The organism is Burkholderia sp. Ac-20365 (assembly GCF_017104715.1).
GTDB lineage: Bacteria > Pseudomonadota > Gammaproteobacteria > Burkholderiales > Burkholderiaceae > Paraburkholderia.
This window is the reverse complement of sequence record NZ_JAAGPI010000022.1, coordinates 1-57,671: the sequence shown is the minus strand read 5'-3', so window position 1 is coordinate 57,671 and position 57,671 is coordinate 1. Positions and strand designations below refer to the sequence as shown.

Here is a 57,671-nt window from a genome sequence, read left to right as displayed (position 1 = left end):
GATGAAGCGCGATGCACGATCGAAAGAGCGATGCTTCAGTGATGCGTGTGCGTTGCTTCTACGTTGCGTTTGCGTTGCTTCTGCGTCGTTCCGAACTCGAAGCGTTGCTGCTTCGCTTGCGTCGAGCATGTCGTGCGAAGCGTGTCGGACGCGCGTTGCACGAGGCATTCTTGCGCTCTCTTGCCGGCTTCATCTTGCGTGCGCCCTTCAGGGTTTTCTCGCACGCATCGACGAAGTGTGTAGCACGCGATGTTCCTCGCTGCGTGCTGCTCTTGCGTCTGCGACGAGCCGTCGCCGGCATCGTCTCACGATGAACGGCGCGCTGGATTGACGCCGCTCATCGCCTGCTACTTATCTGCTTGCTGCCTGTCGTTCGCCGCCGGCGGGCGCCGGCGGTTCACTCACTACGTGTGAAGCGCCGCGCTTACTGGCAGGCTTCGCACTCTTCGAAGCCAGGATCGCCCGGACGCATCATGCAAACAGGACCGTCTGCTTCAGGCGCTGCTTCGACTGCGGGCACTGCGGATGCTGCAGCAGCCGATGCTGCCGATGCCTGGAAGCCACCCGTCACACCCGACGAACCGACACCGCCGCCAACACCGAAGCCACCAGTTGCGCCACCCGCGCCGCCGTCGCTCGACGGCACCGCGTTCAGTGCGCCGTGTGCGACCGTCGACTTCTCGACGTGCGTTGCCGCCATCGTGCGGAGGTAGTACGTCGTCTTCAGGCCACGCAGCCATGCGAGCTTGTAGACCTCGTCGAGCTTCTTGCCTGACGCGCCTGCCATGTAGATGTTCAGCGACTGCGCCTGGTCGATCCACTTCTGACGGCGCGACGCCGCTTCGACCAGCCACGTTGCATCGACTTCGAAGGCCGTCGCGTAGATCGCGCGCAGGTCGCCCGGCACACGGTCGATGCGCGACAGCGAGCCGTCGAAGTACTTCAGGTCGGCGACCATCACTTCGTCCCACAGGCCGCGCGCCTTCAGGTCACGCACGAGGTAGTCGTTGACGACCGTGAATTCGCCCGACAGGTTCGACTTCACGTACAGGTTCTGGAACGTCGGCTCGATACATGCAGACACGCCGATGATGTTCGAGATCGTCGCCGTCGGCGCGATCGCGACGCAGTTCGAGTTACGCATGCCGTGCGTGGCGATGCGCGCACGCAGCGACGCCCAGTCCATCGATTCGCTCGAATCCACTTCGACGTATCCGCCGCGCGCGTCGGCCAGCAGCTTCACCGAGTCTTGCGGGAGGATGCCGCGATCCCACAGCGAGCCTCGGTAGGTCGAGTAACGGCCGCGCTGTTCCGCCAGTTCCGTCGACGCCCAGTATGCGTAATAGCAGACCGCTTCCATCGAACGGTCGGCGAACTCGACGGCTTCCTGCGATGCGTACGGCGTGCGCAGCATGTGCAGGCAGTCCTGGAAGCCCATGATGCCCATACCGACCGGACGGTGCTTCAGGTTCGAGTTACGCGCCTTGGCGACCGCGTAGTAGTTGATGTCGATCACGTTGTCGAGCATGCGCATCGCGACGCTGATGGTGCGCTTGAGCTTGTCGTGGTCGAGCGCGAGCGTGCCGTCGGCCTGTTCCTTCAAATGCGCGACGAGGTTCACCGAGCCGAGGTTACAGACGGCGATTTCGGCGTCGCTCGTGTTCAGCGTGATTTCCGTGCACAGGTTCGACGAGTGGACGACGCCGACGTGCTGTTGCGGCGAGCGCACATTGCACGGATCCTTGAACGTGATCCACGGGTGGCCCGTTTCGAACAGCATGCCCAGCATCTTGCGCCACAGTTGCGCCGCCGGAATCTTCTTGAACAGCTTGATCTCGCCGCGTGCCGCTTTCTCTTCGTAAGCCGTGTAGGCCTTCTCGAAGTCCGCGCCGAACAGGTCGTGCAGGTCCGGGCAGGTCGACGGCGAGAACAGCGTCCAGTCGCCGCCTTCGTGCACGCGCTTCATGAACAGGTCGGGAATCCAGTTCGCCGTGTTCATGTCGTGCGTACGGCGACGGTCGTCACCCGTGTTCTTGCGCAGCTCGAGGAATTCTTCGATGTCCAGGTGCCACGATTCCAGGTACGCGCACACCGCGCCCTTGCGCTTGCCGCCCTGGTTCACGGCGACAGCCGTGTCGTTGACGACCTTCAGGAACGGCACGACGCCTTGCGACTTGCCGTTGGTGCCCTTGATGTGCGAACCGAGTGCGCGCACGCGCGTCCAGTCGTTGCCCAGACCGCCGGCGAACTTCGACAGCAGCGCGTTTTCCTTCAGCGCTTCGTAGATGCCGTCGAGGTCGTCGTCGACCGTCGTCAGGTAGCACGACGACAGTTGCGAGCGACGCGTGCCCGAGTTGAAGAGCGTCGGCGTCGACGACATGAAGTCGAACGACGACAGCACGTTGTAGAACTCGATCGCGCGCGCTTCGCGGTCGATCTCGTTCAGCGACAGACCCATCGCGACACGCATAAAGAATGCCTGCGGCATTTCGATACGCGTGCTGTCGATGTGCAGGAAGTAGCGGTCATACAGCGTCTGCAGGCCGAGGTAGCCGAACTGCAGGTCGCGGTTCGCGTCGAGCGCAGCGCCCAGACGCTTCAGGTCGAACTGCAGCAGCTTGTCGTCGAGCAGCTCGGCGTTCACGCCGCGCTTGATGAACTGCGGGAAGTACTCGGCGTAGCGCTCGCCCATTTCGGCTTGCGTGACTTCCTCTTCGAGGATTTCGCGGCGGATCGTGTGCAGCAGGATGCGCGACGTGACCTGGCTGTATGCCGGGTCCTTTTCGATCATCGTGCGTGCAGCGAGGATGGCCGAGTCATAGACCTGGCTCATCGGCACGCCGTCGTACAGATTCTTGATCGTTTCCGCGACGATCGGGTCGGCGCTCACGGCGTCGCCCAGGTTCGCGCATGCGGATTCGATGATGCCGCGCAGTGCTGCGAGGTCGAGCGGACGCGTGATGCCGTTGTCGGTCACGTTCAGACCGGGCGCGCCTGCCGGTGCTTCCGGTTCGTGGCTGCGCTCCTGGTTACGCTTCTCGCGATACAGCACGTACGCACGCGCGACGTTGTGCTCGCCCGTGCGCATCAGCGCGAGTTCGACCTGATCCTGAATGTCTTCGATATGGAACGTGCCGCCGTTCGGACGGCTGCGCACCAGCGCGCGCACGACGTTGTGCGTGAGCTGCTCGACCAGTTCGCGAACGCGTGCCGACGCCGCGCCCTGACCACCGTTGACGGCGAGAAACGCCTTCGTCACGGCGATGGCGATCTTCGACGGCTCGAACGACACCACGCCGCCATTGCGACGCATCACCTTGTAGTCGGCGTAGTTCGTCTGGGGCGCGAGCGCTGCTGCGCCCTGTGCGAGCGCTTCGGGGCGGCCAGCGGGTGCGCCTTCGAACCGGGTCGTCACGTTGTCGGTGGTTTGCATGTGCAAAGCTCCTGGTCTTGGAATAGTGCGGAGTTACCGCGGATTAGTACAAACGCTGCGCCACCCCGGACGCATGCGATGAGGAAGAAGAAGAGGAACAGCGGGAGCCGTGAAACAGACAGACCGGATGCGACAGATCCGAGTGGACGTACTTCAACGTTGTGTGTGTCGCGATCACTTGGCTGCGCCTTTTCTTCGAATTTGCCGACGCCCCCGGTTGTCGTAACTGGTTGCGCCGCATCAGATTTTTCAGTGCCGGTAATGCTGACGGCGCCATGCTCATGGAGCGGGGCGCCGCCTGACAAACACTACATCTTGTGCAAAAACTGATTAACGGCACGAAGTATAGTGTACTGAACCGCCATCGCAAATTCTTTTATTTGGTCAGACGATCTTGACTTTTGCGATGGCCGCGTCAGAAAAAGCTGTCGGGCAAATGAAGGCGCAAACACAACGTGCTTGCGCTGTCTGTTGGCTGGCGCGCAGAAAAGGAACTCGCTTAACGCGTTATCGGCGTGCGCGTGGAAGGATGCAGATAGGGGAAGTACGGATCGGCGAGCGCGGTGTCGCCCTGCAGACGCAGCCAGTCGAAGTGCGGGCCGGGATCTGTCTTGCGGCCCGGCGCGATGTCGGAGTGACCGGCGAGCGCGTCGATCGCGTAGTGCGCTGTGAGTGTCTGCACGAGCGGCGCGAGTGTCTCATATTGCGCCGCTTCGAACGGCGACGCGTCACTGCCTTCGAGCTCGATGCCGATCGAGAAGTCGTTGCAGCGCTCGCGTCCGAAGAAGTTCGACGCGCCCGCATGCCACGCACGCTCGTCGCATGAGACGTACTGCTCGAGCGCGCCGTCGCGGCGGATCACGAAATGCGCCGACACGCGCACGCCGCGCAGATGCGTGTCGTAGTACGGATGCGCGTCGCAATCGAGACGATTAAGGAAGAGATCGGTGATGCCCGGCCCGCCGAATTCATTCGGCGGCAGGCTGATGTTGTGGACGACGATCAGCGTGGGACGTGCGCCGTCTGGACGCACCTCGAAATTCGGCGACGGCAGCTTGCGCGCTTCGTTGATCCAGCCGTTTGCATCGACGGTGACGCGCGCGTTCGCGGGTGCCGTCATCGTGCGTCGCGGCCCGTCGGGCGTGCGGCGTAACGTTGCGCGTGATCGTGCGAGCAGAACGTCTGCCCCGCGACGAGCACGGACTCGCTCTTCGGCGCATGCACGCCACATTGCGCGCAGCGGATCATCGGCTCGGCGAGCTGGCCCGGAGCCTTGGCGTTCGTTTGACCGTTCGCTTGACCATTTGCCTGTCCGTTAGGGCGAGCGCCGGTACGCGCGTTGGCGCCGGCATCGCCGCCCGCGCCCGTGCGCGCCGAAGTACGCGCTGCATCGGCGCGACGCAGCGCCTTCACCAGCCACTGGCCGACGATGAACAACAGGATCAGCAGAAAAATTTGTCGCATGACACTCAGACCACAGGACGGTGCAACAGCACCTCGAATACGAAACGGCTGCCGACATACGCGAGCAACAGCGCGACGAACGACGCGAGCACCCAGCGCAATGCCGCGCGGCCGCGCCAGCCCGACACTTTGCGCGCGGTCAGCAGCGCGCCGAACATGACCCACGACAGCAGCGCGAACACGGTCTTGTGATCGAGTTGCAACGCGCGGTCGAGAAGCTGCTCGTTGAACAGGATGCCCGACACGAGCGTCAGCGTCAGCAGCACGAAACCCGCGCCGATCAGACGGAACAACAAGGTCTCGAGCGTAAGCAGCGGCGGCAGCGTGTCGAGCCAGCTCGACAGCCAGCCGTTGTTGGCTGCGGCGCTCTGCCGCGCGAGCGCACCGCCGCGCATCGCATGCAGACGCCGCTCGACGAGCAGCATCAGGATCGCGTGCAGCGCGGCGATCACGAACAGACCGTAGGCAACGTTCGCGATCAGAAAGTGCAGCTTGAACAGCGGATCGGCTGCATACGACAGCACGTGCACGCCGTTGAACACGAGCGGCAGCAGCGACGCGATGCACGCGAGCGGCAGCACCAGCAGACGCAGACCGTCGAGCGGAAAAAAGAAACTCTCGATCCAGTAGATGCCCGCGCCGAGCCAGAACATTGCCGACAGTGCAAATGCGAAACCAAACACCATCGCGTCGTGCGGAAAGATGGTGGTGTGCAGCAGCACGCCATGCGCGAGCAGCGCGGCGAGCGTCACGACGCGCGTCGTCATCGACATGCCGGCGGATGCGCCCGCCAGCCCTCGCCCGCCCGCAGGCAGCGGCGCAGCGGCAGGAAGCGGCGGCACGCTTTCGAGCATCGGCCCGGTCGCCGCCTGCCGGTGCGCGCGCCAGCCCGCGACGGCCAGGCCGCCGTAGAGGAGCGCAGTGAGGGCATACAGTACAATATCCATATTGGAAGTTTACACCAGGCCCTCCAAAGTCCGCCGCTCTCGCGCGGTGCGAACGGGCCGCACTGCTCATCGCCCCCATGCTCGACAATCTCACTCAACGGATGGCGCACGTCGTCAAGACGCTGCGCGGCGAAGCCCGGCTCACCGAGGCGAACACCCAGGAGATGCTGCGCGAAGTGCGCCTTGCGCTCCTCGAAGCGGACGTGGCGCTGCCCGTCGTGCGCGACTTCATCGCGAAGGTGAAGGAGAAGGCGCTCGGCGAGGAAGTGCTCTCCAGCCTGTCGCCGGGTCAGGCGCTCGTCGGCGTCGTGCAGCGCGAGCTGACGGCGGTGATCGGCGGCGACTACGAAGGCAAGGCCGTCGAACTGAATCTCGCCGTCACGCCGCCCGCCGTCATTCTGATGGCCGGTCTGCAGGGCGCGGGTAAAACGACCACGGTCGGCAAGCTCGCCAAACTGCTGCGCGAGAAGTACAAGAAGAAAGTGCTGACGGTGTCGTGCGACGTGTATCGCCCCGCCGCTATCGCACAGTTGAAGACGGTGACCGAACAGGTCGGCGCCGATTTCTTCCCGTCGCAGCCGGACCAGAAACCCGTCGATATCGCGCGCGCCGCCGTCGACTGGGCGAAGCGTCATTACCACGACGTGCTGCTCGTCGACACGGCCGGCCGTCTCGGTATCGACGAGGCGATGATGAACGAAATCGCCGCGCTTCATAAGGAACTGAACCCGGCGGAAACGCTGTTCGTCGTCGACGCGATGCTCGGTCAGGATGCCGTGAACACCGCGAAGGCGTTCAACGACACACTGCCGCTCACCGGCGTCGTGCTGACCAAGCTCGACGGCGATTCGCGCGGTGGCGCGGCGCTGTCGGTGCGTCACGTGACGGGCAAGCCGATCAAGTTCGTCGGTGTCGCGGAAAAACTCGACGGCCTCGAAATCTTCTATCCGGACCGCATGGCGAACCGGATTCTCGGCATGGGCGACATTCTCGCGCTCGTCGAGGAAGCGCAGCGCGGCGTCGACGTTCAGGCCGCGCAGAAGCTCGCCGACAAGGTCAAGAAAGGCGGCGATTTCGATCTGAACGACTTCCGCGCGCAGCTTTCGCAGATGAAGAAGATGGGCGGTCTGTCGTCGCTGATGGACAAGCTGCCGGCGCAGTTCCAGCAGGCCGCGTCGGGCGCCGACATGGGCCAGGCCGAAAAGCAGATGCGCCGCATGGAAGGCATCATCAATTCGATGACGGCGCAGGAGCGCGCGAAACCCGACCTCATCAAGGCGACGCGCAAGCGCCGCATCGCGGCGGGCGCGGGCGTGCAGGTTCAGGAAGTCAACCGCCTGCTGAACCAGTACGACCAGATGCGCACCATGATGAAAAAGCTCAAGGGCGGCAATCTGCAGAAGATGATGCGCGGCATGAAGGGCATGTTGCCGGGCATGCGCTGATTTTTTTCGGCCGTCGCGCGCTTCATTCACACTATGAGCGCGCGACGGCCAGCACGGCCCTTCGCGTATGCCGAATCAAGGCGCGGGTATATGCTGTAGCGCACAGGGTCGTTGTCTTTCACACTATGTATACAGTTACCGCCCGCCAGACGTCATGAATCGCGAAGAAGCTCTCCACATTTTCAGTCACTCCGAAGAAATCGTTTCGGCCAGCGACGTCAACGCGTCCATCACCCGCATGGCCGACGCCATCCGCACCGAAATGGCCGAAGACTTTCCGCTCGTGCTGTCGGTGATGGGCGGCGCGGCGGTGTTCACGGGCATGCTGCTGCCGCATCTCGATTTCCCGCTCGAGTTCGACTACATCCACCTCACGCGCTATCGCAACGCGATCAAGGGCAGCGCCGAGATGCAATGGCGTGTGGCGCCATCGGGTTCCGTGAAGGACCGCGTCGTGCTGGTGCTCGACGACATCCTCGACGAAGGCGAGACGATGGCCGCGATCCGCGACCGCATCATGGATATGGGCGCGAAGCGTTTCATGAGCGCGGTGCTGTGCGAGAAGATCCTGCAGAAGGCGAAGCCGCTGCACCCGGACTATTGCGGTTTCGAAGTGCCGGACCGCTATGTGTTCGGCTGCGGGATGGACGCAAAGGGCTACTGGCGCAATCTGCCGACTATCCGTGCTTTGACGGAAGGCGCCTGACACTTCCGCGCGCCGGTTGGCTCTAAAGTTGCAAATAAAAAAGCGACCCTTCGAGGTCGCTTTTTTGTTGCTTCGATCAGCCGCTATTTGTCGAGCTGATGCACGAAAGTGCGGATCCCGCCCAGCATCATCTCCACTGAAATCGCGACGAGCACGAGGCCCATCAGCCGCTCGAACGCCATCACCGTGCGCTCGCCGAGCCATTGCTGGATGCGCTCGGCCATCACCAGCACCACCGCGCAGACGATCATCGTCACCGTCAGCGCCGCCATCCATTCGAGCATCTTGCTCGGCGCCTGCGATGTCAGCAGCATCACCGTCGCCAGCGCCGACGGACCGGCCAGCGCAGGAATCGCGAGCGGCACGATCATCGGCTCGGCGGCACGCGTGTCGGCGCCGAACGGACCATCGGGATGCGGAAAGATCATGCGCAGCGCGATCAGGAACAGCACGATCCCGCCACCGATACGCAACGACAGATCGGTCAGACTCATCATCCGCAGAAAGCGGTCGCCGACGAGCATGAAGACCAGCAGGATCACGAACGCGATGGCGACTTCGCGCAGAATCACGCGAATGCGCCGGTGAGGCGCAACACCCCGCAGGCAGTTGATAAAGAGCGGGATGTTGCCGAGTGGATCAGTAATGAGAATGAGCAGGACGGTCGCGGACAGGAAGTTGTACTCCACCGTCCGCTCCGATCAGCGCGCGAGCGCTGCGTTGATCTTGTCGATCACGGCTTGCGCCGCGCCTTCGACGGGCAGCAGCGTCGCTTCCGTGTCGCGGCGACCCTGATACTCGATCTTGCCGTCCTTCAGGCCACGGTCGCCGATCACCAGACGATGCGGCACGCCGATCAGTTCCCAGTCGGCGAACATCACGCCCGGACGCTCGCCACGATCGTCGAGAATCACGTCGATGCCCGCTGCCGTCAGTTCGTCATGCAGCTTGTCGGCCTGCTCGCGCACGGCATCGCTGCGGTCATAGCCCATCGGGCACAGCACGACTTCGAACGGTGCGATCGATTCCGGCCAGATGATGCCCTTGTCGTCGAAATTCTGCTCGATCGCCGCGCCGAGAATACGCGTGACACCGACGCCGTAGCAGCCCATCTGCATCGGCTGCGGCTTGCCGGTTTCGTCGAGGAACGTCGCGTTCATCGCTTCCGAATACTTGGTGCCGAGCTGGAACACGTGGCCCACTTCGATACCACGGCAGATGTCGATCACGCCCTTGCCGTCCGGCGACGGATCGCCCTTCTTCACGTTGCGGATATCCGCGACGACCGGCTCGGGCAGATCGCGGCCCCAGTTGACGCCAGTCGTGTGGAAGTCCACTTCGTTCGTGCCGACCACGAAGTCGCTCATGTTCGCGACCGTGCGGTCCGCGATCACCTTGACCGGCTTCTTCGTGTTGATCGGCCCGAGGTAGCCTGGCGGCGTGCCGAACCACTCTACGATTTCGGCTTCAGTCGCCATGCGGAATTCGGCGAGACCCGGCAGCTTGTTGACCTTGATTTCGTTCAGGTCGTGATCGCCGCGCAGCATCAGCAACCAGATGGTCGGCTCGGCGCCTTCGTTTTCTGCATTGTTGTCGGTAGCGAGGATGATCGACTTGATGGTCTTTTCGAGCGGAATGTTCAGGTACTCGGCGACGGCTTCGCACTTGGCCTTGCCCGGCGTCGGCGTCTTCTTCAGCTCTTCCGTCGGCGCGGCACGTTCGGCGATCAGCGGCAATGCTTCAGCCGCTTCGACGTTCGACGCGAAATCCGAGGTCGGGCAGTACGCGATGTCGTCTTCGCCCGTATCGGCGATCACGTGGAATTCGTGCGAGCCGCTGCCGCCGATCGACCCGTTGTCCGCCGAAACCGCGCGGAAGTCGAGACCGAGGCGCGTAAAGATGCGCACGTACGCGTCGTACATCTTGCGATACGACTCGCGCAGGCCGTCCATGTCCTTATCGAACGAGTACGCGTCCTTCATGATGAATTCGCGGCCGCGCATCACCCCGAAACGCGGACGGATTTCGTCGCGGAACTTCGTCTGGATCTGATAAAAGTTCACGGGCAACTGACGGTAGCTCTTGATCTGGTTGCGCGCGATGTCCGTCACCACTTCTTCGTGCGTCGGGCCGATCACGAAGTCGGTTTGCTTGCGGTCCTTGAAGCGCAGCAATTCGGGACCATATTTTTCCCAACGGCCCGATTCCTGCCACAACTCCGCCGGCTGCACAGCCGGCATCAGCAGTTCGATCGCGCCTGCCCGGTTCATTTCCTCGCGCACGATCGCTTCCACTTTGCGGATCGAGCGCAGGCCAATTGGCAGATAGTTGTAGATGCCGCCAGCGACGCGCCGGATCATGCCGGCACGCACCATGAGCTTGTGACTGACGATTTCCGCGTCGGCGGGCGCTTCCTTCAGGGTGCCAATAAAGAATCGGGAGGCTTTCATTCAGAATTTTCCAAAAGCGGCGGACCAAAGGGGCCGCCCGAAAGGGTAAGACGATGGGTTCGCGCGCCTGAGCGCCGGATTATGCCGGCGCACGCAAGACAGACCGAAACGCGATTGTCGCATGTGCGGGCGCTTGTCCGACGACACTCCGGAACTGTCGGAAAGCGGCATTCGCGGCGTAGGACGCAGCCTGTTGCGGGCAATCGCGCCAATCTGGTGCGAGGCGGTGCGTCGAACCCGTTATCTGTTTATAATCAAAGCAATTTTAAAGGATTCGAAGGTGGTTGTATGCTGGATCGTGAAGGCTTTCGCCCGAACGTCGGCATCATCCTCTTGAACGCTCACAACGAGGTGTTTTGGGGCAAGCGTCTACGTGAACATTCCTGGCAGTTTCCGCAAGGGGGCATCAAGTACGGTGAAACCCCCGTGCAGGCGATGTTCAGGGAATTGCACGAAGAAACGGGCCTGCTTCCGGAGCACGTCAAGGTTATCGGTCGCACGCGCGACTGGTTGCGTTATGAGGTGCCTGACAAGTTCATCAAGCGTGAGGTCCGCGGCCATTACCGCGGCCAGAAGCAGATCTGGTTCCTGCTCCGGATGGTCGGACGCGATTGCGACATTTGTTTGCGCGCGACCGATCACCCAGAGTTCGATGCCTGGCGCTGGAACGAGTACTGGGTGCCGCTCGACTGTGTGATCGAGTTCAAGCGGGATGTGTATCAGCTGGCGTTAACGGAGTTGTCTCGCTTCCTGCGGCGGCCTGCGCCGCGTACGGAACGGCCCGGTGGCCATCATCACGGGCAACGCTATCCGCGGATGGCGTCGTCGGTGAATGCGCCGCCTGGAGCGTCGATTGAGTCCGCGATGTCGGTGACCACGGTCACCACGACAATTGCGGTCGAGACGACGCTGCGTGCGACAATCTCGTCTGACTGTTCGTCGACGGAGGACCCGGCCGTAGTTCAGGTTCCGGGGCTGCGCGACTGACGCCAAGCGGCTGTCCACGCCGCATCTGCCGGTGCGGCGTGAGACACGCTGCGCCGGCGTTTCGAGGAAATCACTTTGAAAGTATCTGCTTTCGCCGTGGCGTGCGTCGCCGCGGGCGTTCTGCTGGCTGGTTGTTCGAGCACCAAGAATCCCACTACGACTGACGCCTCCAAGTCCGAAGGACCCAAGAGCGACTTTCAGTATCTTTTCGACCGGCCGTCGACGTGGACCGAAAAGAAAGTCGATACGCTTCCGTCCATGCCGCAGCCGGGCAATCTGCTGCCGTTCAACGTTTCGCAGAACACACCGCTGCAATTCGCGCTCGACGACAAGTCGCTGACGGTCGATAGCGACGGTGTGATCCGCTACACGGTGGTCATCACGAGCCCGAGCGGTGCCCGCAACGTGAATTACGAAGGGATTCGCTGCGAGGATTACTCGTGGAAGCTGTATGCGGGTCTCAATGCGGACCACGACGGCTGGGACCGCACGGTCGAGAATGAGTGGACGCGTATCGAAAATGGCGATCTGAACGCGTATCACGCGGCGCTGTATCAGGATTACTTCTGCACGAGCAAACTGCCTGTCGGCAAGGCGGATGTGATTCTGAACAACATCAAGTACAAGCGCACAAACAGTACGCTGATCCGCGGCTGAAGCGGACTTCGGGCCGCGCGAGGCGAATTTTGCGGCGTCCCGGTCTTGATGCAGACACAACAAAAAAGCCGTTTCATCTTGCGATGGGACGGCTTTTTTTGTGAGTTTCGCGGACGCAAACGGTTCTAGACGAGCACCAGATTGTCCCGATGGATCAACTCGGGCTCGAGCATGTAACCCAGCACGGTTTCGATCTCGCCGCTCGGACGACGCTGGATCAGCTTCGTCTCCGCGCTGCTGTAGTTCGTCAATCCGCGCGCGACCTCGCGCCCCGACGGGCTCAGACACGCGATCACCTCGCCGCGCGCAAACGCACCCTGCACGCCGACCACGCCGATTGGCAGCAGACTCTTGCCGCCTTCTGTGAGCTTTTCGACCGCACCGTCGTCGATGACCACGTGCCCACGCACCTGAAGGTGATCCGCCATCCATTGCTTGCGCGCAGCCATGCGAGCCGTGCGCGCGATCAGTTGCGTCCCGATCGCTTCACCCGATGCGAGTCGCGCGAGCACGTCCGCTTCGCGGCCGCTCGCGATCACGGTGTTCGCGCCGCTATGCGCCGCGCGCTTCGCCGCGAGAATCTTGGTCAGCATGCCGCCACGGCCGATGCTCGAACCCGCGCCGCCCGCCATCGCCTCGAGCTCCGGCGTGCCGGCGTCGGCCTGCTGGACGAGCGTTGCGCTCGGGTCTTTACGGGGATCGGCGGTGAAGAGACCTTGCTGGTCGGTGAGGATGATCAGCGCATCGCCTTCGATCAGGTTTGCGACCAGCGCGCCGAGCGTGTCGTTGTCGCCGAACTTGATTTCGTCGGTGACGACGGTGTCGTTCTCGTTGATGATCGGCACGACGCCAAGACGCAGCAAGGTCAACAGCGTGGAACGCGCATTGAGGTAGCGCTCGCGATCGGCCAGATCGGCGTGGGTCAGCAGAATCTGCGCGGTGCGGATCGAATGCTCTGCGAAGCGGCTTTCATAAACCTGCGCCAGGCCCATCTGCCCCACGGCAGCGGCTGCCTGCAGTTCGTCGATTTCACGCGGACGTTTCGTCCAGCCAAGACGCTGCATGCCCTCGGCGATCGCGCCCGAACTGACGAGCACGACTTCCTTGCCCTGCTCGCGCAACGCGGCAATCTGGGCGGCCCAGCGGCCAATCGCCGTGTGATCGAGCCCGCGCCCGTCATTCGTGACGAGGCTCGAGCCGACTTTCACCACCAATCGCCTGGAATCTGCGATAACGGAACGCATTGTGCGCGGTCTCCAAGATGATTCGTAAGACCGGCGCATGCTGGGAGTGCGCCGGCATCCAGGTACGGCTCTTTACTCCTGCGGCTCGGCGGGTGCGCTCGCGCCACCAGCCTGCTGCTCGCGGAAACGCACGTCCGCGGCCAGATCTTCGGCTTCCGCCGCGCGCTGCGCATCCGAGTGCTCGGAGATGTAGTCATACACCGCATAGCACAGGTTTTCGCACCCTTGGCCCGTCAAGGCCGAGATTTCGAAGACCGGGCCTTCCCATTCAAAGTCTTTCAGGAATTTGGCGACACGCGCTTCGCGCTCTTCCTCGGGAACCATGTCGAGCTTGTTCAGCACGAGCCAGCGCGGCTTGCTGTACAGCTCTTCATCGTATTTGCGGAGTTCGTTGACGATGGCCCTTGCTTCCACGACGGGATCAACGGCTTCGTCGAACGGTGCGAGATCGACGATGTGCAGCAGCAGACCCGTGCGCTGCAAGTGACGCAGAAACTGGTGGCCGAGGCCCGCGCCTTCCGCCGCGCCTTCGATCAGCCCGGGAATATCGGCGATCACGAAGCTGCGGCTCGGCCCGACGCGCACCACGCCCAGATTCGGCGCAAGCGTCGTGAACGGATAGTCGGCGATCTTCGGCCTCGCGTTCGACACCGACGAAATGAATGTCGATTTACCCGCGTTCGGCATGCCGAGCAAACCAACATCAGCCAGCACCTTCAGTTCGAGGCGCACCATGCGGCGCTCACCCGGCTTGCCGTCCGTCTTCTGGCGCGGCGCGCGATTCGTACTCGATTTGAAGTGCAGGTTGCCAAGACCGCCCGCGCCACCCTCGGCAATACGCACGGCCTGGTTGTGCTCGGTCAGGTCGGCGATCAGCTCGCCGGTATCCATGTCAGTGATGATCGTGCCGACGGGCATACGCAGCGTAATATCGTCGCCGCCCTTGCCGTAGCAGTCCGAGCCGCGGCCGTTTTCGCCGTTGCGCGCCTGATGCTTTTTCGCGTAGCGGTAGTCGATCAGCGTGTTGATGTTGCGGTCTGCGACTGCAAAGACGCTGCCGCCACGGCCGCCGTCGCCGCCGTCCGGACCGCCGAACGGGACGAATTTCTCGCGGCGCATCGACGCGCTGCCATCTCCTCCGTCGCCGGCGATGACTTCGATCCTCGCTTCGTCAATGAACTTCATGCGTTACTCCGTCCCGTAGGTATTGCTATTTTGCCGCGCGTGACGCGCGCGCACCATTGGCCGAACGGCCAGTTTGAGTCTGATTCTTGTCCATTCGCGACAATGTGACGCCGCGACGCTGCAGGTTCGCGAGCAAAAGCCCGAGGCAACCCGCAAACAAAAAGGCCCCGCAAACTTCGCGGGGCCTTTTTTCCGGTCCTGAAGCCCGTGCCTGACTAAACTCAGGCAGCAACCGGGACGACGTTGACCAGATGCTTCTTGCCGGCGCCCTTCGTCGTGAACTTGACGTGGCCGTCCGTCAGCGCGAACAAGGTGTGATCCTTGCCGATGCCGACGTTTTCGCCCGGGTGCATACGCGTGCCGCGTTGACGCACGATGATGCCGCCAGCCAGGATTGCCTGACCGCCGTACACTTTCACGCCAAGTCGTTTCGACTCGGAGTCGCGGCCGTTCCGGGACGATCCGCCTGCTTTTTTGTGTGCCATTTGTTAGCTCCTTGCCCGATGCGCTTACGCGTTGATCGCGTCGATGCGCAGTTCGGTGTAGTTCTGGCGATGGCCGCCATGCTTCTGGTAGTGCTTCCGACGGCGCATCTTGAAGATGGTCACTTTTTTGTGACGACCTTGGGAGACGACGGTAGCCTTGACGGAAGCCCCACTGACCAGCGGCGTACCGAACTTAATCGATTCGCCTTCGCCTACTGCGAGAACCTGGTCGAGCGTGATTTCAGCGTCAATGTCTGCCGGTATCTGTTCTACTTTAAGTTTTTCGCCGACAGCAACTTTGTACTGCTTGCCGCCGGTTTTTATGACCGCGTACATTGAAAACCTCACTCTGGATTCATTTTCCCCACGCACCACGCGCGGAAACCCTCGATTATACATAGAGTTAGCTGCGCGGTCAAAACCGGTTGACAATGACCATGTCCGGGCGTCCCGCGCGCGACAAATGCGGGGGAACAACGTGCAAACGGGCCAAAACAGCCATGCTCGAACGGCGTCTGGCACGGAAATGCCGCAGTTCGCCTTATAATTCGCGGCACTACCCGAATTCGTCACCATGTCGTCAACCGCCACCCCCACCCCCAACGCAGCCAATCTGCTCGCTCCGATCGCCGAAGACATGCAGCAGGTGAACCGCGTCATCCGGCACCGTCTGGCGTCCGAGGTGATGCTGATCAACCAGATCTCCGAGTACATCATCAGTGCCGGAGGCAAGCGGCTTAGGCCCGCGCTGCTCCTGCTCGTGGCGGGAGCGCTCGGCGACCGGACGGGGCATCGGCACGAACTGGCGGCTGTCGTCGAGTTCATCCACACAGCAACCTTGCTGCATGACGACGTCGTCGACGAGTCCGATCTGCGGCGCGGCCGCCAGACGGCGAACGCGCTGTTCGGCAACGCGGCGAGCGTGCTGGTCGGCGACTTCCTGTATTCCCGCTCGTTCCAGATGATGGTCGGTGTCGGGAAGATGCGCGTCATGGAGATTCTTTCGGAAGCGACCAACATCATCTCCGAAGGCGAAGTGCTGCAGTTGCTGAACATGCACGACGCCGACGTCGACGAAGCGCGTTACATGCAGGTGATCCGCTACAAGACGGCCAAGCTGTTCGAAGCGGCCGCCCAATTGGGCGCCGTGCTGGCCGGCTCGGACGCAACGACGGAAGCAGCGGCCGCCGAGTTTGGCCGGCGCATCGGCACGTCGTTCCAGATCATGGACGACTGGCTCGATTACACGGGCACGGCGGAATCGATGGGTAAGAACGCCGGCGACGATTTGCGCGAAGGCAAGCCGACGCTGCCGCTCATCTATCTGATCGAGCGCGGCACACCGGAACAGTCGGCACTCGCACGCGAAGCGATCGAGCAAGGCGGCACCGACCGTTTCGATGAAATTTTCGAGGCGATCACGCGTTCGGGCGCTCTGGATCACACGCTGGAATGTGCGAAGCAGGAAGCGCAGGCAGCTGCCGCAGCAATTTCTTCATTTCCTGATTCCATTTACAAAGAAAGCCTGCTAGAATTATGTTCTTACTCGACGACGAGGCAGTCTTAAACAAGACTAAAACGTCGGATCAGTCTGAATCGAGTTTGCAGTACCAAATCGGGGTGTAGCTTAGCCTGGTAGAGCGCTACGTTCGGGACGTAGAGGCCGGAGGTTCGAATCCTCTCACCCCGACCAGATTTTGAAAAAACCGCGCAATGCGCGGTTTTTTTTCGCCTGTCGTTCACGGCAGGCGGCAAAAGCGTACTGCGCACAGCTTGTCGTCCGCCTACTGAGGGCTCCGAGCCCCTCTGCTATATTCTCCCCATCCCTTCCCCTTCTCTTATTCACGTCGCGTGGAACAACTTCCCTTATGGGCGCAAATAGGCGCCGTCGTCCTGCTTCTTATCTGTTCCAGTTTCTTCTCCATTACCGAGACAGCGATGATGGCGATCAACCGCCATCGCCTGAAACATCTCGCGACCAAGGGCGCGCTCGGCGCCAAGACCACGCAAGGCCTGCTCGCGCGCACGGATGAACTGCTGAGCGCCGTGTTGATCGGCAATAACCTGTTCAACACGATCATCCCCGTCCTGACGACGTCGATCGCGCTGCATACGTTCGGCAGCAATAACGTCGTGCTGTCGATCGCGACAGGGATTGTCGCGTTTCTGATCATCGTGTTCGCGGAAATCACGCCGAAGATCGTCGGCGCGACGTTTCCGGAAAAGATCGCGCTGCCCGCCAGCCTGCTGATCGCGCCGCTGATGCGCGTGTCGAAGCCACTGATATGGTTCGTGAACCTGTTCGCGAACAGCATCCTGCGCGTGCTGCATATCAACACAAAGGGTGCGCACGATCAGCGCCTGTCGACGGAAGAGCTGCGCACCATCGTGCTCGAGTCCGGCAGCTTCATGCCGACCAAGCACCGCAGCATCCTGCTGAACCTGTTCGATCTCGAGAACATCACGGTCGACGACGTGATGATCCCGCGCCGCCGTATCGAGGCGCTCGACTTCGACGCGCCGTTCGAGCAGATCCTGCATCAACTCGAAACCTGCTATCACAACAAGCTGATCGTCTATCAGGGCGATTTCGATCGCGTGCTCGGCGTGCTCCACGTGCGCAAGACGCTGTCCGCGCTGCACAACCAGGAACTGGAACGCGAAACGCTGCGTGGACTGCTCGCCGAGCCGTACTTCGTGCCGACAGGCACGCCTGTCTTCCAGCAACTTCAATACTTCCAGGAAAGCCGCCACCGCACGGCGCTCGTCGTCGACGAGTACGGCGAACTGCAGGGACTCGTGACGCCCGAGGACATCATCGAAGAACTGATCGGCGAATTCACGACGTCCGTGCCGCGTAGCGCTTCTTCGCGCGGCGGCTGGAACGAGGAAGGCGAATGCATCGTCGCGGGCAGCATGCCTTTGCGTGAACTGAACCGCTGGCTGCAACTGAAACTACCCACGGACGGCCCGAAAACGCTCAACGGATTGATCCTGGAAGTTCTCGAAGAAATCCCTGAAGGCGATGTCTGCGTGAAGATCGCCGACATCAAACTGGAAGTTTTGCGTAGCGACGATCAGGCGATCAGAACAGTTAAGGTTTTCCGCCCAGGTCCCGCGCCGGGTTCGAAGATCAAGCGTCTGGTGGGCCGCTAAACACGCACCTGGCCATTCGGCAGAATAGCGCGCCCAATCGCGAAACCGGATGATGAAGCCGTCATGTTTTACAGGCGGCTCGCAGCCGGTTTTCGATGCGCACTTCTTCTCACCCCTCTGCGCCCACGCCCAACGCCGGCGCGAACCGGCACACGCTGCAATCCTCCGCGGCCGACGCAGATAGTCCACCCGCCGTCCGCCTGCTTGCCGACACGCTGCAGGAAGCCGCCCGCCTCAACGCATCCGATCTGCACATCGAACCGATGGAGCATGGCTGGCGAATGCGCCTGCGCGTCGACGGCGTGCTGCACGAACTCGCGCGGCCGCCTGCGCATTTGCGCGACGCATTCATCACGCGCGTGAAAGTGCTGGCACGCATGGATATCGCAGAGCGGCGCGTGCCGCAGGACGGCCGCTTGCGCCTGCCTGTCGCGGCGGCCCGCGTCGAAGACTATCGCGTGAATTCGCTGCCCACCTTGTTCGGTGAAAAGCTCGTGCTGCGGAGGCTCGAGGCGCTGCCCGCCAATCTCTCGCTCGATTCACTCGGACTCGCGCCCGAACAGCGCGACATCGTCGACAGGTCGATCCGCGCGCCGCACGGATTGGTACTCGTCACCGGACCGACGGGCAGCGGCAAAACAATGTCGCTGTATTGCTTCCTGCAACTGTTGAATGCCGAGTCACGCAATCTCTGCTCGGTCGAAGATCCCGCTGAAATCCAGCTTGCCGGCATCAACCAGGTAAGCGTGCGCGAAAAGGCTGGGTTGACGTTCGCAGTGGCGTTGCGGGCGTTCCTGCGCCAGGATCCAGACGTCATCATGGTTGGAGAAATCCGCGACGAAGAGACAGCCGACGTCGCCGTCAAGGCCGCCCAAACGGGTCACCTGGTCCTGTCGACGCTCCATACGAACGATGCGCCCGCAGCCATCGCGCGCCTGATCGACATCGGCGTCGAGCCATACAACCTCGCGGCCGCATTGCGACTCGTCACGGCGCAGCGGCTCGTGCGGCGGCTGTGTCCCACATGCCGTCAAACTGCGATCGAAACGCCTGCGTCGCTGCGTGCGGCCGGCGTCTCCGAAGAACAGATCCCACACTGGCGCCCTTACCTCCCGCACGGATGCGACGCGTGTCATGGCATCGGCTTTCGCGGGCGTGTCGGGATCCATCAGGTCATGCCGATTTCGGATGCAATGCGCGAACTCATCGTCGCGCGCGCCGGCACGCATGAGATCGCTCGATGCTCGCAGGTCGAGCGCGTGCAGACCTTGCGAGAAGCCGCATTGGCTCGCGCGTTCGACGGCACGACGAGCCTTGCCGAAGCATTGAGCGCAACGGAGGTCGCATGACAGCGGCCGCCATGCAGGATCTGCGCTTCGAGTGGCGCGCATTCGACGCACACGGCTTGCGTCGGCACGGAACCGTGATCGCCCCCGATCTTCCAACCGCGCGCACGATGCTCAAACAGGACGCGCTATACGCCGTCGAATGGATTGCGCGTGGCGCGGCGCCGAAGCCAAAGGTGCGCACTGTCGATGTGACACTGTTCACGCGCCAGCTGTCGAGTCTGCTGCGCGCCGGCTTGCCGCTTGCGTCATCGCTCGAACTGTTGGCGCAAGCGTCGAAAGAAGAGGCGCGCGCCAAAGGTATGCCACGCATCGTGAATGCGCTCGCGCGCGATATCACGACGGGACTCGGCTTTTCAGCAGCGCTTGCGCGCCACCCGACGCAGTTCGGCGCGCTGTATTGCCAGCTTGTCGAAGTGGGCGAGGCATCGGGTGCGCTGCCTGCCGTGCTAGCTCGCCTCGCCGACGACCGCGAGCGCGCCGCCGCGCAGCGCGCGAAAGTACGTGCCGCGCTCACTTATCCCGTTGCGATCCTGCTGCTCGCGCTCGCGATAACGGCAGCGCTGCTTGTTTGGGTAGTTCCGACGTTCAAGCAGATATTCGACGGCTTCGGCGCCAGGCTGCCTGCGCCGACGCAAATCGTGCTCGCCATGTCAGCTGCGGCTGGACGCTGGAGCGTGCCGCTTGCATCGGCTGCATGCGTGATTGTGTTCGCAATGCGCCGCATATTGCGACGCTCGGAATCGGCTCGCCTGCAGTTCGCCCGCGCGACACTGCGACTGCCCGTCGCCGGCTCGCTGCTGACAACCTTGTGCGCGGCACGCTGGAGCCGCGCGCTCGGTACGTTGCTGTCGGCAGGCACGCCGCTCGCCGATGCGTTCGATTCGCTCACGCACGCAACGGGCAACGCGTGGTTCGATCGCGCGACTGTCGCTATTTCCGCTGAGCTAAAGCGCGGCGTGCGGCTCGCGCCCGCGATGCGCGAAGCGCAATGCTTTCCCGAAGCCATCGTGCAGCCGGTCGCCGTCGCCGAAGAATCGGGCACGCTCGACACGATGCTGCTCGACGTTGCGACGCTGAGCGATCGTCAGGTAGACGAAAAGATCGCGGGACTCGCGAGCCTGTGCGAGCCGCTCGTGATCGTCGTGCTCGGCGGGCTGGTCGGCGGTCTCGTGATCGCGATGTACCTTCCCATCATCCAACTCGGCAACGTGGTGTAGTAGCATCGCAGCCAAATCCCAACAATCGACCATGCCGACCACGCTCACGTCCGTGTCAGAACCTTCCCTCACCGGCCCGCTCGCCCGTTTCACAGAGAGTCTCGGCATGGCGTTCAGCGCTTTGCCAGCCGGCGCGCAAATCGCATTCGTGATTGCGTTCGGCCTCGTGATCGGCAGCTTTCTGAACGTGGTCGTACATCGACTGCCGATTATGCTCGAACGCGCATGGCGCGCCGAAGTGAGCGACGCAACGGGCCACGCGTTCGACGAAGACGGCTTGCCCGAGCGCTACAACCTCTGGCTTCCGCGCAGCGCATGTCCCCATTGCGGCCACGTGCTGCGCGCGTGGGAGAACGTGCCGGTATTCAGCTATCTGGTACTGCGAGGCCGATGCTCGCAATGCAAAGGGCGCGTGAGCTTTCGCTATCCGCTGCTCGAACTGTCGAGCGCAGCGTTGGCGCTCGGCGCGCTCGTCACGTTTGGTGCGACGGGCACGGCGCTCGCTGCATTCGGCCTGTGCGCGACACTGCTCGCGATGAGCGCGATCGATATCGACACGCATCTGTTGCCGGACTCGATGACGCTGCCCTTGCTGTGGGCCGGCCTGATCGTCAACTTCAATATGGTGTTCGCGAACCTGCACGATGCCGTGATCGGCGCGATCGCCGGCTACCTCGCGCTGTGGTGCGTGCATTGGCTGTTCAAGCTCGTGCGCGGCGTCGAAGGCATGGGTTATGGCGACTTCAAGCTACTCGCGGCGCTCGGCGCGTGGCTCGGCTGGGCCGCGCTACCGCAGATCATTCTGATCGCCGCGGTGACGGGCGCCGTCGTCGGTCTCGTTGCGACGTGGATTGGCCGCATGCGCTTCGAAGAGCCGCTGCCTTTCGGTCCGTTTCTCGCGGCAGGCGGTGCCGTGACACTCTTTCTCGGCACGCCGCTCTACGCGGCTTTGGGAGGTTGACGCATGTTTGCTGTTGGATTGACGGGCGGCATAGGCAGCGGCAAGTCCACGGTCGCTGATCTGTTCGCGAAGCGCAGCGTAACGCTCGTCGATACGGACGTGATCGCGCACAGCATCACCGCACCGCAGGGTCTCGCCATGCCGTCCATCGCGACGGAATTCGGCCCGTCCTTCGTCGCCGCTGATGGCTCACTGGATCGAGCGCGTATGCGTGCACTCGTTTTCAGCGACGAGACCGCGCGCAAGCGGCTCGAAGCGATCACGCATCCGTTGATTCGCGCAGAAACCGAACGTCAGCGCGAAGCAGCGAACGGACCATATGTGATCGTCGTCGTGCCCTTGCTCGTCGAGTCGGGCAGCTGGAAAACACGTGTGAATCGCGTGTTGACTGTGGATTGCAGCGTCGAAACGCAGATCGAGCGCGTGATGCGCCGTAATGCGTTCACACGCGAACAGGTGCTCGCGATCATCGCGCGCCAGGCGACCCGCGAAGCACGTCTCGCCGCCGCCGATGACGTCATCGACAATGACAACCGCCCGCTCGAAGCGCTCGACGTTGATGTCGATCAGCTTCATCGCACGTATGTTTCGCTCGCAGGCGCGTAAGCCGTGAGCGATTCTGTTCGATGTCTGTAATGCGGGCGCATGTTGTCGTGAACACCGTATCCACGCAACGAATGCGCGCAATACCGCGCAAAAATTGTCGGAAGCTCGCCAAAAAAGTGTGTGATTGCTAGGGTAGTCTCACGGCATTAGAATGTCCTGCAATTCCGTCACCGACCACGCCCGAGGCGAGCCCGCTTGATTCTTTACGAGTATCCCTTCAATGAGCGAATCCGGACGCTGCTGCGCCTCGAAGATCTCTTCGAGCGCTTCACGTTCTTTCTGACTCAGGAAGATGCCAGGGAACATCACGTCGCGCTGACTACGCTGTTCGAAATCTCCGAGGTCGCGGGCCGCGCAGATCTGAAGTCGGATCTGATGAAAGAACTGGAGCGGCAACGTCAAACGCTCGCTCCGTTTCGCGGCAATCCGGGCATCGAGCAAAATGCGCTCGAAGCTGTCCTCGGTGAAATCGAACAGACGCTCGCCGGGCTGACGCAGATGCAGGGCAAAACTGGCCAGCATCTTGCTGATAACGAATGGCTCGCGAGCATCCGCAGCCGCGCGATCATTCCCGGCGGCACCTGCAAGTTCGATCTTCCGTCGTACTACGCGTGGCAGCAGACCCATCCCGACCAGCGTCGCCAGGACATCGCGAAGTGGATCATGCCGCTTCTGCCGCTGCGCGACGCGGCCTCGATCGTGCTGCGGCTTGCACGCGAATCGGGCCAGGCGTCGAAAGTAATGGCGATGCAGGGCAGCTACCAGCAAATGCTGTCAGGCCGTACGTATCAGCTGATGCAGGTGCGCGTGGCGCCGGAATTGCGGGTGATCCCGGAAGCGAGCGCCAACAAGTACATGCTGTGGGTGCGCTTCACGGTGCAGGACGGCGATCTGCGTCCGCGCGCAGTCGACGTGGACGTGCCGTTCCAGTTGACGCTGTGTAGTCTTTAATCTGACGCAAACAGCCTTATTTGCGTAGTCTCAAAGTTTGCGATTGAACGTCTGATCGAATGGCCACTGTAGTCAAATGCCCTAGCTGCGGAAAGGATGTCCGCTGGACTCCCGAAAACCGCTTCCGCCCTTTCTGTTCCGAGCGCTGCAAGCAGATCGATCTCGGCGCGTGGGCTGCCGAAAAGTACAAGATCGGCGGCACCGACGAGGAACCGCCTTCCGATGACGCACCCGGCGAGCACCGCTCGCACTGACCGGGGTTTTATCACGCGTCACCGTTCATGAAGTGCGGAAGTCGCCACTAGCGACTCCGCCTTCAATTCACTCCGCCGCCAGCCACTCCAGCACGGGAATCGTCGCGGGCAAAAGCGGCGACACATCAGCCGGCAACGTCTGCCAGGCGAACGCCTGACCTTCGCGTCCATGCGGCTCGCCGTCCCACGCCGTCACCTTGCAGAAATAGAGCCGTACGTACGCGTGCGGATAATCGTGCTCGAGCACGTGCCAGCGGTGACTCGCCTGCACGTCGATGCCGAGTTCTTCGTGAAGCTCACGCGCGAGCGCCGCCTCCACCGTTTCGCCCGGCTCCAGCTTGCCGCCCGGAAATTCCCAGTAGCCTTCGTACGGCTTGCCGGCTGGGCGTTGCGCGAGCAGATAGCGACCATCGGGCTGAACGAGGACACCGACAGCCACTTCCGTAACCGGCCGGCCGGCTTCGTTCAACTCGCCCGCATTGCCTTGCGCTGCGTCGCTCATGCTTGCGCCCGCTTGCCGGACCAGTCGCGCGCGAATTGCCACGCCACACGCCCAGAACGCGAACCGCGCTCCAACGCCCAGATCAGCGCATCGCCGCGCGCCGTCTCGACGTCGGCATCGTTGCAACCGAAGTGATGCAGCCAGTGGGCGACGATGGACAGGTAGTCGTCCTGCTTGAACGGATAGAAGCTGACCCACAGGCCGAAACGCTCGGACAGCGAGATCTTTTCTTCGACCACTTCACCCGGATGAATTTCGCCATCGGACGTGTGCTTGTACGTCTCGTTGTCGCTCATGTATTCGGGCAACAGATGTCGGCGGTTCGACGTCGCGTAGATCAGCACGTTGTCCGACTGCGCGGCAACCGAGCCGTCCAGGGCCACCTTCAGCGCCTTGTAGCCCGACTCGCCCTCTTCGAACGAAAGATCGTCGCAGAACACGATGAAGCGCTCCGGACGTGCCGAAATCAGATCGACGATATCGCCGAGATCGTGCAGATCGTCCTTGTCGACTTCGATCAGACGCAGGCCGTCTTGCGAATACGCGTTCAGACACGCCTTGATCAGCGACGACTTGCCCGTGCCGCGCGCGCCCGTCAGCAGCACGTTGTTGGCGGGCTGCTTGCTGACGAACTGCTTCGTGTTCTGCTCGATCAGGTTCTTCTGGCGATCGATGTTCTGCAGATCGTCGAGCGAAATCAGCGAGATGGCGGGCACCGGCTGCAAATAACCGCGCCCCTGGCGCTTGCGCCAGCGAAATGCCACAGCCGCCGACCAGTCGATGTCGGGCGCGGCAGGAGGCAGCATGGCTTCGAGCCGCACCAGCACGGCTTCGGCGCGGGTCAGGAATTGTTCGAGTTTATCCATGTCGATGAGCGGGAATCAGGAACGGTAATCGGCGTTGATGCTCACGTAGTCGTGCGACAGATCGCACGTCCAGATCGTCGCCTGCGCGTCGCCGCGGCCGAGCACGACGCGAATCAGGATTTCCGCCTTCTTCATCACGCGCTGTCCGTCTTCTTCCTTGTAGTCGGGATTGCGTCCGCCGGATTTCGCGACGAGCACGTCGTCGAGATACAGGTCGATCTTGTTGACGTCGAGGTCAGTCACGCCTGCATAGCCGATCGCGGCCAGAATGCGGCCGAGGTTGGGGTCCGATGCGTAGAACGCCGTCTTCACGAGCGGCGAATGGCCGATTGCGTAAGCAATCTGGCGGCATTCGGCCACATTCGCGCCGCCTTCGACCTGCACCGTCATGAACTTCGTCGCGCCTTCGCCGTCGCGCACGATCAGTTGCGAGAGCGTCTGCGCCGTTTCCGTCACGGCGTCGCGTAGCGCGGCATAGGCGGGCGAATCCGTCGACGTGATCGCGGGCAGGCTCGACTTGCCCGAGGCGATCAGGATGAACGAGTCGTTGGTCGACGTATCGCCATCGATCGTGACGCAGTTGAACGAGCGGTCGGCCACATCCTTGACCAGCTGGTCGAGCACGGGCTGCGCGACGTTGGCATCGAAAGCGAGGAAGCCGAGCATCGTCGCCATGTTCGGCTTGATCATGCCCGCGCCCTTGCTGATGCCCGTCATCGTGATCGTGTGGCCGTCGATCTTCACCTGGCGCGACACGGCCTTCGGCAAAGTATCGGTGGTCATGATGGCCTGTGCGGCGTCATACCAGTGCGCGGCCTGGCGATTCGCCAGCGCAGCGGGCAAGCCGGCCTTCAGACGGTCGACAGGCAGCGGCTCCAGAATCACGCCCGTCGAGAACGGCAGCACCTGCTGAGGCTCGATACCCGCGAGGCGCGCCAGTTCGTCGCACGTTTCGCGCGCCGCCACCATGCCCGGCTCGCCCGTGCCCGCGTTCGCGTTGCCCGTATTCACGACCAGCGCACGAATGCGCTTGCCGCCCTTGCGTACGTGTTCGAGATGCTCGCGGCACACCGTCACCGGCGCCGCGCAAAAACGGTTCAGCGTGAACACGCCCGCGACCGTCGCGCCTTCGTCGACGGAAATGACCAGCACGTCCTTGCGGTTCGGCTTGCGGATATTCGCCTCGGCCCAGCCTAGCGTGACGCCGGCGACGGGATGGAGTTGAGCGGGATCGATCGAGGGGAAATTGACAGCCATGTTTGCGACCTGTCGAGACTGAAATGCCGGCGTGCGCCGGCATTGGGGATCAAAAGTGATGGCGCCGGATGGACCCGCGCCACCGCGAAATCACCAGCAATGCACGCTTCAAACGACGCGGCGCGCATACTGCGCGCCGCCTTCATGTGTCACGCGATCTTGCCGTGGCACTGCTTGTACTTCTTGCCGCTGCCGCACGGGCAGGGGTCGTTGCGACCGACCTTCGGCACGTTATCACCGGACAGCGGCGCGGCTGCGCCCTGGCCGTGCGTCATCGCGTCGCCGATCATGGCGGCGGCTGCGTTCGCTGCGACGGGCGCCGCTGCGACTGCCGCCCCGGCTTCGGCGTAATCCGCGTGACGGAACTCGACGTTGTCCACCAGATGGCTACCCTGCTCTTCCATCTGCTCGGCGGCCAGCTCCAGCTGCTCCGGCGACTGGATCTGCACGTTCATCACGATGCGCGTGACTTCCAGCTTCACCGCGTCGAGCATTGCGGCAAACAGTTCGAATGCTTCGCGCTTGTATTCCTGCTTCGGGTTCTTCTGCGCATAGCCGCGCAGATGGATGCCCTGCCGCAGGTGATCGAGCGCGGCGAGGTGTTCGCGCCAGCTACGGTCCAGCGTCTGCAACATGACCGAGCGCTCGAACGCGCTGAACGATTCGCGGCCCACCTGTTCGACCTTCGCCTCGTAGGCTTCGTCGGCGGCGGCGATCACGGCTTCGAGAATCTGGTCCGCGTCGATCTGCTGCGATTCGTTGATCATTTCCTGAATGGCGAGATCGAGCTGCCAGTCGTTGCGCAGCACTTCTTCCAGTTCAGGCACATCCCACTGCTCTTCGATACTGCCCGCCGGCACGAACTGGCGGACGATATCCGTGATCACGCCATGACGCATCGCACCGATGGTTTCGGTGATGTCGTGCGCTTCGAGCAGTTCATTGCGCTGCTGATAGATCACCTTGCGCTGATCGTTCGACACGTCGTCGTATTCGAGCAGCTGCTTGCGGATATCGAAGTTGCGCGCTTCAACCTTGCGCTGCGCCGATTCGATCGAACGCGTGACGATGCCCGCTTCGATCGCCTCGCCTTCCGGCATCTTCAGCCGGTCCATGATGGCGCGCACGCGGTCGCCCGCGAAAATGCGCAGTAGCGGATCTTCCAGCGACAGATAGAAACGCGACGAGCCCGGATCGCCCTGACGGCCCGCACGGCCGCGCAGCTGATTGTCGATACGGCGCGATTCGTGACGCTCGGTGCCGATGATGTGCAGCCCGCCTGCGGCCTTCACCTGATCGTGCAGCGTTTGCCATTCGTCGTGCAGCTTCTGGATGCGCGGGCCCTTTTCGTCTTCTGGGATCGACAGATCGGCTTCGATGAATGCGGCTTGCTTTTCAGCATTACCGCCGAGCACGATGTCGGTACCGCGGCCGGCCATGTTGGTCGCGATCGTAACGCGCTGCGGACGGCCCGCTTCCGCGACGATGGCCGCTTCACGCGCGTGCTGCTTCGCGTTCAGCACTTCGTGCGGCAAGCCGGCCTTGTTCAGCAGTTGCGACAACACCTCGGAATTTTCGATCGAGGTCGTGCCGACCAGCACCGGCTGACCGCGGTCATAGCACTCGCGGATATCGCGAATGACCGCGTTATACCGCTCCAGCGCGGTCTTGTAGATCTGATCCTGCTTGTCGATCCGCTTCGGTGGGCGGTTGGTCGGGATCACGACCGTTTCAAGCCCGTAAATCTCGTTGAATTCGTACGCTTCCGTGTCCGCCGTACCCGTCATGCCGGACAGCTTCGCGTACATGCGGAAATAGTTCTGGAACGTGATCGATGCGAGCGTCTGGTTCTCGCTCTGGATCTTCACGTGTTCCTTCGCTTCAACGGCCTGATGCAGACCGTCGGACCAGCGGCGGCCAGCCATCAGACGGCCCGTGAATTCGTCGACGATCACGACTTCGCCGTTCTGCACCACGTAATGCTGGTCTTTGTAGAACAGCGTGTGCGCGCGCAGCGCGGCGTACACGTGGTGCATCAGCGTGATGTTCTGCGGCGCGTACAGGCTTTCACCCTCGCCGATCAGGCCCCACTCGGCGAGCAGGCGCTCAGCCTTTTCGTGGCCCGATTCCGTCAGGAACACCTGGCGCGCTTTTTCGTCCAGCGTGTAGTCGCCCGGCTTTTCGACGCCCGTGCCGTCCGCCTTCTCTTCGCCGATCTGGCGCTCGAGCAGCGGCGGCAGCGCGTTCATGCGCACGTAGAGTTCGGTGTGATCTTCGGCCTGGCCGGAGATGATGAGCGGCGTACGCGCTTCGTCGATCAGGATCGAGTCAACTTCGTCGACCACCGCGAAGTTCAGCGCCCGCTGCACGCGCGCGTCGGTCTCGTAGACCATGTTGTCGCGCAGGTAGTCGAAGCCGAATTCGTTGTTCGTGCCGTACGTGATGTCCGCGGCATACGCTTCCTGCTTCATGCCGTGATCCATCTGCGACAGATTGATCCCGACGGAAAGACCGAGGAAGTTGTAGAGGCGCGCCATCCATTCGGCGTCGCGCTGGGCCAGGTAGTCGTTCACGGTGACGACGTGCACGCCGCGGCCCGAGAGCGCGTTCAGGTACACGGGCAGCGTGGCGACGAGCGTCTTGCCTTCGCCGGTACGCATTTCCGCGATCTTGCCGTAGTGCAGGACCATGCCGCCGATCAGCTGCACGTCGAAGTGCCGCATTTTCAGCACGCGCTTGCTCGCCTCGCGACAGACCGCGAACGCCTCGGGCAGCAGCTTGTCGAGCGACTCGCCGCTGCTCACGCGTTGCCGGAACTCCACGGTTTTCGCGCGCAGTTGATCATCCGTCAATTGCTCGATCTGCGGTTCGAGCGCATTGATCGCCGCGACGGTCTTTTGATATTGCTTGACGAGCCGCTGGTTGCGGCTGCCAAAAATCTTTTGTAGAAAACCGGTGGTCATCGGATCGTGGTTGCGTCTCGGCTTCGGCGGGGTTGCAAGGGCGGTTTTTACACCGGGGTTTTACACCAGTTCACCTTGTTGCAACCGGTTGTCGGAGGGGCCTCGGCGGCTTAGGTCCAAGAGTAAATTCGAATCACGGATTTTAGCACGCGCCCCCGCGTACGCCTGTGTCAGCGGCGAGACGGTTGGCCATCCGGCCAAGGCGCAAGCGCCTCGGGCAATGCCGTGCGTCGTGCCGCTAACGGACGTTGCGCGCCGGCGCCGCACGGTACAATCGTGGCATCGAGCGCGCGCGGGGCGCGGGCTGCTAACAAAGTCCCAGATGAGCCGTTTCTCACCGTTTTCAAGGCAGTCGCTGAAGCCCGGCCCCAAGCTGGGCTCGAAGTCGTTCGGCGTGCGCCGGCCGCAGGCCGTCGCCGAAGTGCTGAACCGCACCGATGCCTTCGCCGCGCTGCGCGCCGGCGTCGAGCAGGTTGCCGCGCTCGAACGCGATCTCACCGAATTGCTCCCCGATTATCTGGCGACGAGCGTCGAGCCCGGCTTCATCAAGGACGGCGTGCTCGCGCTGTTTGCTGCCCACAATGCGCTTGCCGCGCGGTTGCGGCATCTCGAGCCGCGTCTGCTGTCGGATTTACAGCAGCGAGGCTGGCCCGTTAATTCGCTGAGAATCCGCGTGCGCCCGCAGGCGGTCAAAGAGCCGCCGCGCGCCAAGCAGGCGCGGATGTCACGCGTGGGTGCCGACGCGCTGCACGATCTGAGCGAGTCGCTGGCACCGTCTCCGTTGCAGGAAGCGCTTGCGCGCATGGCGGCTCGCCACCGGAAGTGAATTCGTCAACAGCGTGCTGAAATGAAAAAAGCGGCCCGTTCAGGCCGCTTTTTCTTTTACCGCTCAGCGCTTCAGGCAAACGCCGTTTGCGTGTCGTACGCGAAACCGCGCGGCGCCTTCTGCGGATCGTCAAACGTGACGATCTCGTACGAATCTTCGTGTGCCAGCAATTCGCGCAGCAGCGCGTTATTCAGGCCGTGCCCCGACTTGTACGCGTCATACGACGCGAGCAGCGGGTGGCCGACCACGTACAGATCGCCGATTGCGTCCAGCATCTTGTGCTTCACGAACTCGTCGTCGTAACGCAGGCCGTCATTGTTCAGGATGCGGTACTCGTCGAGCACGATCGCGTTGTCCATGCTGCCGCCGCGCGCCAGACCGAGCTCGCGCATCATTTCGACTTCATGCGCAAAGCCGAACGTACGCGCCCGCGCGATTTCACGCACATACGACGTGTTCGCGAAGTCCACTTCCAGCGACTGACCGGTTTTATCGACAGCCGGATGGCGGAAATCGATCGTGAACTTCAGCTTGAAGCCGAAATACGGGTCGAGACGCGCGAATTTATCGCCGTCGCGGATTTCGACCGGCTTGGTCACCTTGATGAACTTCTTCGCCGCGTTCTGTTCTTCAATGCCCGCCGACTGGATCAGGAACACGAAGGACGCTGCGCTGCCGTCCATGATGGGAATTTCTTCGGCGGTTACGTCGACGTACAGATTGTCGATCCCGAGGCCCGCGCACGCGGACATCAGGTGTTCGATCGTCGACACGCGCGCGCCGTCTTTCTGCAACACCGATGCGAGGCGCGTATCGCCGATCGACATCGCCGACGCGGGAATGTCCACCGGCGTGGGCAAATCCACGCGCGAGAACACAATGCCCGTGTCCGGCGCCGCCGGGCGGAGCGTCAGTTCGACCTTGCGTCCGGAGTGGACGCCAATGCCGACCGTCTTGACGATCTGTTTGATAGTGCGCTGCTTCAACATGGTGGTCTTCTATTCGATTGAAAATCCCAATCAGGATTTTTTAATTCATAGCACGAATTATACTCCAATCGTTTCCGGAGCGTCGTTGCGCTGGCGTTTCAATCTGTTTCTCTACGTTACCTGATCGGGAAGCGTGACGGGCCGATGCCCGGAACGGAGGCGTTTCCGGTCATCGGCCCGCGTTACGGCCTGTCACAACGGCGTCATGAAAGCGTTGCCGCAGCGCAACAACCAACGTTTGCGGTCGGTTTGCAGCTGCGACGAAGCCTCACGGCCGCGTCATGTCTGGCTCAACGTCGCGAGAATACTGGCCGCATCGCTGACTTCGAACTTGCCGGGTGCTTCGACGTGCAGCGTCTTGACCACGCCGTCGTCGATCACCATTGCGTAGCGCTGGGAACGGATTCCCATGCCGCGCGCCGACAGATCCTGCTCCAGACCGAGCGCTTTGGTGAAAGCCGCGCTGCCGTCCGCCATCATGCGCACCTTGCCCGAGGTGCGCTGATCGCGTGCCCACGCGCCCATCACGAACGCGTCGTTGACGGAGACGCACCAGATCTCGTCGATACCGGCAGCGCGCAACTTCTCTGCCTGCTCGACGTAACCCGGCACGTGCTTCGCCGAACAGGTGGGCGTGAACGCGCCCGGCAATCCGAAGATCACCACGCGCTTGCCCGCCGTCTGCTCGCGCACGTCGAAGCTGTTCGGCCCGATCGTGCAGCCCTCGCGTTCGTCTTCGATCAACTCGTAAACGGTCGCCTGGGGAAGCTTTTCACCTACCTGAATCATGCTCGTTCCTTCGCATCGATGCGGAGCATCGCTCGCACGGTCTCGTGCCGCAGTGGAGATTTCATCTGGCGACAGTGGCCCAAACCGCTTCGTCTTCACGAAGAGGGCACCTGTCCATGCCGCGCGCGCAACCCAACGCGGCCTGTTCGCCATTCCACCCGCCACGCTCGTGCAGTTCTGCCGCGCGTAATCCAACAGAAAAGATTACGCCGCAGAAAGCCCGCTCCTGCGTGAGCCTCAGTCTGCCTGCTTGCGCAGGAAGGCCGGGATGTCGTACGTATCGACGCCCTTTTCCTGCAGCGCCTGCACGTGCGAAGCAGCCGTATCACGCGACGTACGCCACACTGCCGGCGTGTCGAGCGAACCGTAGTCCGCCGTCGTTGCGTGTTGCGGTGCGTACGCATGTTGCATCGCGCCGATCGGCTGGTTGTCCGTGCCCGTGCGCAGCAGCGTCATCGGTGCCGATTGCTGCTTCTTCGCAGCACGGCCCAGACCCGTTGCCACCACCGTCACGCGCAGCGCATCGCCCATCGCGTCGTCGTACACCGCGCCGAAAATCACGGTCGCGTCATCAGCAGCATAGCTCTTGATCGTGTTCATGACTTCGCGCGTTTCGGACAAACGCAGCGAACGGCTCGACGTGATGTTGACCAGCACGCCACGCGCGCCCGACAGATCGACGCCTTCCAGCAGCGGGCTGGCCACAGCCTGCTCTGCCGCGAGACGCGCGCGATCGACGCCGGCCACCGTCGCCGTGCCCATCATTGCCTTGCCCTGCTCGCCCATCACCGTCTTCACGTCTTCGAAGTCGACGTTCACCAGACCGTCGACGTTGATGATTTCAGCGATACCGGCAACTGCGTTGTTGAGCACATCGTCAGCGCACTGGAAGCACTTGTCCATTTCGGCGTCATCGCCCATCACGTCGAACAGCTTGTCGTTCAGAACGACGATCAGCGAGTCGACGTGATCCTCCAGCTGCTGCGAACCTGCTTCAGCGACGCGCATGCGCTTGCCGCCTTCGAACTCGAACGGCTTGCTGACGACACCCACCGTCAGAATGCCCATTTCCTTGGCGATCTGCGCGACCACGGGTGCTGCGCCCGTGCCCGTGCCGCCGCCCATGCCTGCCGTGATGAACACCATGTGCGCGCCACGCAGTGCGTCCGCGATGCGCTCACGTGCTTCTTCTGCTGCCGAGCGGCCCATTTCCGGCTTCGCGCCAGCGCCCAGCCCCGTATTGCCCAACTGGATGACGTTCGGCGCGCGCGAGCGCGACAGCGCCTGTGCGTCCGTGTTCATCACGATGAAGTCGACGCCTTGCACGCCGCGATTGATCATGTGCGTAACTGCATTGCCGCCCGCACCACCGACGCCCACCACCTTGATGATGGTGCCGTTGGTTTCCGTTTCCAGCATCTGGAATTCCATGTTGCCTCCGTCAAGAAAAAAAGAACCACTTCCTCGGCCGTTATTCGGCAGGAGATCGGGCAACCTCCTGTCGCGCGCCAGCCGCCGGCACCAGCGCGAATTTCCTTTTACTTCGAATTCTTCTTAGAAATTGCCGAGGAACCAGTCCTTCATCCTCGTGAACACCTGACCCATCGATCCCGACTGCACCGCGACCTTGCGACCGCGCATGCGCTGCGAGCGGCCTTCGACGAGCAGACCCATCGCCGTCGAATAACGCGGATTGCGCACCACGTCTGCGAGACCGCCTGCGTATTCCGGCACGCCAATGCGCACCGGCTTCAGGAAAATGTCTTCACCCAGCTCGACCATGCCCGGCATCATCGACGCGCCGCCTGTCAGCACGACGCCCGAGCTCAGCAGTTCTTCGTAACCCGACTCGCGCACGACCTGCTGCACGAGCGAAAACAGTTCTTCGACGCGCGGCTCGACCACGGCCGCGAGCGCCTGGCGCGACAGCGTGCGCGGACCGCGCTCGCCCAGACCCGGCACTTCGATCATCTCGTCCGGATCGGCGAGCGCCTGCTTCGCGATGCCGTAGCTGACCTTGATGTCTTCGGCATCCGGCGTCGGCGTGCGCAAAGCCATCGCGATATCGCTCGTGATCTGGTCGCCAGCAATAGGAATCACCGCTGTATGACGGATTGCGCCTTCGCTGAAGATCGCGATATCCGTCGTGCCGCCGCCGATATCGACCAGCACCACGCCCAGTTCTTTCTCGTCTTCCGTCAGCACTGCGAGCGACGACGCCAGCGGCTGCAGGATCAGATCGTTCACTTCGAGGCCGCAGCGGCGCACGCACTTGACGATGTTCTGCGCCGCGCTGACCGCGCCCGTCACGATGTGCACCTTCACTTCCAGACGGATGCCGCTCATGCCGATCGGCTCGCGCACATCTTCCTGGCCGTCGATGATGAATTCCTGCGTCAGGATGTGCAGCACCTGCTGATCGGTCGGAATGTTGATCGCCTTGGCCGTTTCGATCACGCGCGCAACGTCCGTCTGCGTGACTTCCTTTTCCTTGATCGCGACCATCCCGCTCGAATTGAAGCTGCGGATATGGCTGCCCGCGATCCCGGTGAACACGTTCGTGATTTTGCAGTCGGCCATCAGCTCGGCTTCTTCGAGCGCGCGTTGAATGGACTGCACCGTGGCCTCGATGTTCACCACGACGCCTTTCTTGAGCCCCTTCGATTCGCTCTGGCCGAGTCCGATCACCTCGTAATGACCTTCGCCCTTCAACTCGGCGACGATCGCGACCACTTTCGCCGTGCCGATGTCGAGGGCTACCAGCAGATCTTTATAGTCTTTACTCATAGCGTGCTCATTGCGTGTGATGTCCTGTTACTTCTTACCCTTGTCGGGTTCCGTAATGAAGCGCATGCCTGCCGCACGAATGGCGAAACCGTTCGGATAGCGCAAGTCCGCATATTCGATGTCCTTCCCCCAACGTTGCGTCACCGCGCCCCATGCCGCGGTCAGCCGCTTGCAACGGTCGGCGAGCGTGTCCTGATTGCGCTCGCGTCCCAGTTCGACCTGCATGCCGTTCGACAGCTTCACCGTCCACGCAAAGCGCGGTGACAGCGTCACTTCATCCGGCGTCGCGCCAACCGGCGCGAACCACTTCCTGAAGTCCTGATAACGCGCGACGACTTCTTTCGCCGACCCTTCCGGGCCATCGAACGCGGGCAGCTCTTCTTCGAGCTCGCCCTGGTTCGCGGTGAACACTTCTCCGTCAGTGCTCACGAGTTGATCGGTGCCCCATGTGCCAAGCGGCTTGTATTCTTCGAGCGTAATTGCCAGCGCATTCGGCCACACGCGGCGCACGCTCGCGTGACGCACCCACGGCATCTGCTCGAACGCGGTACGCGCCGTGTCGAGATCGACGGTGAAGAAGTTGCCCTTCAACTTGCCGACCACGCCCGCGCGCACTGTCGGCGAGTTGATGTGTTCCGTGTCGCCGTCGATGCGGATCTCGCGCAGCGCAAAGTTCGGGCGCTGGATCAGCCAGTAACCGCCTGCCGCCAGCAGCACGAGCAGCAACAACGCGTGCAACGCGTTGGCGGCGAGATTGAGCTGGCGAACGTTGTTCCACATGTCCGGGCGAGTTCCTTAATCCTTCAGCGTCAGTGCCAGCACCTTCACCACCAGCTCCTGATAGCTGATGCCGACAGCGCGCGCAGCCTTCGGCGGCAGCGAGTGATCCGTCATGCCGGGTGCCGTGTTCACTTCCAGGAAATACGGGTTGCCTTCGCCGTCGAGCATGAAATCGGCGCGGCCCCAGTCGGTGCAGCCGAGCACGTCGAACGCCTGACGCGCGATCTTCTTCAGACGCGCTTCTTCGTCAGCCGCGATGCCGCACGGAATCAGGTACTGCGTGTCGTTGGCGATGTACTTCGCGTGATAGTCGTAGAACTCGCCGGCGGGCACGATGCGAATGATGGGCAGATCGAGATCGCCAGCGATGCACGCCGTGTACTCGCCACCACCTTCGATGCTCTTCTCCACCACGACGATCTTGTCGAACTTCACCGCTTCTTCGAGCGCGGGCACGAGTGCGTCAGCGGTCTTCACCTTGATGACGGCAACGCTCGAACCTTCGCTCGCCGGCTTCACGAAGAGCGGCAAGCCGAGCTTCGCGACGATGTCTTTCGCGCGCGCGGTGTAGTCGTCGCCGCGCAGCACGGCTTCGAACGGCGGCGTCGGCACGCCGAGCTGTTGCCACACGAGCTTCGTGCGGAACTTGTCGAGACCGAGCGCCGAGCCGAGCACGCCGCTGCCCGTGTAACGGATACCGTAGAAATCGAGCGCGCCCTGAATCTGGCCGTTTTCGCCGTAGCCGCCGTGCAACGCGTTGAACGCGCGCACAAAGCCTTCGTCCTTCAATGCCGCGAGCGGACGCTCGGACGGATCGAACGGATGCGCGTCGACGCCCGCATCGCGCAGACCTTGCAGCACGAGACGGCCGGAGTTCAACGACACTTCGCGCTCGGCGGACACGCCACCGAGCAGCACTGCTACCTTGCCGAAAGATTTAGGATCGATACCGCTCATTTCACACCTTCGTTTCCTGCAAGCCGACCCGGCACGCTGCCGATCGAACCTGCGCCCATCGTGATCACCACATCGCCGTCGCGCACGATCGAACTGAGCGCGTCCGGCACTTCATCCACTGTTTCGACAAAAACCGGCTCGACCTTGCCCGCCACGCGAATCGCACGGGTGAGCGCACGGCCATCCGCTGCGACGATGGGCGCTTCGCCTGCTGAGTAGACTTCCGTCAGCACGAGCGCATCGACCGTCGACAGCACCTTCACGAAATCTTCGAAGCAATCGCGCGTGCGCGTGAAACGGTGCGGCTGGAATGCGAGCACGAGACGCTTGTCGGGGAATGCACCGCGCGCCGCCGCGACCGTCGCTGCCATTTCGACCGGGTGATGACCGTAGTCGTCGACGAGCGTGTAGGCGCCGCCGCTTGCCACGCTCACTTCGCCGTAGCGCTGGAAGCGTCGGCCGACGCCGTTGAAATCCGCGAGTGCTCGCTGGATATCGGCATCTTTCACCTCAAGTTCAGTCGCAATTGCAATTGCGGCCAGCGCGTTCTGCACATTGTGCAAACCAGGCAGGTTCAAAACGATGTCGATCGGCGCTGCGTCTTCGCGCATTGCCGTGAAATGCATCTTGCCTTCGCGGGCTTCGACGTTGACTGCGCGCACTTGCGCATCAGGCGCGAGACCGTAACGGATGATCGGCTTCGACACGAACGGCAGGATCTCCTTCACGTTCGGATCGTCGACGCACAGCACCGCAATCCCATAGAACGGCAGACGATGCGTAAATTCAATGAACGCCTGCTTGAGCCGCGCGAAATCGTGGCCGTAGGTATCCATGTGATCGGCGTCGATGTTCGTGATGACTTCGATCACCGGGAACAGGTTCAGAAATGACGCGTCCGATTCGTCCGCTTCGGCGACGATGAAATCGCCCGTGCCGAGACGCGCATTCGCGCCCGCGCTGATCAGGCGGCCGCCGATCACGAAGGTCGGATCGAGACCGCCCGCCGCGAGCACGCTCGCGACCAGCGACGTCGTGGTCGTCTTGCCGTGCGTGCCGGCAATCGCGATGCCCTGCTTCAGGCGCATCAGTTCCGCAAGCATCACGGCGCGCGGCACGATCGGAATACGGCGATGACGTGCTGCGAGCACTTCGGGGTTGTCGCTGCGCACAGCCGTCGATACGACGACAGCATTCGCGCCTTCGATATTCTCCGCGTCGTGACCGATCGCAATACGCGCGCCGAGCGCTGCAAGACGCTCCGTCACGGCATTGCGCGACAGATCCGAACCGCTCACCTGATAGCCGAGATTGACGAGCACTTCGGCGATGCCGCTCATGCCCGCGCCGCCGATCCCGACAAAGTGAATGTGTTTGACGATGTGTTTCATTGCTGCTTTCCTTCCGGGCTCAGGCTCGGTGTCACGCCGGCCACTGCGGCGCAGATCTGCGCGACCTGCTCGGCGGCATCGGGTTTCGCGAGCGAGCGCGAACGCTCCGCCATCTCCGCGAGCGTCGCCCGCGTCTGGCTGCGCAACCAGTCGGCGAGCGTTTCCGCCGACAGATCGCGCTGTTGTACGAGCAGCGCTGCGCCGTTGTCGGCGAGAAACGCTGCGTTGGTTGTCTGGTGATCGTCGACGGCGTACGGGAACGGCACGAAGAATGCCGCCACGCCCACCGCCGCGATCTCGGCGACCGTCATCGCGCCCGAACGGCAGATCACCAGATCCGCGTTCGCATAGGCGCTCGTCATGTCGTCGATGAACGGCACGAGTTGCACGTCGTCGTTCGCCGCGATACCGGCTGCTTCATAGTTCGCGCGCAATGCGTCGATATGTTTCGCGCCCGCCTGATGCACGATGCGCGGCCGCTCCTGCGGCGCGAGCTTCGCCAGTGCGCGCGGCACCACTTCGTTCAATGCAGACGCGCCGAGACTGCCGCCCACGACCAGCACATTCAGCGGACCACTACGCGCCGCGTAGCGTGCTTTGGGTGCTGGCGTGCGCGCAAGTTCCTCACGAATCGGATTGCCCGTCCATTCAGCGTGCGCAAGCGCGTTCGGAAACGCGACGAGCACACGCTTGGCAAGCTTCGCGAGCACCTTGTTCGCGAGACCCGCGATCGAATTCTGTTCGTGCAGCACGAGCGGCGTGCCGCTCAATGCCGTCATCACGCCCGCCGGGAACGTGATGTAGCCGCCCATGCCGAGCACCACATCGGGCTTCACCCGACGCAGCACCGACAGGCTCTGCATGCACGCGCGCAGCAGATTCACGGGCAGCATCAGCTTGGTCTTCATGCCCTTGCCGCGCAGCCCGCCGAACTGCACGTACTCCATCGGAATGCCGTGTTTCGGGACGAGCGTCGCTTCCATGCCGGCCGGATTGCCGAGCCACACGACGCGCCAGCCCCACGCCTGCATCAGGTGCGCAACAGCGAGGCCCGGGAACACGTGTCCGCCGGTCCCGCCTGCCATCACCATCAGCGTGCGTTGTTGCATCGTCATACCTTGCCCCCGCGCATGAGGACACGGTTTTCGTAATCGACCCGCATCAGCACCGCCACAGCGACGCAGTTCAGCAAAATGCCCGAGCCGCCGTAACTGACGAGCGGCAACGTGAGACCTTTGGTCGGCAGCAGGCCGAGGTTCACGCCCATGTTGATGAAGGTCTGCGCGCCGAACCAGATGCCGACGCCCTTCGCCACCAGACCCGCAAACGTGCGGTCGAGCGCGAGCGCCTGACGGCCGATCTCGAACGAGCGGCGCACGATCCAGTAGAACATCAGGATCACGACGAGCACGCCGACAAACCCGAGTTCTTCGCCGATCACGGCGAGGATGAAGTCTGTGTGCGCTTCGGGCAGATAGTTGAGCTTCTCGACGCTGCCACCCAGGCCGACACCAAACCATTCGCCGCGGCCGAACGCGATCAGCGAGTGCGTCAATTGATAAGCCTTGCCCTGTGCATAACGATCGTCCCACGGATCGAGGTACGCGAAGATCCGCTCGCGGCGCCACGGCGACGCCCACACGAGCAACGTAAATGTACCGACGGCCGTCGCCACCAATCCACCGAAAATCTTCCCGTTCACGCCGCCGAGGAACAGCACGCCCATCGCGATCGCGGCGATCACCATGAATGCGCCCATATCAGGCTCAAGCAGCAGCAGCATGCCGACCACGCCAACGGCGAAGCCCATCGGCAGAAAGCCCTTGGCGAAGCTGTGCATGTATTCCTGCTTGCGCACCGTGTAGTTCGCCGCATAGATCGTCACGGCGAGCTTCATGATTTCCGACGGCTGCATGTTCGTGATGCCGAGCGGAATCCAGCGGCGCGCACCGTTCACGCCCTTGCCGACGTGCGGAATCAGCACGATCACGAGCGCGACGAGCGCGATCAAGAACAGCTTCGGCGCGTACTTGTCCCACGTCGAAATGGGGATGCGGAACGCGATCACGCCCGCCACCGATCCCATCACGACAAAGATGACCTGGCGCACGAGAAACGCGTAGTCGCGATACGACGCGTACTTCGGCGAATCCGGCATCGCGATCGACGCCGAATACACCATCACGACGCCAAGACCCAGCAGCGCGACGACGACCCACAGCAGCGAGTGATCGTAGTCGAGCATGCGCGAGCGCAGCGGACGCACGCCGTTGACGGCGCTCGACAGTCCGCCCGAACGCGGCGTGCGCTCAGCCGTCGCAGCACCGCCCGCGGAGCCGCGCTGTTTGCCGAGTTGTGACCCGAAGCGTTCCGTCCAGCTCATATCATCGTCCCCCGTTCGGCAGCGATGTCTTCGACCGCGCTCTTGAACACGGCAGCACGATGCGCGTAACCCTTGAACATGTCGAAGCTGGCACACGCAGGTGACAGCAACACGGCATCGCCCGGTTGCGCGACGGCGCTGGCTGCGCGCGTGGCTTCTTCGAGCGTCGCGTGATCGGTCATCGCGATGCCTGTGTGTGCGAGTGCGGCGCGAATCTGCGGCGCGTCGCGGCCGATCAGCATCACGGCGCGGCACCAACGCATCACCGGCTCCGCGAGCGGATCGAATTCCTGGCCCTTGCCATCGCCGCCCGCAATCAGCACGACGCGTTGCGCGAGGCCGTCGAGCGCCGCAACCGTTGCGCCGACATTCGTGCCCTTGCTGTCGTCGACATAATCGACACCATCGATCGACGCGATCAATTCAACGCGATGCGGTTCGCCGCGATATTCGCGCAGGCCGTGCAGCAGCGGCGCGCCCGGCAAGCCAATGGCGCGCGCAAGTGCGAATGCAGCGAGCGCGTTCGTCGCGTTGTGCAAGCCACGGATGCGCAAAGCGTCGGCGGGCATCAGGCGCTTGAGGCCGATGTCCGGCGGCGTCGTGGATTCTGTTTTGCGACGACGCGTCGGCACGGGTTCGTCGCTCGCGTCGCGGTCGTGCGCGTCGACAAGCCAGACCATGCCGTTATCGCGCAGCAGACCGAGGTCGCCATCGCGCGTCGGCTCACCGACACCGAACGTCACCAGTTGCGCGCCGCTCTGCTCTGAAGGCTTGAGCATCATCACACGCGCATCGTCGCGATTCAGCACGCGCACCGTGTTCTTGCCGAAAATCTTGCCCTTCGCGGCCGCGTATGCATCGAGGCCGCCGTGCCAGTCGAGGTGATCCTGCGTGATGTTCAGGATCACGGCAGCATCCGGCTCGAACGTGTGCGCGGTTTCCAGCTGGAAGCTCGACAGTTCGAGCACCCACACGTCGGGCAATGCGGTGTTGTCGATGGCTTCCGTGAGCTTGTCGAGCGCGGCGGGGCTGATGTTGCCCGCGACCGCGACCTTCTTGCCCGCGCGTTCGCACAGCAAACCCGTCAGGCTCGTCGTAGTCGTCTTGCCGTTCGTGCCCGTGATCGCGATCACCTTCGGCGCGTAGCCGCTTTCGCCGAGCGTGCGCAATGCCTGCGCGAAGAATTCGAGTTCGCCCCACACGGGGATATCGCGTTCGCGCGCGGCGGCGATCAACGGCACGAGATCCGCTGCGAGCGGCGAAAGGCCCGGGCTGATCGCCACCAGTTCGACGCCTTCGAGCAGCACCTCGGAGAACGGTCCGCCAACGAAGTCGCCGTCGATGCCATGCGCTTCGAGCGCCGACAGGTTCGGCGGCACTTCGCGCGTGTCGGCGATACGCAGGCGGCAACCATGCCGCGCGCACCAGCGCGCCATCGCGAGGCCCGATTCACCGAGCCCCAGCACGAGCACCATCGGCTTTTGCCGATCCCGAAACTTCTCGCCAAACATCGACTGCTTCCCCTTGCTTTTACAGCTCTAAGTGTGACTTCTGGTGCGGCTTTGAATACGGCTTAACGCAACTTGAGCGTGGACAGACCGAACAGGCACAACATCAGCGTGATGATCCAGAAACGCACGACAACCTGCGTTTCCTTCCAGCCCGACAGTTCGAAGTGGTGATGCAACGGCGCCATCTTGAAGATGCGGCGGCCTTCACCGAAACGTGCCTTCGTGAACTTGAACCACGTGACCTGCAACATCACCGAAACCGTTTCAGCGACGAAAATCCCGCCCATGATGAACAGCACGATTTCCTGACGCACGATCACGGCAATCGTGCCGAGCGCGCCGCCGAGTGCCAGCGCGCCGACGTCGCCCATGAACACTTGCGCCGGATGCGTGTTGAACCAAAGGAAAGCAAGCCCTGCCCCACCCATCGCCGAGCAGAAAATCAGCATTTCGCCCGCGCCCGCGATATGCGGGAACAGCAGGTATTTCGAATAGACTGCGCTACCCATCACGTACGCGAACACACCGAGCGACGAGCCGACCAGCACCACGGGCATGATCACGAGACCGTCGAGACCATCCGTGAGATTCACCGCGTTGCTCGAACCGACGATCACCAGATACGTCAGCGCGATGAAGCCCCACACGCCGAGCGGATAGGTCATCGACTTGAGGAACGGCAGCAGCAGGTCGGCACGTGCAGGCAGGCCCATCGAAAGGCCGCTGCGCACCCACGCCATGAACAGGTCGAACACGCGCACATTGCTCGCTTCGGACACGCTGAACGCGAGATACACAGCTGCAAACAGACCAATCAACGACTGCCAGAAATACTTTTCGCGCGATGACATGCCACGCGGATCCTTGTAGACGACCTTGCGGTAATCATCGACCCAGCCGATCACGCCGAAGCCGAACGTGACGAGCATCACGATCCAGATGAAACGATTGGTCAGGTCCGCCCACAGCAGCGTGGAAACAGCGATACCGATCAGAATCAGCACGCCGCCCATCGTCGGCGTACCCGATTTCACAAGGTGCGTTTGCGGACCGTCCTTGCGCACGGCCTGCCCGACCTTCATCTGCGTCAGCTTGCGGATCACCCACGGGCCGCAGACGAGACCGATCAGCAGCGCGGTAATCGTCGCCGCGACAGCACGAAACGTCAGATAACTGAACACGCGCAAAAAGCCTACGTCGTTCTGCAGCCATTGCGCCAGCGCCAGTAGCATGCTTCTGTCCTTCTCTTTCAGTGTGCGCCGGGCGTCGCGCCCGATGCAGCGGGTTGTGGACTCGTTACGGCGTCCACCACGCGCTCCATTTTCATGAAGCGCGAGCCTTTCACGAGATACGTTGCAGCAGAGCCGTACGCGGCCTGCTGCAATTGCGCGACGAGTGCATTCACGTCGTCGCAGTGGTGTGCTTCGCCGCCGTACGCGGCGCAGGCGTCACGCGATGCGTCGCCCATTGCGTACAGCGCGTCGATGCCGCGCTCTTTCGCATACGCGCCGACTTCGCGATGAAACGCGGGGCCGTTGTCGCCGACTTCGCCCATGTCGCCCATCACCAGCACGCGCGGCGAGGGACGTGCAGCGAGCACGTCGATGGCAGCGAGCATCGAATCAGGGTTCGCGTTATACGTGTCGTCGATCACCGTTGCGCCGGCCATCGTTCCGAGCACCGCGCGCTTCACCTGCAGGCGGCCTTTCACTGCGCCGAATGCTTCGAGACCGCGCTTGATCGCATCAAGCGACACGCCCGAAGCGAGCGCTGCCGCCGTCGCGGCAAGTGCGTTGTGCGCGTTGTGCGCGCCGAGCACTTGCAGCGTGATGTCGACGTGACCTTCGGGCGTGTCGATGCTCAACTGATTGCCATCGAGCGTGCCTTGGACAGCAGCTTCCGTCGCGCGTTCGTCGGTATTCAGCGCGAAATCGATGATGCGGTTGCCCGTCGCGGCGACGCGCCAGATGCCGGCGTACGTATCGTTTGCGGGGAACACGGCGATGCCGTCGGACGCAAGCGCGTGAATCACGCTGGCATGCTCCAGCGCGACGGCTTCGACCGTCGCCATGAATTCCTGATGCTCGCGCTGCGCGTTGTTCACCACAGCGACCGTCGGCGCGGCGATCTTGCCGAGCAGTTCCGTTTCGCCCGGATGATTCATGCCGAGTTCGACGACAGCGAGCTGATGCGCTTCGCTCAAACGGAAGAGCGTCAGCGGCAAGCCGACGTCGTTGTTGAAATTGCCTGCCGTTGCAAGACGCGCCGATTCGCCAACAGCCGCAGCGAAGATCGACGAGATCATTTCTTTAACGGTCGTCTTGCCGTTGCTGCCCGTGACTGCGACGAGCGGCATGTCGAAGCGACGACGCCAGCCGTTCGCGAGCGCGCCCAACGCCACGCGCGTATCGCCCGTAACGCGCAACGCTGGCACGTTGAAGTTGTCCGGCGTGCGCGACGCGAGCACGGCGCTCACATTGCGCGCGGCAACGTCACCGAGAAAATCGTGTGCGTCGAAACGGTCGCCCTTCAGCGCGACGAACAGATCGCCGGGACCGCATGAACGGCTGTCCGTCGAGACGCGCTCGAAGCCAATCGAATCGTCGCCCGTCACCGTTGCGCCCGGAATCACCGCGGCGGCTTCACGCAGCGTGAACATCATGATTCGCTACCTCCGCGTGCGTGCGTTGCGCGGGCCGCGAGCGCGAGCCGTGCGTGATCCTGATCCGAGAACGCGCGCTTCTTGCCCATGATTTCCTGCGTCGATTCGTGACCCTTGCCTGCCAGCACGACGACGTCTTCGCGCGCAGCACAACGCACCGCTTGCAGGATCGCGCTCGCGCGGTCGTCAATGCGGCGTGCCTTCGACGCGTCCTGCATGCCGGCGGCGATCTGATCGATGATCTTTTGCGGGTCTTCGCTGCGCGGGTTGTCGCTCGTCACGACGACGCCGTCGGCATGACGCTCCGCGATTGCGCCCATCAGCGGACGCTTGGTCGCATCGCGGTCGCCGCCGCAGCCGAACATGCAGATGAGCTTGCCGCCGCGTGCATTCGCGATCGGACGCAGAGCCTTCAGCGTTTGCTCCAGTGCGTCCGGCGTGTGCGCGTAGTCGATGACGACGAGCGGTTCGTCGTTCTGCAAGCGGCCGCCGAGACGCTCCATGCGCCCATTCACCGATTCGAGCTTCGTCAGTTGCGCGACGGCTGCATCGAACGGCACGTCCGACGCAAGCAGCGCGCCGAGCACGCCGAGCAGATTGCTCACATTGAACAGACCGAGCGTGTTGACCTCGATGTCGGTGTTACCCCAATCCGATGCGATATGAAATGCGGTGCCGGTTGTGGTCGCGCGCACATTCGACGCAACGATCGACGCATCGGCCCGCACATCGGCGTGCGATTGAAGCGAGTACGCAATCGTCTTCGCGTGGCCCTTCGTGCTCGCGATCATGCGACGACCCGCTTCGTCATCGGCATTGATGACGGCGGCCTTCAGTTCCGGCCACGCGAACAGGCGCGCCTTCGCTGCTTCGTACGCTTCGAACGTGCCGTGATAGTCGAGATGATCTTGCGTGAGATTGGTGAACACGCTGACGCTGAACGCCGTGCCATTCACGCGACCTTGATGCAGCGCATGTGACGACACTTCCATCGCGACCGCTTTCGCGCCCGCTGCGCGCAATTGCGCGAGGCTGCGTTGCAGTTGCGGCGCGTCTGGTGTCGTAAAACCGGTATGCACGAGGTGGCCCGGCATGCCGCTGCCGAGCGTGCCGATGATCGCGCACGGTTGGCCCAGCGCCGTCAGCGCAGCCGAAATCCAGTTCGTGCACGACGTCTTGCCATTCGTGCCCGTCACGCCGATCACGCGCATTGCGTCGCTCGGATCGCCGTACCACGCGCTCGCGATCGTGCCTGCCAGTTCATTCAGGTGCGGCACGGCGTACGTCGTCGAGGCGTCGATATCGCCCGTATAACCGTCCGATTGCACGAGCACGGCAACCGCGCCGCGCTCGATTGCGTTCGCGATGAACGCGCGGTTGTCCGCGCCGTCGACCGCGTACGCGAGAAATACGTCGCCGGCCGCGATCTTGCGCGTGTCGGCGTGCAAATGTGCACCTGGCTGCGCGTGGGCGCGCAGCCAAGCAAGCGCGTCAGCAATCTGCTGTTGCGCCGGGTGAGAAGAACGCAGCGCACTCATCTAACTACTCCGGGGCGGTTCTTCGTGTTGTCTGAAATCTGCAGCTTTTTCGGCGCGGTATGCGTCGGAAGTTTCTTGGCGCCGCTCACAGCCGGCTGCGATGCCGCTGCGGCCGCGGCCGGATTTACTTCGTCCGACACAACCATCTGCTTGACGGGTTGATCGGGCGGCACGTTCAGCGAGCGCAGCGTATCGCCGACGATCGATGAGAACACCGGGCCCGACACCTGACCGCCGAAGTGGCTACCCGCCGTCGGTTCGTCGACGGACACGGCCACCACGATGCGCGGATTCGGCATCGGCGCCATGCCGACGAACGAAGCGCGGTATTTGCTGTGGTCGTAACCGCGGCCCACGTGCTTGTACGCGGTACCCGACTTGCCGCCGACGCGATAACCCGGCACCGCCGCATCCGGCGATGTGCCGCCCGGCGACACGACGGTTTCGAGCATCGCGCGGACTTCACGCGCAGTGGTCGGTGCGAACACCTGCGTGCCCGTCACCGGCTGGTCCTTCGACGTGCGGAAAATCGACACGGGCATGATCTGGCCGTCGTGCGCGATCGCCGTGTAGGCGCGGCCCAACTGGAACAGCGACACCGACAGGCCGTAGCCGTACGACATCGTCGCCTGCTCGATGCGGCGCCAGCTCTTCCACGGACGCAGACGACCCGCCGCCGCCCCCGGGAAACCGACCTTCGGCGCCTGGCCGAGACCGATGCTGGTGTACATGTTCCACATCTCTTCCGGCCGAAGCTGCATCGCGATCTTGGTCGCGCCGATGTTGCTCGACTTCTGGATCACGCCACCGACGGTCAGCACGCCGAAGCCCGAGTCGTCGGTGATGGGCGCGCCGTCCAGCACGAAGCGGCCGCCGCCCGTATCAACCAGTGTAGTCGGCGTGACGCGGTGCAGATCGAGCGCGAGCGACACCGTGAACGGCTTCATGATCGAGCCCGGCTCGAACGTGTCGGTCAGGATACGGTTGCGCAGCTGTTCGCCCGTCAGGTGAGTACGGTCGTTCGGGTTGTAGGTCGGATAATTGACGAGCGCGAGCACTTCGCCCGTCTGCACGTCGATCACCATCGCGGCGCCCGCTTTGGCCTTGAACTTCTGCACGGCCGCTTTGAGGTTCGTGTACGCGATGTACTGGATCTTGCTGTCGATCGACAGATCGACGTCCTGACCGTTGTGCGGCACGACCTGCTCGTCCACGTCTTCGATGATGTGGCCGAGACGATCCTTGATCACGCGGCGGCTTCCCGACATGCCCGCGAGCAGCTTCTGGTCGCCGAGTTCGACGCCCTCCTGGCCTTCGTCCTCGACGTTCGTAAAGCCGATCAGGTGAGCCGTGATTTCGCCTTCCGGATAAAAGCGCTTGTACTCGTTACGCTGATAGACACCGGGAATGCCGAGCGCTTCCACTTTCGCGGCGACGTCGACGGGTACCTGGCGCTTCACATAAACGAACGTCTTGTCTTCCGACAGCTTCTTGCGCAATTCCGGCTGCGTCATGTCGAGCAGCTTGGCGAGATCGGCGAGCTTGTCCGCGCCGAGATCGTCGGGCACGGATTCGGGAATTGCCCAGATTGCGCGCACGGGCAGACTCGTGGCGAGCACGAGGCCGTTACGGTCGAGAATCTTGCCGCGCGTGGCGGGCAATTCCAGCCGGCGCTGATAGCGGCTTTCGCCCTGCTTCTGATAGAACGCGTTGCCCGGACCCTGGATCCAGAACGCACGTGCAGTCAGCGCGACGAACGCCATGAAGAGCAGAAACACGACGAGCTTCGAGCGCCACATCGGCAGACGCACCGACAGAATCGGATTCGCCGAGAACGCAACGCTCTTGTTCTTGTTCGACGATTTCTTCATCGCGACACTCCACGCGCTTTTGCGGCCGACGCCGGGGTCGGCGCCGAAGTCGGGATCGGCGCGTCTTCAGCCTTGGCAGCACCGGCGTCGAGCGTCAGATATTGCGTGCGTCCCGTGGTCGCGCCTTGCATCTTCAAGGAGTCGGTGGCGATCTGCTCGATGCGCGAAGTCTTCGACAACGCGCTCTGCTGATATTGAAGCTGCGAATAGTCCTGCTGCAGCTGGCGCTCCTGTGACTGGGCGCGCTGCAACTGGATAAAGAACTGGCGCTGTTGATTGGTCGCGTTGACGACGGAAAGTGCGCAACCCATCACGACAATCAGCAGGAAGATATTGAGGCGGTTCATGGCGCGATCCGCTCCGCGACGCGCATCACGGCGGAACGGGCGCGCGGGTTCTCGGCGACTTCAGTGTCGCTTGCGAAAACGCGGCCAATCAGTTTGAGCGGTGGGCTGGGAAGGTCGACGGCGCGGATCGGCAGGCGGCGGTCGACGGCAGGCGCACTCGAGTGCGTCTGCATGAACCGCTTGACGATCCGGTCTTCGAGCGAATGAAAGCTGATCACGACCAGCCGCCCCCCTTGCTCCAGCAACGACAATGCTGCTTCTAGTACGACTTGCAGCTCCGCAAGCTCTTGATTGATGTGAATCCGTATAGCTTGAAAGGTGCGGGTTGCCGGGTCCTTACCCTTCTCACGGGTTTTGACGACGTTAGCCACGATTTGGGCAAGCTCGCCCGTGCTGACGAGAGGCCCAAGACGGTCGGACTCTGCCCGGCGAGCAGCAAGCGCCTTTGCAATCTGAAAAGCAAACCGTTCTTCCCCATAATCCCGTATCACCTCCGTCATTTCCTGCACCGTCGCCCGCGCCAGCCAGTCCGCAGCGGACTCTCCGCGCGTCGGGTCCATCCGCATGTCGAGCGGGCCGTCGGCGCGGAAACTGAAACCCCGCTCCGGATCGTCGAACTGCGGCGACGACACGCCCAGATCCAGCAGCACACCCGACACACGCCCTACCCCGCGCTCGCTCATCGCGTCGCGCAGTGATGCGAAACTTTCATGCACGATCTCGAAGCGCGGATCGGCGACTTGCTGCGCGGTGGCGATGGCGAGCGGGTCTTTGTCGAACGCAATCAGACGCGCCGATTCACCCAGCCTGGCCAATACCGCGCGGCTATGTCCGCCGCGCCCGAACGTGCCATCTATATAGATACCGTCCGCGCGCGTGACGAGCGCATTCACCGCTTCATCGAGCAGCACCGTGCGATGCTGCAATCCGTTACCCATCGCAGGCGCCATATGTATTACCTGCGATCAGAAAGTGAAGTTCTTCAGAGAGTCGGGCATGCCCTGCGACATCGCCGCCTGTTCCTGCGCGTCGTAGGTGTCCTTGTCCCAGATCTCGAACCGGCTTCCCATGCCCAGCAACATCACTTCTTTTTCCAGCTTGGCGGCCTGACGCAATTCCGGCGCGATCAGCACGCGACCGGCCGTGTCCAGATCGACGTCCGCAGCACTGCCGAGAAAAATGCGTTGAAACCATTTGGCTTCCATTGGCAGCGCGACGATCTTGGCGCGGAAGACTTCCCATTCGGGACGCGGAAATAGCAACAGGCAGCCGTCCGGGTGACGCGTGATGGTCACTCGGCCTTCTGCCTGTCCTTGCAGCGCATCCCGATAGCGAGACGGGACGGACATCCGCCCCTTCGCATCGAGTGTCAGCGCTGACGCCCCTTGGAACACTTCACTCCCCTTTTGTCAGGGCGCTGAAAGATGTCGCCCGATTCTGGAAATTTACCGGAGAAAGCGCGTTGGATCACACAAAAATACACTTTCTCACACTGTCTCCCACTTTAGAGTAACCCCCAACACCGGTCAAGGGAGAGACGCGGATTTTTGACGAATTTTGTTTGCTAGAACAAGGACTTAGCGGCGTCTGCTCAGGTGACGCCTAAAAACGGAAAATCGTTATAAATGAATGAACTAACGAAACTTGTGAATGTGATACGTGAAAAGTGCGAGGGAAGAGCCTGGAATGAAAGCGATCAGGGAGGGTGAAAAGCGCGGGAGAACGGAAGGTTTGGAGCGATTTTCAGGGGCGACGCGCGGGGCGTCACCCACTTTGCATTTGAATCAGATTAAACGTGGTACGCGGTGCGGGTCATGATCTTCGACGCAGCCCGCATCAGCGCGCGCGCCGGAAACGGCAGTTCGACGCCGCCGGCATCCGTCGCGGCCTTTCCATGCGCGGCTTCATCGATACGCATCTGCTCGACGATTGCACGCGATTCGTGATCGCCTTCGGGCAAGGTGGTCAGATGGCCGCCTAGATGTAGTTCCACCTGGCGTTCCGTCTCTGCCATGAAGCCGAGGCTCACGCGATCGCCGAGCCGACCCGCCGCGAAACCGATCGCGAGGGCGCCAGCATACCAGAGTGGATTGAGCAGACTGGGACGCGAATCGAGCGCTTCGAGGCGCTTGTACGTCCATGCGAGGTGATCTTCTTCTTCGCGCGCGGCGTGCTCGAAAGCCTGCTTGAGCGTGGGTGAGCGCGTCGCCAGTTTTTGCGCCTGATAGAGCGCCTGCGCGCACACCTCGCCGACGTGATTCACGCGCATCAATCCCGCCGCGTGCGCGCGCTCTTCGTCCGTCAGTTCGACAGGTTCCGTCGATTCGGGCGGAACAGGAAGCGGACGCGACATGCGCGACACCCCGGTCATTGAGCGTAAACCCCGATCGAACTCATTAATCAATTCATCAAGCAGCATCCCGGTCTCCACAACGCGGCGTCCGGATCGATTCTCGCAAACCCTTGCCCAGCAAGGCTTCGCGACCGACGGGAAGAAAAATCCCGGCGCGATTCCGACGGCCAATTCTGGATTTTAGATCATGTTGCGTAAACGAAACAGCGGTCCGATTCCCGCCCTGCTTTTTCTTTGTGCGCTTAGTTGTCGCTGTTACATTACACGGCAACTTCTTGAAGAAGTTACGCAAGGCCGCAACGCAGATAACTACTTGCCTTGCTTGAAAATAATTCGCAATTCCTTGGAGATCTTTCGATGAAAAAGTCGCTTCTCGCTCTTGCAGCACTGGGCGCGTTTGCTGGCGTCGCTCATGCTCAGAGCAGCGTGACGCTGTACGGCATTATTGATGAAGGTTTTAACATCAACACCAACTCCGGCGGCAGCCATCTGTACAACCTGTCGAGCGGCGTGCTGCAAGGTAGCCGTTTCGGCCTGCGCGGTACGGAAGACCTCGGCGGTGGCCTGAAGGCTGTCTTCGTGCTGGAAAACGGCTTTGACGTGAACAGCGGCAAGCTGGGTCAAGGCGGCCTGATGTTCGGCCGTCAAGCTTACGTCGGCCTGAGCAGCCAGTTTGGTACGGTCACGCTGGGTCGTCAGTACGACTCCGTGGTCGACTACGTCGGTCCGCTCGAAGCAGGCGACCAGTGGGGCGGCTACATCGCTGCTCACCCGGGCGACCTGGACAACTTCAACAACGCGTACCGCGTTAACAACGCCATCAAGTTCACGAGCGCTAACTACGCTGGCCTGACGTTTGGCGGCCTGTATAGCCTGGGCGGCGTTGCTGGCGACTACTCGCGCAACCAGATCTTCTCGGCTGGTGTTGGCTACAACAACGGTCCGTTGGTGTTGGGCGCTGGTTACTTGAACGTTCGTAACCCGAACGTTTCGTTCTTCGGCAACAGCACGTCGGGCACGGTCAACGCAGCAGTGGCGAACGTCTCGTCGCCGGTCTACAGCGGCTACGGCTCGGCTCATACGTACCAGGTTATCGGTGCAGGCGGCGCATACACGTTCGGCGCAGCGACGATCGGTGCAACGTACTCGAACGTCAAGTTCTACGACATCGGCTCGTCGTTCGCATCGGCAGCGTTCGCTGGCCAGACGGCAACGTTCAACAACGGCGAAATCAACTTCAAGTATCAGTTGACGCCGGCCCTGCTGGTTGGCGCAGCGTATGACTACACGCGCGGCAGCAGCCTGAACGGCAACGACTCGGCCAAGTACCACCAAGGTTCGGCAGGCGTCGACTACTTCCTGTCGAAGCGCACGGACGTGTACATCATCGGTGTGTACCAGCACGCTTCGGGCACGGACTCGACGGGCAAGCCGGCTGTCGCTGCGATCAACGGCCTGACGGCTTCGTCGAACGACAACCAGTTCACGGCTCGCGTCGGTATCCGTCACAAGTTCTAATAAGTCGTAAAAGCGTAGTTACCCTCGAGGGCGCCTTAGGGCGCCCTTTTTTATTGGCGCATGCGGCGTCTTTGATCGTTTGATCGCTCGCGTCGATGCAGACAAGAACGGCCCAACGGTTTGCACCGTTGGGCCGTCTCTGATTTCATGCGCTGACTCGTGTCTTTGCGCTACTGGTCTCCTCGTCTACAACCTTGCTTGATCAGGCGCGTCACGCCCGACCATCGCGCAATTCGCGACGCAGGATCTTGCCGACATTGCTCTTGGGCAACTCCTTGCGGAACTCGACCATTCGCGGCCGTTTGTAGCCGGTCAACTGTTCCTTGCAGTACGCGAAGATATCCTTGTCGGTGATCGCGTCGTCCTTCTTTACGATGTACAGCTTCACCGCTTCGCCCGAATGCTCGTCCGGCACGCCGACGGCTGCCACTTCGAACACGCCCGGATGCTTTGCGACGACGTCCTCGATCTCGTTCGGATAAACGTTGAAACCCGACACGAGAATCATGTCTTTTTTCCGGTCCACGATCTTCACGAAGCCATCTGCGCTGACGGTCGCAATGTCGCCCGAACGGAAGAAGCCATCGGACGTCATCACCTTCGCCGTTTCGTCCGGACGGTTCCAGTAGCCGGCCATCACCTGCGGACCGCGAATACACAACTCGCCGGCCTGACCGGGCGGCAGTTCGTTACCGTCGTCGTCGCGGATCGAGATTTCCGTCGATGGCAAGGGCAGACCGATCGTGCCGCTGTATTCAGTGACGATAGTCGGATTACAGGTGACGCACGGCGAAGTCTCCGACAGACCATAGCCTTCGACGATCGGCGCGCGCGTGCGCTCGAACCACCGGTTTGCAACGGCTTCCTGCACGGCCATGCCGCCCGCGTTCGCAACGAGCAGGTTCGAGAAATCGAGCTTCGCGAAATCCGGATGATTGAGCATCGCGTTGTACAGCGTGTTCACGGCCGGAAATGTCGTGATCTTGTAACCGTGCAGCGACTTGATCATGCCTGCGATATCGCGCGGATTCGGAATCAGCACACCGAGGCCGCCTGTGCGGATGGTCAGCAGTCCGCATACCGTCAACGCGAACACGTGATAAAGCGGCAGCGCGACAACCGTCACGAACTGGTCGATGTCAGCGCGCTTCTTGCGCGCCGGCTCGACCCACACATGCGACTGCAGCACGTTCGCGACCAGATTTCGATGCAGCAGCGTCGCGCCCTTCGCGACGCCCGTTGTGCCGCCCGTGTACTGTAGAAATGCGACGTCGTCGGGACTCTGCTTCACCGGTGTGAACTTCGTTCGCGCACCTTCGGAGATTGCGTCGTTGAAACTAACGTGGTCCGGCAAGTCCCACGCCGGCACCATCTTTTTCACGCGACGCACGACGAAATTGACGAGCAGGCCCTTCGCGCCCATCAGATCGCCCATCGACGCGACAACCACATGCTTGATCGACGTATTGCGCACGACCGCCTGTAGCGTCACCGCGAAGTTCTCGAGCAGGATGATCGCTTCCGCGCCGCTGTCCTTGAGCTGATGTTCGAGTTCGCGCGGCGTGTACAACGGGTTCACGTTCACGACGACATAACCCGCGCGCAGGATCGCCGCGAGCGCAACGGGATACTGCAGCACGTTGGGCATCATGATCGCGATGCGTGCGCCGCGCGCGATGCCCTTCGACTGGAACCAGGCGGCAAGCCGCGTCGACAGGCTATCGAGTTCGCCGTACGTGATCTGCTTGCCCATGCACGCGAACGCGGGTTTCGCGCGGTACTGGCGGAAGCTTTCCTCCAGCATCGCGGTGACCGACTCGTACTGGGTCGGATCGATTTCCTTTGGCACGCCGGGCGGATACGACCTCAGCCAGACTTTTTCCATACGGCGTCTCCTCCGTGATTTTCGAATGGTCGTGCTAAAAACCGCATCGTAGCATGCGCTCACGCGTAGACATTCGGGATAAGCCCCCAGTTAGACGATGCACTCGAAAGCGCAGCGGGAACGTCCGCTGCGCGCATGCCGGGCGACTCAGGCTCGCTCGACCTCGACGAGGCAGTCGTAGAAGGTCGCGGAACCGCCGAGATCGGTCAACGCCTGGCTCGTGACCTGATTGGCGTTGCGGCCGTCCGGCGCGAGCTTTTTCCACCAGATCGACAGGCCGACGACCAGACCGTTGCGAGCCTTGTCGGTGACACGGGCTTGCGCCTGCATCGAGCCACGATCGTTGAAGATGCGGACCTGATCGCCGTCGTTGATGCCGCGTTCGCGTGCATCATCGGGATGGATATCGAGGTGAGGCGCCCCTTCCGTCGCGCGCAGGCTTTCGACATTGACGAACGTGCTATTGAGGAAGTTGCGCGCCGGCGGAGAAATCATCGCCAGCGGATAACGCGCTGCGAGCTCGGGCGATCCGTCCGCCGACTCGTACGGCGGCAAATAATCCGGCACCGGCTCGAGGCCCGCCTGCGCCAGACGCTCGCTGTAAAACTCGCATTTGCCCGATGGCGTGCGAAAGCCGCCATTGGCGAACGGTGCTTCAGGGACAATCAGCTTCGCCCAACCGTCGCGCTTGAGCGTTTCCCAACTAAAGCCCTTTAGCAGCGGATCGTCCCAACGAAACGCCGATGACGCGACGGCTTCGTCGCTTTCATACAGCGCAGGTTCGTCGAGGTTCATCGCGCGTGCGATGCCACGGAAGATTTCGGTATTCGGGCGGGCATCGGCAACGGGCGCGATCGCAGGCAGATTGACCATCACATGTGTGTGACCGTACGACTTGTGCACATCGAGATGCTCGAGTTGGGTCGTAGCAGGCAGCAGCAGATCGGCGTAGTCCGCGGTGTCGGTCTGGAAGTGCTCAAGCACGATCGTGAACAGATCCTCGCGGGCAAAGCCGGCAGCGACGCGCTCTGAATCGGGCGCCACGGCGACAGGGTTCGAGTTGTACACGACGATCGCTTCTATCTTCGGTCCGAATGCAGCATCGCCCGGATGGCACAGCGCGTTGCCGATTTCATTCATATTGACCACGCGCGACTGCTTCGACGGCCAGCCCGGCATCAGATCGGGACGCGACAAGGCGTGCGAATCGACAGGTGCCCATCCGGACGACGACAGCAGGGCGCCGCCCGCGCGTTCACGCCAGGCGCCCGTCAGCGAAGGCAGGCACGCGATCGCCCGGGTGGCGTTGCCGCCGCCGCGCACACGCTGCATTCCGTAGTTCAACCGTATCGCTGACTTTTTCGTGCTGCCGTAAAGTCGCGCGAGATCCACGATTACCTGCTCGTCGATCCCGCAGATTTCAGCGACGCGCGCTGGCGGATAGTCGAGCGCGCGCGCTTTCAGTTGATCGAAACCGAGGGTGTGGTCGGCGATGTACGCGTGATCGAGCATATCTTCGACGATCAGCACGTGCATCATGCCGAGCGCCAGCGCGCCGTCCGTACCCGGCTTCAGCGCAATGTGCTGATGGCATTTTTCAGCAGTGAGCGAGCGATACGGGTCGATCGCGATCAGGCGCGCGCCGTTGCGCTTCGCTTCCTGCGCGCGGGTCCAGAAGTGCAGATTCGATGCGATCGGGTTCGCGCCCCAGATCAGAATGACCTCGCTCTCGGAGAAGAACTCGACGAGCATCCCAAGGCTTGCGCCGTACGTGTATTTGAGGCCCGCGGCGCCTGCCGCTGCACAGATCGTGCGGTCCAATTGCGACGCACCGAGCTTGTGGAAAAACCGTTGCGCGATGCTGTCGCCCTGGACGAAACCCATCGTTCCAGCGTAGCTGTAGGGCACGATCGCTTCGGGCGCGCGGGCAGCGATCTCGGAAAGACGATCGCCAGCAAGACGCAGCGCCGCATCCCAGCTGATCGGCTCGAACCGCCCTTCGCCCTTGCGTCCGACGCGCCGCATCGGCTGCGTCAGCCGCCGCGGATGATGAACGCGGTCCGCATAGCGGCTAACCTTCGTGCATAGAACGCCTTGCGTCGGCGGATGATCCGGCTCGCCGACGACCTTGATCGCACGGCCATTGTCGACCGTCACGCGTAGCGCGCAGGTATCGGGGCAGTCATGCGGACAGACGGCACGGTGGAATTCAGCGGGAGCGTTCATGTTTGTATCGAAGGATCACTGCGCGGATGAAGGTGTTGATTTTATTACGTTCCGGCGCTCCGATCTGACACATGACCGTCAAAAATGGGGATGGGCGTAGAATCGATTTTGATCTTCTCCGGAATCGACTGTCCGGATCACACCGCACACCGCCAGACACTCAATCCATCATGAAACTCATCCCTGAAATCCAAGCTGCTCGCGGCGAAATTCAGACGCTCCGACGAACAATCCACGCCAATCCGGAATTGCGTTACGAAGAAACGCAGACGGCCTCACTGGTTGCCAAAACACTTGCCCGTTGGGGCATCGAAGTGCATGAGGGCATCGGTAAAACGGGCGTGGTCGGAGTGCTCAAGCGTGGCACGGGAACGAAGTCGATTGGTTTGCGCGCCGATATGGACGCGCTCCCGATCCAGGAACTGAATAGCTTCGATCATCGTTCGAAAAACGAAGGGAAAATGCATGCTTGTGGACATGACGGACACACCGCGATGCTGCTCGGCGCGGCGCGGCATCTCGCGATGCATGGCGATTTCGAGGGCACGATTGTCTTCATTTTTCAACCCGCCGAGGAAGGTGGCGCCGGCGCGCAGGCGATGATCGATGACGGTCTTTTCACGCGTTTTCCCGTCGATGCCGTGTTTGGCATCCACAACTGGCCGGGCATGCCGGAAGGTCACTTCGGCGTCACCGAAGGTCCGATCATGGCGTCGAGCAATGAGTTTCGCATTGAAATCAAAGGTGTCGGCTCGCACGCGGCTCTGCCGCACAACGGGCGCGATCCCGTATTTACGGCAGTACAGATCGCGAACGGGCTGCAAAGCGTGATTACGCGCAACAAGAAGCCGCTCGATACGGCCGTGCTGTCTATCACGCAGATTCACGCGGGCGACGCGGTTAACGTCGTGCCGGATAAGGCGTGGCTGGCGGGAACTGTCCGAACGTTTACGACGGAAACGCTTGATTTGATCGAATCGCGTATGCGCAAGATCGTGGAGAGCACGGCTGAAGCCTATGAGTGCTCGGTGGAAATGACCTTCCATCGCAATTACCCGCCGACCATCAATAGCAAGAAAGAAGCGGAGTTTGCCGCAGCTGTAATGAAGGAAGTGGTGGGCGAAGAGCGCGTCGACGATGCCGTCGAACCAACGATGGGTGCCGAGGACTTTTCGTTCATGCTCCTGGCGAAGCCAGGTTGTTACGCGTTTCTTGGGAACGGCGATGGGGGACACCGCGAGTCGGGGCACGGCGCGGGCCCCTGCATGCTGCACAACGCGAGCTACGATTTCAATGACGAACTGTTGCCCGTAGGAGCCACGTATTGGGTACGGTTGGCGCAGCGGTTTTTAGAGCAGAATTGAAAGGTTTTTTGATTTGAGCTCTAGTGTGGCGAGTCGCACCAGGATGCAGATCGCTCGCGCTATTGGCGCTTCGCATCGGCCGGCTTCGTGTGCGTGAGGGTGCTCTTTGCATACGCTCAGCGGAGTTGCCAGACGGCCAATCGACGATTGAGATGCGGAGCTACGTTCCGGAGCCGCAACAGTGGGCTCGTGCGCAAGCCCTAACGCCGGGAAGAGGCGGATGATGAGGCGCTCCGCCTGGAGTGCATGCGGGTCCAGAAACCGGGAAACGGTATTGGATACGCCGGCCATTGCAGCCAGCCCGACGTTCGAGGCACGGCCGTTAATTTCCGGCCGTAGAAACGCCAAGACCCCGCTTTTGAGGGCGGGGTCTTGTCTGGGTAAGGAGCCTGACGATTACCTACTTTCA

The 57,671-nt window shown here is 62.2% G+C and carries 49 protein-coding genes and 1 tRNA gene; 16 read left to right on the top strand and 34 right to left on the bottom strand.

What is annotated here, in order from left to right:
* Positions 1 to 424: 424 nt before the first annotated feature.
* The 4 genes from G3O01_RS28885 to ccsA all read right to left on the bottom strand — a co-directional run bounded on the left by G3O01_RS28885 (position 425) and on the right by ccsA (position 5,844).
* On the bottom strand, positions 425 to 3,433 hold the full coding sequence (locus tag G3O01_RS28885; RefSeq protein ID WP_205810012.1) for a ribonucleoside-diphosphate reductase subunit alpha: 3,009 nt from the start codon (positions 3,431 to 3,433) through the stop codon (positions 425 to 427).
* 499 nt (positions 3,434 to 3,932) lie between these two features.
* Complete coding sequence (gene ampD, locus G3O01_RS28880) at positions 3,933 to 4,553, bottom strand: 1,6-anhydro-N-acetylmuramyl-L-alanine amidase AmpD (protein WP_205810011.1); 621 nt, start codon at positions 4,551 to 4,553, stop codon at positions 3,933 to 3,935.
* Positions 4,550 to 4,897 carry a PP0621 family protein gene (locus tag G3O01_RS28875; protein ID WP_205810010.1) on the bottom strand — a complete coding sequence of 116 codons (348 nt, stop codon included), beginning with the start codon at positions 4,895 to 4,897 and terminating at the stop codon, positions 4,550 to 4,552. The genes ampD and G3O01_RS28875 overlap by 4 nt, the downstream gene beginning before the upstream one ends.
* 5 nt (positions 4,898 to 4,902) lie before the next feature.
* Positions 4,903 to 5,844 (bottom strand): cytochrome c biogenesis protein CcsA, encoded by a 942-nt coding sequence (gene ccsA / locus G3O01_RS28870; RefSeq protein ID WP_205810009.1) that lies wholly within the window; start codon positions 5,842 to 5,844, stop codon positions 4,903 to 4,905.
* A gap of 77 nt (positions 5,845 to 5,921) precedes the next feature.
* Between ccsA and ffh the strand changes: the two genes are divergently transcribed.
* Both ffh and G3O01_RS28860 read left to right on the top strand, forming a co-directional pair.
* Entirely contained in the window at positions 5,922 to 7,289 is a 1,368-nt protein-coding gene (gene ffh, locus G3O01_RS28865) for a signal recognition particle protein (protein WP_205810008.1), read from the top strand.
* A gap of 154 nt (positions 7,290 to 7,443) precedes the next feature.
* On the top strand, positions 7,444 to 7,995 hold the full coding sequence (locus G3O01_RS28860) for a hypoxanthine-guanine phosphoribosyltransferase (RefSeq protein WP_205810007.1): 552 nt from the start codon (positions 7,444 to 7,446) through the stop codon (positions 7,993 to 7,995).
* Positions 7,996 to 8,078: 83 nt separating this feature from the next.
* Here G3O01_RS28860 and G3O01_RS28855 read toward each other — a convergent pair whose 3' ends face one another.
* Together G3O01_RS28855 and G3O01_RS28850 are read right to left on the bottom strand one after the other, a co-directional pair.
* Complete coding sequence (locus G3O01_RS28855) at positions 8,079 to 8,684, bottom strand: MarC family protein (RefSeq protein WP_205810006.1); 606 nt, start codon at positions 8,682 to 8,684, stop codon at positions 8,079 to 8,081.
* A 12-nt stretch (positions 8,685 to 8,696) separates the two neighbouring features.
* A complete protein-coding gene (locus tag G3O01_RS28850; protein WP_205810005.1) occupies positions 8,697 to 10,445 on the bottom strand; it encodes a proline--tRNA ligase in 1,749 nt (582 codons plus the stop codon).
* A gap of 288 nt (positions 10,446 to 10,733) precedes the next feature.
* On the opposite strand from G3O01_RS28850, the gene G3O01_RS28845 reads away from it, so the two are divergent.
* Both G3O01_RS28845 and G3O01_RS28840 read left to right on the top strand, forming a co-directional pair.
* A complete protein-coding gene (locus G3O01_RS28845) occupies positions 10,734 to 11,432 on the top strand; it encodes an RNA pyrophosphohydrolase (RefSeq protein WP_205810004.1) in 699 nt (232 codons plus the stop codon).
* Between the two features lie 75 nt (positions 11,433 to 11,507).
* Entirely contained in the window at positions 11,508 to 12,089 is a 582-nt protein-coding gene (locus G3O01_RS28840) for a CNP1-like family protein (protein ID WP_205810003.1), read from the top strand.
* 125 nt (positions 12,090 to 12,214) lie between these two features.
* Here G3O01_RS28840 and proB read toward each other — a convergent pair whose 3' ends face one another.
* The 4 genes from proB to rplU all read right to left on the bottom strand — a co-directional run bounded on the left by proB (position 12,215) and on the right by rplU (position 15,339).
* On the bottom strand, positions 12,215 to 13,333 hold the full coding sequence (gene proB, locus G3O01_RS28835; protein ID WP_205810002.1) for a glutamate 5-kinase: 1,119 nt from the start codon (positions 13,331 to 13,333) through the stop codon (positions 12,215 to 12,217).
* A gap of 72 nt (positions 13,334 to 13,405) precedes the next feature.
* Positions 13,406 to 14,518: an Obg family GTPase CgtA gene (gene cgtA, locus G3O01_RS28830; RefSeq protein ID WP_205810001.1), complete on the bottom strand. Its 1,113-nt coding sequence runs from the start codon at positions 14,516 to 14,518 to the stop codon at positions 13,406 to 13,408.
* A 221-nt stretch (positions 14,519 to 14,739) separates the two neighbouring features.
* Positions 14,740 to 15,003 (bottom strand): 50S ribosomal protein L27, encoded by a 264-nt coding sequence (gene rpmA / locus G3O01_RS28825; RefSeq protein WP_205810000.1) that lies wholly within the window; start codon positions 15,001 to 15,003, stop codon positions 14,740 to 14,742.
* A 24-nt stretch (positions 15,004 to 15,027) separates the two neighbouring features.
* A complete protein-coding gene (gene rplU, locus G3O01_RS28820; RefSeq protein ID WP_007747161.1) occupies positions 15,028 to 15,339 on the bottom strand; it encodes a 50S ribosomal protein L21 in 312 nt (103 codons plus the stop codon).
* A 238-nt stretch (positions 15,340 to 15,577) separates the two neighbouring features.
* Here rplU and G3O01_RS28815 point away from each other — a divergent pair, with 238 nt between their 5' ends.
* From G3O01_RS28815 to G3O01_RS28775, 9 genes are all read left to right on the top strand, one after another.
* The gene (locus G3O01_RS28815) at positions 15,578 to 16,570 is read left to right on the top strand and encodes a polyprenyl synthetase family protein (RefSeq protein WP_205809999.1); all 993 of its coding nucleotides are present in this window, start codon (positions 15,578 to 15,580) and stop codon (positions 16,568 to 16,570) included.
* A 49-nt stretch (positions 16,571 to 16,619) separates the two neighbouring features.
* Positions 16,620 to 16,696 (top strand) — tRNA-Pro (locus G3O01_RS28810).
* 158 nt (positions 16,697 to 16,854) lie between these two features.
* Positions 16,855 to 18,159: an HlyC/CorC family transporter gene (locus G3O01_RS28805; RefSeq protein WP_205809998.1), complete on the top strand. Its 1,305-nt coding sequence runs from the start codon at positions 16,855 to 16,857 to the stop codon at positions 18,157 to 18,159.
* Between the two features lie 95 nt (positions 18,160 to 18,254).
* Positions 18,255 to 19,508: an ATPase, T2SS/T4P/T4SS family gene (locus G3O01_RS28800; RefSeq protein WP_205809997.1), complete on the top strand. Its 1,254-nt coding sequence runs from the start codon at positions 18,255 to 18,257 to the stop codon at positions 19,506 to 19,508.
* Entirely contained in the window at positions 19,505 to 20,725 is a 1,221-nt protein-coding gene (locus tag G3O01_RS28795; protein ID WP_205809996.1) for a type II secretion system F family protein, read from the top strand. Before G3O01_RS28800 ends, G3O01_RS28795 begins: the two co-directional genes overlap by 4 nt.
* Before the next feature lie 106 nt (positions 20,726 to 20,831).
* A complete protein-coding gene (locus G3O01_RS28790; RefSeq protein WP_241024350.1) occupies positions 20,832 to 21,686 on the top strand; it encodes an A24 family peptidase in 855 nt (284 codons plus the stop codon).
* Between the two features lie 3 nt (positions 21,687 to 21,689).
* A complete protein-coding gene (gene coaE, locus G3O01_RS28785; RefSeq protein ID WP_205809994.1) occupies positions 21,690 to 22,292 on the top strand; it encodes a dephospho-CoA kinase in 603 nt (200 codons plus the stop codon).
* A 195-nt stretch (positions 22,293 to 22,487) separates the two neighbouring features.
* Positions 22,488 to 23,243: a cell division protein ZapD gene (gene zapD / locus G3O01_RS28780; RefSeq protein WP_205809993.1), complete on the top strand. Its 756-nt coding sequence runs from the start codon at positions 22,488 to 22,490 to the stop codon at positions 23,241 to 23,243.
* Positions 23,244 to 23,302: 59 nt separating this feature from the next.
* On the top strand, positions 23,303 to 23,497 hold the full coding sequence (locus G3O01_RS28775; protein ID WP_109482045.1) for a DNA gyrase inhibitor YacG: 195 nt from the start codon (positions 23,303 to 23,305) through the stop codon (positions 23,495 to 23,497).
* A 67-nt stretch (positions 23,498 to 23,564) separates the two neighbouring features.
* Here G3O01_RS28775 and G3O01_RS28770 read toward each other — a convergent pair whose 3' ends face one another.
* From G3O01_RS28770 to secA, 4 genes are all read right to left on the bottom strand, one after another.
* A complete protein-coding gene (locus G3O01_RS28770; protein WP_205809992.1) occupies positions 23,565 to 23,999 on the bottom strand; it encodes an NUDIX domain-containing protein in 435 nt (144 codons plus the stop codon).
* Entirely contained in the window at positions 23,996 to 24,865 is an 870-nt protein-coding gene (locus G3O01_RS28765) for an ATP-binding protein (protein WP_205809991.1), read from the bottom strand. The genes G3O01_RS28770 and G3O01_RS28765 overlap by 4 nt, the downstream gene beginning before the upstream one ends.
* A 15-nt stretch (positions 24,866 to 24,880) precedes the next feature.
* Positions 24,881 to 26,122 (bottom strand): bifunctional glutamate N-acetyltransferase/amino-acid acetyltransferase ArgJ, encoded by a 1,242-nt coding sequence (gene argJ, locus G3O01_RS28760; protein ID WP_205809990.1) that lies wholly within the window; start codon positions 26,120 to 26,122, stop codon positions 24,881 to 24,883.
* A 149-nt stretch (positions 26,123 to 26,271) separates the two neighbouring features.
* On the bottom strand, positions 26,272 to 29,085 hold the full coding sequence (gene secA, locus G3O01_RS28755) for a preprotein translocase subunit SecA (RefSeq protein WP_205809989.1): 2,814 nt from the start codon (positions 29,083 to 29,085) through the stop codon (positions 26,272 to 26,274).
* 322 nt (positions 29,086 to 29,407) lie between these two features.
* Here secA and G3O01_RS28750 point away from each other — a divergent pair, with 322 nt between their 5' ends.
* Complete coding sequence (locus G3O01_RS28750) at positions 29,408 to 29,911, top strand: DUF721 domain-containing protein (RefSeq protein WP_205809988.1); 504 nt, start codon at positions 29,408 to 29,410, stop codon at positions 29,909 to 29,911.
* Positions 29,912 to 29,982: 71 nt separating this feature from the next.
* On the opposite strand, the gene lpxC is transcribed toward G3O01_RS28750, so the two are convergent.
* From lpxC to coq7, 18 genes are all read right to left on the bottom strand, one after another.
* A complete protein-coding gene (lpxC, locus tag G3O01_RS28745; protein ID WP_205809987.1) occupies positions 29,983 to 30,900 on the bottom strand; it encodes a UDP-3-O-acyl-N-acetylglucosamine deacetylase in 918 nt (305 codons plus the stop codon).
* Between the two features lie 279 nt (positions 30,901 to 31,179).
* The gene (locus G3O01_RS28740) at positions 31,180 to 31,689 is read right to left on the bottom strand and encodes a peroxiredoxin (RefSeq protein WP_205809986.1); all 510 of its coding nucleotides are present in this window, start codon (positions 31,687 to 31,689) and stop codon (positions 31,180 to 31,182) included.
* 237 nt (positions 31,690 to 31,926) lie between these two features.
* Complete coding sequence (ftsZ, locus tag G3O01_RS28735; RefSeq protein ID WP_205809985.1) at positions 31,927 to 33,120, bottom strand: cell division protein FtsZ; 1,194 nt, start codon at positions 33,118 to 33,120, stop codon at positions 31,927 to 31,929.
* Between the two features lie 123 nt (positions 33,121 to 33,243).
* Complete coding sequence (gene ftsA, locus G3O01_RS28730) at positions 33,244 to 34,476, bottom strand: cell division protein FtsA (protein WP_028371745.1); 1,233 nt, start codon at positions 34,474 to 34,476, stop codon at positions 33,244 to 33,246.
* 27 nt (positions 34,477 to 34,503) lie between these two features.
* Positions 34,504 to 35,256 (bottom strand): cell division protein FtsQ/DivIB, encoded by a 753-nt coding sequence (locus tag G3O01_RS28725; RefSeq protein WP_205809984.1) that lies wholly within the window; start codon positions 35,254 to 35,256, stop codon positions 34,504 to 34,506.
* A gap of 15 nt (positions 35,257 to 35,271) precedes the next feature.
* Positions 35,272 to 36,213, bottom strand: coding sequence for a D-alanine--D-alanine ligase (locus G3O01_RS28720; protein ID WP_205809983.1), 942 nt, complete (start codon positions 36,211 to 36,213; stop codon positions 35,272 to 35,274).
* Entirely contained in the window at positions 36,210 to 37,604 is a 1,395-nt protein-coding gene (gene murC, locus G3O01_RS28715; protein WP_205809982.1) for a UDP-N-acetylmuramate--L-alanine ligase, read from the bottom strand. Before murC ends, G3O01_RS28720 begins: the two co-directional genes overlap by 4 nt.
* A complete protein-coding gene (gene murG, locus G3O01_RS28710) occupies positions 37,601 to 38,719 on the bottom strand; it encodes an undecaprenyldiphospho-muramoylpentapeptide beta-N-acetylglucosaminyltransferase (RefSeq protein WP_205809981.1) in 1,119 nt (372 codons plus the stop codon). The genes murC and murG overlap by 4 nt, the downstream gene beginning before the upstream one ends.
* A complete protein-coding gene (gene ftsW / locus G3O01_RS28705; RefSeq protein ID WP_205809980.1) occupies positions 38,716 to 39,987 on the bottom strand; it encodes a putative lipid II flippase FtsW in 1,272 nt (423 codons plus the stop codon). The genes murG and ftsW overlap by 4 nt, the downstream gene beginning before the upstream one ends.
* Positions 39,984 to 41,498, bottom strand: coding sequence for a UDP-N-acetylmuramoyl-L-alanine--D-glutamate ligase (gene murD / locus G3O01_RS28700; protein ID WP_205809979.1), 1,515 nt, complete (start codon positions 41,496 to 41,498; stop codon positions 39,984 to 39,986). Before murD ends, ftsW begins: the two co-directional genes overlap by 4 nt.
* A 62-nt stretch (positions 41,499 to 41,560) precedes the next feature.
* Complete coding sequence (gene mraY / locus G3O01_RS28695) at positions 41,561 to 42,730, bottom strand: phospho-N-acetylmuramoyl-pentapeptide-transferase (protein WP_012402047.1); 1,170 nt, start codon at positions 42,728 to 42,730, stop codon at positions 41,561 to 41,563.
* Between the two features lie 17 nt (positions 42,731 to 42,747).
* Entirely contained in the window at positions 42,748 to 44,160 is a 1,413-nt protein-coding gene (gene murF, locus G3O01_RS28690; protein ID WP_205809978.1) for a UDP-N-acetylmuramoyl-tripeptide--D-alanyl-D-alanine ligase, read from the bottom strand.
* Positions 44,157 to 45,698 carry a UDP-N-acetylmuramoyl-L-alanyl-D-glutamate--2,6-diaminopimelate ligase gene (locus G3O01_RS28685; RefSeq protein ID WP_205809977.1) on the bottom strand — a complete coding sequence of 514 codons (1,542 nt, stop codon included), beginning with the start codon at positions 45,696 to 45,698 and terminating at the stop codon, positions 44,157 to 44,159. The genes murF and G3O01_RS28685 overlap by 4 nt, the downstream gene beginning before the upstream one ends.
* On the bottom strand, positions 45,695 to 47,569 hold the full coding sequence (locus G3O01_RS28680) for a penicillin-binding protein 2 (protein ID WP_205809976.1): 1,875 nt from the start codon (positions 47,567 to 47,569) through the stop codon (positions 45,695 to 45,697). The genes G3O01_RS28685 and G3O01_RS28680 overlap by 4 nt, the downstream gene beginning before the upstream one ends.
* Positions 47,566 to 47,916 carry a cell division protein FtsL gene (gene ftsL / locus G3O01_RS28675; protein ID WP_205809975.1) on the bottom strand — a complete coding sequence of 117 codons (351 nt, stop codon included), beginning with the start codon at positions 47,914 to 47,916 and terminating at the stop codon, positions 47,566 to 47,568. The genes G3O01_RS28680 and ftsL overlap by 4 nt, the downstream gene beginning before the upstream one ends.
* The gene (gene rsmH / locus G3O01_RS28670) at positions 47,913 to 48,866 is read right to left on the bottom strand and encodes a 16S rRNA (cytosine(1402)-N(4))-methyltransferase RsmH (protein ID WP_205809974.1); all 954 of its coding nucleotides are present in this window, start codon (positions 48,864 to 48,866) and stop codon (positions 47,913 to 47,915) included. The genes ftsL and rsmH overlap by 4 nt, the downstream gene beginning before the upstream one ends.
* 15 nt (positions 48,867 to 48,881) lie before the next feature.
* On the bottom strand, positions 48,882 to 49,310 hold the full coding sequence (gene mraZ, locus G3O01_RS28665; RefSeq protein WP_205809973.1) for a division/cell wall cluster transcriptional repressor MraZ: 429 nt from the start codon (positions 49,308 to 49,310) through the stop codon (positions 48,882 to 48,884).
* 395 nt (positions 49,311 to 49,705) lie between these two features.
* A complete protein-coding gene (coq7, locus tag G3O01_RS28660; protein ID WP_205809972.1) occupies positions 49,706 to 50,335 on the bottom strand; it encodes a 2-polyprenyl-3-methyl-6-methoxy-1,4-benzoquinone monooxygenase in 630 nt (209 codons plus the stop codon).
* Positions 50,336 to 50,626: 291 nt separating this feature from the next.
* Between coq7 and G3O01_RS28655 the strand changes: the two genes are divergently transcribed.
* Complete coding sequence (locus G3O01_RS28655; protein WP_205809971.1) at positions 50,627 to 51,787, top strand: porin; 1,161 nt, start codon at positions 50,627 to 50,629, stop codon at positions 51,785 to 51,787.
* 211 nt (positions 51,788 to 51,998) lie between these two features.
* Here G3O01_RS28655 and G3O01_RS28650 read toward each other — a convergent pair whose 3' ends face one another.
* Together G3O01_RS28650 and G3O01_RS28645 are read right to left on the bottom strand one after the other, a co-directional pair.
* On the bottom strand, positions 51,999 to 53,672 hold the full coding sequence (locus tag G3O01_RS28650; protein ID WP_205809970.1) for a long-chain fatty acid--CoA ligase: 1,674 nt from the start codon (positions 53,670 to 53,672) through the stop codon (positions 51,999 to 52,001).
* Positions 53,673 to 53,819: 147 nt separating this feature from the next.
* Positions 53,820 to 55,898, bottom strand: coding sequence for a molybdopterin oxidoreductase family protein (locus tag G3O01_RS28645; protein ID WP_205809969.1), 2,079 nt, complete (start codon positions 55,896 to 55,898; stop codon positions 53,820 to 53,822).
* Positions 55,899 to 56,068: 170 nt separating this feature from the next.
* Between G3O01_RS28645 and G3O01_RS28640 the strand changes: the two genes are divergently transcribed.
* Entirely contained in the window at positions 56,069 to 57,262 is a 1,194-nt protein-coding gene (locus tag G3O01_RS28640) for a M20 aminoacylase family protein (protein WP_205810101.1), read from the top strand.
* Positions 57,263 to 57,671 lie beyond the last annotated feature (409 nt).

Bases quoted from the DNA above. Each gene is read 5' to 3' on its own strand.
- G3O01_RS28885 (WP_205810012.1), bottom strand. From the start codon at position 3,433: ATGCAAACCACCGACAACGTGACGACCCGGTTCGAAGGCGCACCCGCT.
- ampD (WP_205810011.1), bottom strand. From the start codon at position 4,553: ATGACGGCACCCGCGAACGCGCGCGTCACCGTCGATGCAAACGGCTGG.
- G3O01_RS28875 (WP_205810010.1), bottom strand. From the start codon at position 4,897: ATGCGACAAATTTTTCTGCTGATCCTGTTGTTCATCGTCGGCCAGTGG.
- ccsA (WP_205810009.1), bottom strand. From the start codon at position 5,844: ATGGATATTGTACTGTATGCCCTCACTGCGCTCCTCTACGGCGGCCTG.
- ffh (WP_205810008.1), top strand. From the start codon at position 5,922: ATGCTCGACAATCTCACTCAACGGATGGCGCACGTCGTCAAGACGCTG.
- G3O01_RS28860 (WP_205810007.1), top strand. From the start codon at position 7,444: ATGAATCGCGAAGAAGCTCTCCACATTTTCAGTCACTCCGAAGAAATC.
- G3O01_RS28850 (WP_205810005.1), bottom strand. From the start codon at position 10,445: ATGAAAGCCTCCCGATTCTTTATTGGCACCCTGAAGGAAGCGCCCGCC.
- G3O01_RS28845 (WP_205810004.1), top strand. From the start codon at position 10,734: ATGCTGGATCGTGAAGGCTTTCGCCCGAACGTCGGCATCATCCTCTTG.
- proB (WP_205810002.1), bottom strand. From the start codon at position 13,333: ATGCGTTCCGTTATCGCAGATTCCAGGCGATTGGTGGTGAAAGTCGGC.
- cgtA (WP_205810001.1), bottom strand. From the start codon at position 14,518: ATGAAGTTCATTGACGAAGCGAGGATCGAAGTCATCGCCGGCGACGGA.
- rpmA (WP_205810000.1), bottom strand. From the start codon at position 15,003: ATGGCACACAAAAAAGCAGGCGGATCGTCCCGGAACGGCCGCGACTCC.
- rplU (WP_007747161.1), bottom strand. From the start codon at position 15,339: ATGTACGCGGTCATAAAAACCGGCGGCAAGCAGTACAAAGTTGCTGTC.
- G3O01_RS28815 (WP_205809999.1), top strand. From the start codon at position 15,578: ATGTCGTCAACCGCCACCCCCACCCCCAACGCAGCCAATCTGCTCGCT.
- G3O01_RS28800 (WP_205809997.1), top strand. From the start codon at position 18,255: ATGCGCACTTCTTCTCACCCCTCTGCGCCCACGCCCAACGCCGGCGCG.
- G3O01_RS28795 (WP_205809996.1), top strand. From the start codon at position 19,505: ATGACAGCGGCCGCCATGCAGGATCTGCGCTTCGAGTGGCGCGCATTC.
- G3O01_RS28790 (WP_241024350.1), top strand. From the start codon at position 20,832: ATGGCGTTCAGCGCTTTGCCAGCCGGCGCGCAAATCGCATTCGTGATT.
- coaE (WP_205809994.1), top strand. From the start codon at position 21,690: ATGTTTGCTGTTGGATTGACGGGCGGCATAGGCAGCGGCAAGTCCACG.
- G3O01_RS28775 (WP_109482045.1), top strand. From the start codon at position 23,303: ATGGCCACTGTAGTCAAATGCCCTAGCTGCGGAAAGGATGTCCGCTGG.
- G3O01_RS28770 (WP_205809992.1), bottom strand. From the start codon at position 23,999: ATGAGCGACGCAGCGCAAGGCAATGCGGGCGAGTTGAACGAAGCCGGC.
- G3O01_RS28765 (WP_205809991.1), bottom strand. From the start codon at position 24,865: ATGGATAAACTCGAACAATTCCTGACCCGCGCCGAAGCCGTGCTGGTG.
- argJ (WP_205809990.1), bottom strand. From the start codon at position 26,122: ATGGCTGTCAATTTCCCCTCGATCGATCCCGCTCAACTCCATCCCGTC.
- secA (WP_205809989.1), bottom strand. From the start codon at position 29,085: ATGACCACCGGTTTTCTACAAAAGATTTTTGGCAGCCGCAACCAGCGG.
- G3O01_RS28750 (WP_205809988.1), top strand. From the start codon at position 29,408: ATGAGCCGTTTCTCACCGTTTTCAAGGCAGTCGCTGAAGCCCGGCCCC.
- lpxC (WP_205809987.1), bottom strand. From the start codon at position 30,900: ATGTTGAAGCAGCGCACTATCAAACAGATCGTCAAGACGGTCGGCATT.
- G3O01_RS28740 (WP_205809986.1), bottom strand. From the start codon at position 31,689: ATGATTCAGGTAGGTGAAAAGCTTCCCCAGGCGACCGTTTACGAGTTG.
- ftsZ (WP_205809985.1), bottom strand. From the start codon at position 33,120: ATGGAATTCCAGATGCTGGAAACGGAAACCAACGGCACCATCATCAAG.
- ftsA (WP_028371745.1), bottom strand. From the start codon at position 34,476: ATGAGTAAAGACTATAAAGATCTGCTGGTAGCCCTCGACATCGGCACG.
- G3O01_RS28725 (WP_205809984.1), bottom strand. From the start codon at position 35,256: ATGTGGAACAACGTTCGCCAGCTCAATCTCGCCGCCAACGCGTTGCAC.
- G3O01_RS28720 (WP_205809983.1), bottom strand. From the start codon at position 36,213: ATGAGCGGTATCGATCCTAAATCTTTCGGCAAGGTAGCAGTGCTGCTC.
- murC (WP_205809982.1), bottom strand. From the start codon at position 37,604: ATGAAACACATCGTCAAACACATTCACTTTGTCGGGATCGGCGGCGCG.
- murG (WP_205809981.1), bottom strand. From the start codon at position 38,719: ATGACGATGCAACAACGCACGCTGATGGTGATGGCAGGCGGGACCGGC.
- ftsW (WP_205809980.1), bottom strand. From the start codon at position 39,987: ATGAGCTGGACGGAACGCTTCGGGTCACAACTCGGCAAACAGCGCGGC.
- murD (WP_205809979.1), bottom strand. From the start codon at position 41,498: ATGTTTGGCGAGAAGTTTCGGGATCGGCAAAAGCCGATGGTGCTCGTG.
- mraY (WP_012402047.1), bottom strand. From the start codon at position 42,730: ATGCTACTGGCGCTGGCGCAATGGCTGCAGAACGACGTAGGCTTTTTG.
- murF (WP_205809978.1), bottom strand. From the start codon at position 44,160: ATGATGTTCACGCTGCGTGAAGCCGCCGCGGTGATTCCGGGCGCAACG.
- G3O01_RS28685 (WP_205809977.1), bottom strand. From the start codon at position 45,698: ATGAGTGCGCTGCGTTCTTCTCACCCGGCGCAACAGCAGATTGCTGAC.
- G3O01_RS28680 (WP_205809976.1), bottom strand. From the start codon at position 47,569: ATGAAGAAATCGTCGAACAAGAACAAGAGCGTTGCGTTCTCGGCGAAT.
- ftsL (WP_205809975.1), bottom strand. From the start codon at position 47,916: ATGAACCGCCTCAATATCTTCCTGCTGATTGTCGTGATGGGTTGCGCA.
- rsmH (WP_205809974.1), bottom strand. From the start codon at position 48,866: ATGGCGCCTGCGATGGGTAACGGATTGCAGCATCGCACGGTGCTGCTC.
- coq7 (WP_205809972.1), bottom strand. From the start codon at position 50,335: ATGCTGCTTGATGAATTGATTAATGAGTTCGATCGGGGTTTACGCTCA.
- G3O01_RS28655 (WP_205809971.1), top strand. From the start codon at position 50,627: ATGAAAAAGTCGCTTCTCGCTCTTGCAGCACTGGGCGCGTTTGCTGGC.
- G3O01_RS28650 (WP_205809970.1), bottom strand. From the start codon at position 53,672: ATGGAAAAAGTCTGGCTGAGGTCGTATCCGCCCGGCGTGCCAAAGGAA.
- G3O01_RS28645 (WP_205809969.1), bottom strand. From the start codon at position 55,898: ATGAACGCTCCCGCTGAATTCCACCGTGCCGTCTGTCCGCATGACTGC.
- G3O01_RS28640 (WP_205810101.1), top strand. From the start codon at position 56,069: ATGAAACTCATCCCTGAAATCCAAGCTGCTCGCGGCGAAATTCAGACG.